Consider the following 57,671-nt stretch of genomic DNA (forward strand, 5'->3'; position numbering starts at 1 on the left):
CAATTATTATGCTCGGAGCCATATTTACGGTAGGATTGAAAAAGGGATTTATCGGGGGCTATGAATTGGACGCGGCTCTTCTTGCTATGGCGCCTAGTCTCGCCTTTACAGGAAGCGGGGCATACTCCGCTGAAGGACTGCAGAAAAAACACAGCCGCACCGCATCATGACAAGTACAAATAGGAAGTGAGCAAATGGAAAAGAAACAAGACAACAATACATTTTCACAAAAGCCTTTCGTATTCGGGCTTCTTTTCGCTATTCTTTTAGCCATACTTATCGGCGGACTGTTCGTCGGCTACAACAAGTCATCCATGAGCAATCCAGGCATCATTTCATACAAAAATGAGCCATACTTAGGTGATAAAGACGCTCCGGTTAAAATTATTGAATTCGGCGACTACAAGTGCCCGGCCTGCAAAGGATTCAATGATACTTTCTTCAAACAGATTGATAAGGAGCTGATTCAAACCGGGAAGGTGCAGTTTTTCTTCTTCCACCATCCTTTTATAAACGTAGACTCCTACCGCTCAGCTGAATTCTCGGAGAGCGTCTACAAAGTACTCGGAAACGATAAGTTCTGGGAATTCCATAAGAAGCTTTATGATGCCCAGCCAAGCGATCCTGAAGCCGAAAACAAAGATATTTACAAAAAGGATTACCTAATGAATCTTCTAAGCACGATGGCAACCAAGGCAGAAGTGGACAAGGTCGTACAATCCTATGATAAAAAAGAAGGCAAGCTCGCCTCAAACGAGGATGACGCCCTCGCTACGCAGCTTGGCGTTACCTCCACACCATCCCTTTTCGTGAACGGGAAAATGTTCTTGGGACGGGACATGGAGGATTTAAGGACAAGAGTGAATGCAGCAGCGAAAGAGGAAGGGAAGTAAAAGAGGACAGGCACCTAATGGGGCCTGTTCTTTTTAATGGGAAAATATACTAAATGCTGAACTTCAATGCTAAAATAAAAACATAGATAAAGAGCTTATATAAGGGCTCACTTGACAAAAAGGGGGAGTTATAAATGGTGCCTCAATCCGCTATACTTGGCCTAGTCTTTCAGCTGGCCGTGTCAATCATCCTGCCTGTGGCCGGGTACATATTTTTGAAAAGGAAATACAAGATTGCGTTCCGGCCTGTTTTAATAGGCATTCTTATTTTCTTCGTATTTGCTAATGTGCTGGGAGGCCTGTTTAACCACTTCATATTGGTCACGAACGAAACGACCGCTCAAATAGCTGAGCAGCCTGTTCTTTTCGCCATATACGGAGGAATTTCTGCAGGCTTCTTTGAAGAAATAGGAAGGTTTATTGCATTCACGTGGCTTCTGAAACTGTATCGGGAGCGAAAAGACGGACTGGCATACGGGCTCGGTCATGGAGGAATTGAAGCGCTTCTAATCGGAGCACTGGGAAGCATTCAGATGATTTCCCTGGCACTCCTGCAGAACTCGGGCAAACTCGAGGAAACAATTTCGGGTCAGAACCTTCCTCCTGAAGTGCTGAATCAGCTAACATCAGCGTTGACGGGACTGAGCCTTCCGCTTGCATTTATGGGCGGACTGGAGCGTGCGGCCGCGTTCTTCCTGCAAATCGCGCTATCGCTGATTGTTCTTTACGCCGTTAAAAACAAAAAATACATCTATGTTGCTGCAGCCATTCTTCTGCATGCACTTATTGATTTTTTCCCTGCTCTTTATCAGGCAGGAGCGATGAATTTGTATGCAGTGGAAATCATTATTTATGTGATTGGAATCGGTGCTTTTTTCTTCATTAAAAGCTCATTTTTAAAAGATTGATGATTGAAGATAAGTGTAAATCGCCCGCCCATTTTATTGGAGTAAAGGCTGCAAAACTGGAAGAATAAATAGAGGCTTTGCACATGTGCAAAGCTTTATTCGATTTCCAGCACATAACACAATCAAAATAATTAAATAATTTCCTACATAAGGATATGATAGAAGTAACAATCCATACATAGAGAAGGGATAATATGAACAGGGTGTTTTCATTTTTAAAACCGTACCGGCTGCCGGCGGGTCTTGCTTTAACGCTTATGCTGGTGGAGCTGGCCGTTGAATTGGCCCAGCCGCTCATTATTGCGCGAATGATTGATGATGGAATTCTGCAAAAAGATATGGGGGTCATCTGGCTGTGGGGAGGCGCCCTGCTTGCGATGTCCATTTTTGCCTTTGCAGCCGGCGTGACAAATTCTTTTTTGGCGAGCCGGGTGAGCCAGGGCTTTGCTTATGACCTCCGCAGCAGCTTATTCAAAAAGGTTCAGTCCTTTTCCTTTTCCAACTTGGATGAATTTCTTACCTCGTCTTTAATTACGAGGGTAACCAATGATGTGAATACGATACAGATGACCGTGTTCATGAGTCTCCGGATTATGCTGCGCGCCCCATTGCTTGTAATCGGCGGAACCGTTATGGCGCTGTTCGTGAATGCGAAGCTTGCTCTCATCCTTGTCATTGCGATCCCCGTCCTTATTTTTTTCCTGCTATGGGTGCTGAAGACGGGAGGCGCAATGTTCCGGGCTGTTCAGGAAAGGCTCGATAAAGTGAATGGCGTTATGAAAGAGAATCTTGCGGGCATGCGAATTATCAAGGCCTTTTTAAACTCTGGCTACGAAATACGGAGGTTTACAGGTGCAACAGAGGATTTAAGAAAAAGGACGACGACCGTTTTGCGGCTGATTGAAATGACTATGCCAATCCTGTATTTTGTCATGAATGCGGGAATTATCGCGATTCTCTGGTTTGGCGCAGGCGAGGTAAGCAGCGGCGGAGCAAAAGTCGGAGAAGTCGTGGCCATTGTAAACTATTCTTTAAGGATTACAGCCGCGATTTCGATGTTCTCGTTCATCATCATGGCATTCTCCAGAACAAGAGCATCGTCCCAGCGTGTCTCTGAGGTACTGGAAACAGAGCCGCATCTGCATGATCTTTCTTCCGCCAGCCGCTCTCCGGAAGTGACGGATGGAAGCGTGGAGTTTCAAAATGTGACGTTCTATTATCCGGGGAGTGAAACCCCCGTTTTGAAAGGAGTGAGCTTTACGGCTGATAAGGGGACGACAACCGCCATAATGGGAGCAACAGGCTCGGGGAAATCCACCCTTTTTCAGCTCATTCCAAGACTGTATGACGCGACGGAAGGCGAGGTTTTCCTTGATGGAGAAGAAGCGGGGCAATACCGGCTTCAAAATTTAAGGGAGCAAATCGGCTACGTCCCGCAGGAGTCGATCCTTTTCACCGGTACCGTTAAAGATAACATTGCATGGGGAAAGCCGGATGCCACAATGGAAGACATTATTCAGGCAGCGAAGGACGCCCAAATCCATGATACGATTGAGAACCTCCCAAAAGGCTATGATACGGTTGTCGGCCAAAAGGGAGTCAATCTGTCTGGCGGACAGAAACAGAGGCTGTCCATAGCAAGGGCTCTCATCCGCAAACCGGCGATCCTGCTTCTGGATGACAGCACGAGCGCCCTTGATTTGAAAACAGAAGGAAAGCTGATGAAAGCACTCGGCACCTATCCATGTACAACCTTTCTGATTACCCAAAAAATCAGCACGGCTTCAGCATCTGATCAAATCCTTATTTTAGATGATGGAGAGCTGATGGAGCATGGTCCCCATGAAGAGCTGCTCCGAACATCGGATATTTACCGCCGGATTTGGCAATCTCAAATGAAGGGGGAACGAGTTCATGAGGCCCTCTAATCATCAGGTGAAAGGAACGAAACCGCCACGGCCAAACAACTGGCCAGCGGTCGTCAGACGGATTTGGAATTACATGGACGGCAGCAAAGGCTTGCTTGTGATGGTGATTGTGATGATAATCGGAAGCTCCGCTCTTGGACTGTTAGGACCATATCTGATCGGCCAAACCATTGATAAGTATATCGTCCCTCTAAAAACAGACGGCCTTGCCGCGCAGCTGCTGCTTTTAATCATCGTATACGGAGGCTACTCCCTAGCCACTTGGCTGCAGAACTTCTGGATGGCAGGCATCGCCCAGCAGGCTGTTTACAGAATGAGAGTCCAGCTATTCGAGCATTTTCAAAAGCTTCCGATCGCATTCTTCGATAAGCGGCAGCATGGGGAGCTGATGAGCAGGGTCACAAACGATATGGATAATGTCAGCCAAACGCTGAACAGCTCTGTTATTCAAATCCTCTCAAGTTTGCTTACTTTGGCCGGAACCGTCATACTCATGCTGATTTTAAGTCCGGTTCTGACCGCGCTATCCATGGTCATCATTCCCCTCATGGTTTTCGGAATGAAATGGATTACAAGCAGGACAGGGAAAAAATTCAAAGAGCAGCAAAAGCACCTCGGTTCATTGAACGGATACATCGAAGAAACGTTCTCAGGCCAAAAAATCGTCAAAGCCTTTTCCCAGGAAGGGCGGGTAACAGAGGAATTCCTGGAACGCAGCGCAAAGCTTCGGGAAGCCGGCTTTTGGGCGCAGACGTATTCAGGCTTTATTCCGAAATTGATGAACGTACTGAATAACCTCAGCTTCGCCATTATCGCAGCAGCCGGCGGCTATATGGCGATTAAAGGCTTCATTACCATCGGCACAATTGTTATATTCATAGAATATTCAAGGCAGTTTACCCGTCCGCTGAATGATCTGGCCAATCAATTTAATACAATCCTCTCAGCCGTTGCAGGGGCAGAGCGGGTATTTGAAATATTGGATGAAAAAGAAGAAGAGCAAAAGGAACCGAAACCTCTATCCTCAGGGATCACCGAAGGGGACGTTGCATTCAGGAATGTTTCATTCAGCTATGATGAAGACCATCCAATTTTGAAGGATATAAGCTTTCATGCATCAAAAGGGGACATGGTAGCATTCGTCGGTGCCACCGGAGCAGGGAAAACGACCATCATCAACCTGCTTTCGCGCTTTTACGATCCAAGTGCAGGAACGATTCTGATTGATGGAATGGATATCACCCAAATCAGCCGACCTGACTTAAGAAAGAACATGGGCTTCGTTCTGCAGGATCCTTTTCTTTTCGAAGGAACCATCAGAGAAAACATCCGCTATGGCCGCCTTCACGCCTCAGATCACGAAGTAGAAGAAGCAGCCAAACAAGCCAATGCCCACTCCTTCATTATGAAGCTGCCGAAAAAATATGAGACGGTTCTGAAACAGGACGGAAGCGGCATCAGCCAGGGGCAAAAACAGCTCCTATCCATTGCAAGAGCAATTCTTGCAGATCCCGTTATGCTCGTCCTTGACGAAGCAACAAGCAGCATCGATACAATCACCGAGCTGAAAATTCAGGACGCCCTTGGGCACTTAATGAAGGGAAGAACAAGCTTTGTCATCGCCCACCGCCTGAATACCATTCAGCAGGCTGACCAGATCATCGTCCTTGACCATGGGAGAATTGTTGAAAAAGGGTCTCATGAACAGCTTCTTTCCAATGAAGGAGCGTATTACAGTCTGTATCAATCGCTTGAGGATATTAGTTAATTTTCCATCATATGCTTAGAAAGTAAGGAATGAGGGAATAACGTAACAATTATCCACTAGCGGAGGCGGAAAAATGAGAAAAATGACAGAATGGCTTGAGCTTACAGCAAACTGGTTCGGCCGCAAAACCATACCAGGCATTTTTCATACGAGTCTTTTAGAATCAAACCTAAGAGAACAGGAAACCGTACGCAAGTGATAAATTTGCCGCGTACAATCCTGTTCTTTTTTCTTTTTGGCTATGTTAAAGCATGGTGTTGATTTTTGACACCTGTTTGTTGATTGGAGCGAACGCCTGCTAGCTGCAATCAACAGCTAAGTTTAACAGCGCTTTCTTTTTGAATGAAGGAAGACACTGCCCCTCATAAGCAGCGCGCAGAAGAAGTGAGAAGAGGTTTTCCTTGAAAAAAAGGTATCCTCGTCAATATCCTATTTGAAATATTGGTTTGTGCCACCAAAACTAAAAAAAAATTTTTCTATAATACCCAAATAAACATTGCAATATTCACTATAACTTGATTAATGATTTACAATAGGATTTGAAGTGAGGTCATGCCCGCCATGGAAAACCGAATTAAAGAAGTAAGAAAATGCAATGGTGATACTCTTCAAAGCCTTGCAAAGAAAATAAACTATGATTATAGTAATCTTTCTAAAATTGAACGCGGTCTTTATGTGCCAACTATTTCGCTTTTGAAAAAAATAGCAGAGGTATACGAGGTCGATATAAGTGATTTGCTTGTGACGGAGAAGCGCAGCAAAGAGGTCATAGATCTTCAATCCAAAAACCTGCTGGTCAAGTATGAACTTGAGCTTGATGGCCGGAAGGTATCTGCAGATGAGATCAGCGTCATGACTTCCATCATCCGAAAACTAAGAAACGCTGCCAGTCAAAACAGCTAAGAGGGTTGGGGAAGCGATCTTGGTGACGAACCCCAATAGTTTTAGCCTATGCCACCCCCGTGATATACTGAATCCGGAGGTGTTTTGCATGCGTTTAAAAAATAAAAAAATCATTCAGCTGGTCAGCAGTGAATTTGAGGATCTTGAGCTATGGTATCCGGTACTCCGATTACAAGAAGAGGGTGCCACTGTTCACATTGCTGGAGAGAAAGCCAATGAAACCTATATAGGGAAATACGGTGTTCCTGTCACATCGGACCTTTCCTTCACCGACGTAAAACCCGAAGAATACGATGCAATCCTGGTACCTGGCGGCTGGTCACCGGACAAGCTTCGCCGCTATCCGGAAGTACTCGAAATGGTCCGCTTCATGGATCAGCACGAAAAACCAATCGGCCAAATCTGCCACGCCGGCTGGGTCCTGATATCCGCCGGAATCCTGAAAGGCCGAAACGTCACAAGCACACCCGGCATCAAAGACGACATGACGAACGCCGGCGCCATCTGGCACGACGTCGCCGTCATCACAGACGGCCATATCGTCTCCAGCCGCAGACCCCCAGATCTCCCGCAATACGCCAAAGAATTTGCAGATTTGCTGGCAGGGGAATAGATGTGGGAAGCTCCCTTTGATTAGGGGGCTTTTTTGTTTGTGGGGCTGGTTTGTGGATGCGGCGGCAATTTGCCTGCACTGACCCCCGGTTCGCTAAAGGGTTAAACCTCCGTCCCCGTATGGAGGAAGGTTGTTTGGCTTAAGGGCGGAGGGGACATGTGCTCTGTCCCCTGGTGCGGTGATGGATTGGGGGTCAGTGCAAACCCGATGATACGATGCACACTGGGGAGACGAAGCGCCTGACCCGCACTCTGCTAAAGGACGAAAGCTTCGGCACCGTTTCTCCAAACCGTTGGGGTGCAACGGTTCATCTGCTGTCGTCTCTGTCCCCGTTTGCGGTGAAGCAATAGGGGACTGGCACGGTGCCAGTCCCGCTGTTCTCTATCAAGCTAAAGCTCAGGCACCTGCTCCCCAATCCCTTGCGCATCAAGAGGCCATAAGCGGCTTCCTTTGTCCCCACATGCTTTAAAGCAGCGCGGGTCAGGCGCCGCCGTTCAAATCCCATCCGGTCCTTCAGTCAGGCGCCGCCACCCTCCATTTTCCATCGGCACAGCCGCCCACCGTTCATCTTCCAGCAGCGCGGGTCAGGCGCCGCCGTTCAAATCCCATCCGGTCCTTCAGTCAGGCGCCGCCACCCTCCATTTTCCATCGGCACAGCCGCCCACCGTTCATCTTCCAACAACCATCAACCATCAACCACCTTCCCCGCCATCCCAACAAAAAAGAACCGCCAACTAAGCGGTTCCAAACATTCAGCTTTCATTCAGCAGCAGCGGGAGACCTTCCCGCCTTTCGCATTGTAACGTTCCTCCTGGGCTTCGCAGAAAAATTCCTTTCGGGTTTTTACGGGTTCACCCGGATGCTCGGAGGTCATGTGCGCAACGTAAGTTTCATAGCAGGGAACGCCAACGAGCAGGTTTAGAAATTGCTTGCGGTGGCTGAATATGCCGGCTATTTTTTTAAGCATAGTGTTTGAATTCTCCTTCCTCGCGCGGAATGTACGGCGCTTCGTGAAGGGTGACGTCCTGTTTTTTAAATACGCGGATCCACATTCTCACTGCAGAGATCAGGACGGCGATGACGACGAGCATGAAGAAGGCGCATAGGGCGGCGTCCACGTAGTCGTTTACGATGATTTGGTTCATTTGGGCCTGGTTGGCAGCTGGTGCCAGAACTTCTCCTTTGCTTCTTGCTTCACTGAATACGTTAGCGTGCGACAGGAAGCCGATTTTAGGATTTTCGTGGAAAAGCTTTTGCCAGCCAGCCGTCATGGTGACGATTAGGATCCAGGTGGTCGGAAGGAGCGTTACCCATACGTAAGCTTTTTTCCCCATTTTAAAGAGCATGGTGGTACCGAGGAGCAGGGCGATTCCGGCAAGCATCTGGTTTGCGATTCCGAATAGCGGCCATAAGGTGTTGATTCCTCCGAGCGGATCGATAACGCCCTGATAAAGGAAATAGCCCCAGCCTAGGACGCAGATTGCAGTGGCGAGGATGTTGGCTGGCAGATAGTCGGTTCTTGCGAGCGGCTTGTACACCTGGCCTAAAAGATCCTGAATCATAAAGCGGCCGACGCGGGTACCTGCATCAATTGTCGTTAAGATGAACAGCGCTTCAAAGAGTATTGCGAAATGATACCAGAAGGCCATCATGGCCTTTCCGCCAAGGAAGCTCGAGAAGATAACGGACATTCCAATGGCCAGAGTCGGTGCACCGCCTGTTCTGGATTGAATCGTCTCTTCCCCTACGTCCTTTGCAAGATTAGTTAAATCATCCGGTGTAATGGTAAAGCCCCAGCTGGATACAGTCGCAGCTGCTGAAACGGCGTCCGTTCCGATCACGGCCGGCGGACTATTGATAGCAAAATAGATTCCGGGAGTCAGCACGCACGCAGCAATGAGTGCCATTACGGCAACAAAGGATTCCGTAAGCATAGCCCCGTATCCGATTGGTCTTGCATGGCTTTCTCTTTCAATCATTTTAGGAGTCGTACCGGATGAAACGAGAGCATGGAAACCGGAAACGGCTCCGCAGGCGATGGTAATGAATAAAAACGGGAAGAGATTTCCGGCGAAAACCGGGCCTGTCCCATCGATGAATTGAGTAGTAGACGGCATTTGAAGATCAGGTGCCACGACCAGAATTCCAATCGCCAAACCGGCAATGGTACCAATTTTTAAGAAGGTACTTAAATAATCCCTTGGAGCAAGAAGCAGCCAAACGGGAATAACGGAAGCGATAAAGCCGTATGCAATCATCATGATCGCGATTGTTTCTCCGTTAAAGGTAAACATTTTGGCAAGAGCAGGATTAAGAGATACATATTGTCCAAGCATAATGGAACCGATTAGAAGAACGGCGCCGATCATGGAGCCTTCCCCAACCCGGCCCGGGCGGATGTACCGCATGTAAATTCCCATGAAAATAGCGATAGGAATCGTTGCGGCAATAGTAAACATTCCCCACGGACTTCCGATAAGCGCTTTTACAACGACAAGAGCAAGAACAGCCAAAAGAATAACCATGATTCCGAGGATCCCTACCATAGCGATAACCCCTGTAACAGGACCAATCTCTTCCTTGATCATTTCTCCAAGAGACTTTCCTTTGCGTCTCACGGATCCAAATAAAATGACAAAATCCTGTACTGCTCCGGCAAGGACGACGCCAGCTATAATCCAAATGGTCCCGGGAAGGTATCCCATTTGAGCGGCAAGGATTGGCCCAACAAGCGGCCCAGCTCCGGCAATCGCAGCGAAGTGATGGCCGAACAGCACCCACTTATTTGTGGGAACGTAGTCCTTGCCGTCATTTTGTGTTTCCGCAGGTGTTTTGCGGTTGTCATCAAGCTCGAAAACCTTTCTTGCTATAAAACGGCTATAAAAGCGGTATGCAATGGCGTATACACTGAGCGCAGCAACAAGAAGCCAGATGGCATTAATGGATTCTCCGCGGTTAAGAGCCAAAACGCCAAAGCCTGCCGCTCCCGCTGCTGAAATGATGCCCCAAATCAGAATGGACTTAATTGCTTTCATATGTACATTCCCCCCTTTGTCATCTCTACAGGGTAATTGTATTATACTATTCTGAAAATTTAAATAAATATTTAGCTTTTGAGGGATAAAATCTTCCAGACTGCTTTACAATAAAAACAGTCTGGATATCCCTTCGATTCCTGCGAAATAGGTGTCCGGCATATGATTGCCAGCAATGGACCCTGTTTCAATAGTAAAGGTGGATGGCGTTTGCACATGCTGATAAAAGTATTTCAATTTAGTAATAGGGTTGTATACAAAAATGGGAGGGAGCTTCGGCACGAGATCGGCTGTGTTGACAAAGCGGATGCTGTTTGGAACAAGCTGGTCATATAAAGAGGCAAACTGCCCGTCCCCGACTCTTGGCGCACCGTAGTTATACATCACAATCGACCTGAAGCCTGAATTCGCTGCAACGTCAGCTGCGTGAAGCACAGCGAGTGCACCGCCAAGGCTATGCCCTGTGATAAAAAGATTTTTTTCCTTTGAAAGATTATGGTAAGCCTGAAAAATTTCCTCGCGGCAAGTGGAATAAATAGACTGAAAACCCTGATGAACGAGACCTGTGTTCTGGCCGTATAAATAAGGAGTCTGCCGTATTGTAGCGTCCGCAATCCAATCTGCATCGGACTGTGTACCCCTGAAGGCAATTACCACCGCATCCTCTGACTCCAGAATAAATCCGAACCATTCCGGAATACTGTTTGCACTGGCTTTAAAGGCTTTAACGAGCGTAAAACCCGGTACCACTTCCACAGGCCCGTTATTTAAAAATTGACGGTATGAATAAACGCACATATGAAGCAAAAATTCAGCGAGATCCTTATTATAAAAAGGTTTCCTTCTCCACATATTCATGTTTTTATAACCCCGCTTCAATAGGCTTATGCATTACCATACGCCGCTGAATGAAAGAAGTGCCTGTATGAAGCTATCCATAAAAATGCCTATTAAAAAAAGGGAAAATGGTATTAGCTGTCGTATTTAATCGGTTAAGTGAGAACTTCCACTTATTCCTTCTTTACAATTCAGAAAGTGTTACTGCCCGTTAACAGGGGAAAATATAGCTGCGGGGTAGAAATGATGATTATAGAAAAATTACTGCTGCATGTTCTGATTGTGCTGGCTCCTATTCTTATTCACAGTTTGTTTTTCTCTGACCGTCAAATCGGCCGGCCGTCTTATTTTATTGGGATGCTGCATGGTCTTACCGGGTCATTATGCATGTTGTTTGCTTACGAAAGCTTCGGTCTTTTTTGGGATCTTCGGTATGTGCCGCTTGTCCTTGCCACTCTTTACGGGGGAATGCGCGGCGGCCTGGTCGTCTTGGCTGCCCTTCTTCTCACAAGAACGTATCTTGGCGGAGATGCCCTGCTTTTTGGCTATCTGTCCGCACTTTTGGCAGCTGCAGGTCCCATGCTGATCGTGTACAGATTTAATAAAGCAGAGACAAAATGGAAAAGGGTCAGATGGGCGATACTGGCGGGGCTCTGGCCTGCATTAGTTCAGCTTAGTATTCTTTTCAGCTATATTGGTGTTTCTGACAAATACGAAATTCTTCCATCAAAACTTATCTACTTTATCGTCATTTTTGGCATTATTCAAGTAATCGCTTCAGGATTTGCCGCCCTTCTCCATGAAGCGAGTATTGAGAAATACCGCCTTCACGAAGAAATTTTCAGATCGGAAAAACTGAATACACTTGGTGAGATGGCTGCTTCCATTGCTCATGAGGTCAGAAACCCTCTTACAGTAGTTAAAGGGTTTTTGCAGCTTATGCAGGCTGATGATAAGAAAGGGCAGCATACGTATCTGCCTCTCGTTCTGAGCGAATTGGACAGGGCCGAGTCCATCATCAGCGACTATCTGAACTTTGCCAAGCCTCAGCTGGAGAAGCTGGAAACGTTTGAATTGGGCGGCTTTTTAAGAGATGTTGTTCAGCTTTTAAATCCCCTGGCTTTGAAAAAAGGGATTGTATTAAGCTGTCAGACCGATGCTGCCATCACTCTTGAAACAGATCGGAATCAGCTTCGCCAGGCCATAGTAAACCTCATCAAAAATGCGATTGAAGCAACACCGGAGGAAGGCAGTGTCATCGTTTCCATGAAATCCTTTGGACCGGAGGCAGAGATAAAGATTGCTGATACAGGGACAGGCATGACAAAGGAGCAGCTAGCCAAGCTCGGAAGCCTCTACTATACAACGAAGGAAACAGGAACAGGACTCGGAACGATGGTTTCCCTAGGCATCATCGATGCAATGGGCGGAAAAACGGTTTACTCGAGCCAGCCTGGCAAGGGAACGGTCGTAAAAATCTGTTTGCAGGCAAAAGCATACAGTTAGTAACGCGTTTTTTTGTTTGCAGGAGAAATGATGGAGGAAAACTAAAAATGGAATTAGCATTTAAGATTGCTTCTGAAAAAGAACGGTCGGAAATATATGAACTGGCAGGCGAAAACCGGAGAGAAGCAACGAACTGCGTTTCAGATGATAACCAGAAAAAAATGATTGAAGCATACGAGCATTCAGCGGGATATGATGCTTATTTTGTTTGCTTAATGAATGAGGAGACACTGCTCGGGTGGATTATGATTGATCGGGCATATGATTTTCTGACGGGGGACGAAGTTGGCTGGATTAATGATTTGTATGTAAAAGCACCTTACAGAAACAGGGGCTATTCTAAATTATTAATGGAAGAGGCATTTGAGGAATTTAGAAAAAATGGATACCGTGACGTAAGACTGAACGTATACGCCCATAATACAAAAGCGATGAATTTATATGAACAGATGGGTTTCAAAGACATTAACAAGTTTATGAAAATATCACTATAAAAAACAGAAAGACCATAATCTGAATTATGGTCTTTCTGTTTGGCTGGAATCTACTTTTTATAAACTTTGATGGTTATCTTTTTTACTCCCCATTTAAGAGCTGTGCTCTTGGATGAGAAGAAAACATCTATTTTACCCCTTTTAATGGCGCTCCCTTTATCGGCTGCAATTGCCGTACCGTAGCCTGGTACGTATACTTTTGAACCTAGCGGTATCACTCTTGGATCAACTGAGATCACTTTTGCCCCAGGATTCTTTTTTAAATTGATGCCGGTAGCAGTGATGCCGCTGCATCCTTTGCAGCTTGCTGTATAGGCTGTTGCTGTAACGGTATATGTTTTATAGGCCCCTTGTGGAGCAGCGGATTTCGCAGGTGCTGATTTCTTGGAGGTAGACGGTGAAATGGTCAACTTTTGATTTGCTTTAATAACGTCTGTTTTCAATTTGTTCCAGGATTTAATTTGATTCACAGTAACTTTATGCTTCTGAGCAATCTTCCAAAGAGTATCCCCGGATTTAACTGTGTAGGTGGCTGCGAAGGCATTGGCTGAGAATCCAAACGACAAGAACAAAACTGCACTGACTGTCAAAATAAACTTCTTCAAAAGTCCTAGTCCCCTTTATGTATATGATGGCTAATATTACTAGATTTATATGACAGGCTTGTTTCAAACAGTTTCTATTTATGTTACAAAAATATTTCATTTAGTAATATTAGGTTTGAAATTCATAAAAAAGAATCCGTTTTGAGGTCTGACATGAAGGAGTTGTAAGAGGATTCAGATTAAAGACTATATTGTAAAAGGAAAAAGCTAACATAGAATAATAATCATAAAATATGACTTTAGTAGGGGTTTAACGTACTGGAATTATTCGGGTGATAATAAGACTAGGAAACAGAGAAACAATAAATTGAGTAATAGTAGGATTTTGTTTGAATATAGAGGTTTCCGAAGAAGTTTGTCAAAACACTCTAAATAACCTGCCGGAAAAAGTAAACTTTAAAAACGAATGGCGGACTCACAACAGGAAGCTATCAGGCATTCAAACTTTGATATAGATAAGCAGTGCCTCGAGATATCAAAAGAAATGAGAAGGCGCAACTAAAAAAGCAGCTCCCATACCAAGGGAACTGCTGTCATAACATTTAAGGATTCGTCGACCAAAGTCCAGCCGATTTTATAAACGTTCGTTTGTTTAATTTCAGCTGGGCTACCATGAATTCAGCGATGTCTTCCGCCTGCATGACAGAATCGGGGTTTCCGTCCGTGAGCTTGTTTTCAATGGCTAAATCGGTTGCCACTGTGCTTGGGGTAAGGGCTGAAACACGAATGTTATGCTTGCGCACTTCCATGGCCAGTGATTCGGTCAGACCGAGCAGTCCGAATTTTGAAGCGCTGTAGGCACTGGTGACAGGAGCCCCTTTTTGGCCCGCTGTGGAAGAGACATTGATGATATCTCCTGTTTTTCTTTCGACCATGCCGGGAAGGACAGCATGTGTTACATAATAAGCGCCCATCAGGTTCACTTGAATAATTTTTTCCCAATCTTTTGGATCGAGCTCCAGGAAGCCCCCGAATTTAGCGATTCCTGCATTGTTGATCAGAATATCGATGTGGCCGAGACTTGTTTCGAGTTCCGCTGCAGCCTTCTTCACTTCTTCATGGGATGCTACATCCGCTGTGGCGTAATAAGCTTTTACACCTAATGCTTCTGCTTCTTCTGCTACGCTTTTTACGTGCTCCTCAGTGCGGGCGAGCAGTCCCACATGTACGCCTTCTCTTGCAAGATGAAGGGCAACGGCGCGTCCGATTCCTCGTCCGGCGCCGGTAATGAGTGCAGTTTTGCCTTTTAATGATTCGCTCATGATTGGACCTCCTTAAGTTTTCAATGTGTTCATCATAGTTTTTCACTTCATTTTTTTCAAAAAATCTGCTTTAACGTGCTGAATTATAGCCATGCTTTCTGCGGTATCTTATTCTCATATCCTCATATGCTCCCGAACCTAGAATAACCCCTGAGACAATGAGGACCAGGCCAATCAGATGGGAGGCATGTACGGTTTCGTTTAAAATGAGAACGGATCCTGCAAGGGCAAACAGCGTATTCAGGTTCATAAAAATGGCCGATTCAGCCGCACCAACCTGGCTGATCGCAAAGTTATACGTCATATGGCCAACCGCTGTCGCGAAAACCGCCGATAGAACAAACGCTGTCCATACTTCCGGGCTTCCGTTCGTAAGCGTTGAAAGGCCATTCTTTTCAGTGAGTAAGCCGATTCCAAATAGCACAAGCGACCCGAAAAGGAGCATATATCCTGTAAGGAGCCGCGGATCAATCGTCTTGCACATTTTGTTAATGATCACAAAGCTGAATGCCTGTGTGAGGATGGAAAAGAAAATGGATACATCCCCTGCATTAACGGCACTCAGACCGCCGCCGCCGGCAACCACCGTAAATGAAACACCGGCAAGTCCCAATATAAACCCGCTCAGCCGGATAACGGTCAGTCTTTTATTAAGAAAAATGATCGATAAAACGGCAACCAATATAGGTCCCAGGCCTAAAATGAGTCCTCCATTCGTCGAACTGGTAAGGGAAAGACCGACCGATAAAAAATAATGATGGGCGACCACATTCAGTAATCCGCAGCCTATAATCAAGGCTGTTTCCCTTAGTGTCGGCAGGCGGAGCAATTTTAAATAGGCTAGAATAATGAAAACGCAAATACTGGCTGTAAAAATTCTAAGTGCTGTAATGGTTACAGGGGAAAAGGTGCCGACAATGATTTTCAGCAGCGGGACGTTAAAGCCCCAAAGCATCATAATGCCGACAAGGATAAAATAAATGCGTGTGTGTTTCACCGGGTTCCCTTCTTTCAGAAGACTTCAATTATCAGGTTATCACACTGGTTTTTCCATCACAAAGAAGATGTTTTGATATAATCCAAAAAGGAGGGGATCATTTTGAGACTGAATCATCAACTAGCCCTTGTAACAGGGGGATCAAGAGGATTGGGTGCTGCCATCAGCAAAAAGCTTGGCAGGGAAGGCGCTTTTGCAGCCGTCAATTATTTGAACAGTGCAGTTGAAGCAGAAGAGGTCGTTCGTGAAATTAAGGCAAATGGCGGCAATGCTGCTGCCATTCAGGCGAATGTCACAAATGAAGAAGAAGTTTTCCGTTTTGTAAAGGAAGCGGAGAGAGTTTCCGGACTAAGAGTAAGCATTCTCGTCAATAATGCAACGGGTCCGCAGCCGGAGCTTTCGATGGAAAATCTGAATTGGGGGGATTATGAAGATCAGCTGAACTTCTTCGTAAAGGCCCCGTTTTTCCTGATGAAAGCATGTCTTTCTTCTATGAAAGAACAAAAGAAAGGCTCCGTTATTAACATTGGGAGCGAGGTCGTACAGCTTGGAAACGGACATTTCTCGAGCTATGTAACGGCAAAATCAGCTATGCTCGGAATGACGCGTTCATGGGCAAGCGAATTTGGAGAGTATGGAATACGTGTAAATCTCCTGAATCCAGGATTTATCCCGGTTGAACGCCATGCAGGAGTTTCAGATGAGGCAATCGATCAATACCGATTGAGCATTCCGCTGAAAAGAATGGGCGTGCCTGATGATGCAGCCAATACGGTGGCCTATCTTGCATCAGAGGAGTCTTCTTTTATCACGGGCCAGAGCATATCGGTGAACGGCGGGCATACATTCGGGATTTGAATTAAGGAGATGCTTCGTGCGGTTTGAAAATAGCTGAAGGGCAAACACAGAACCTCCTTTTCTCACTTCCTGGTCTTCTGATTTGCTTAGTTCAATATCTTCAAGCATGTTTAGGAAAACATTCACGTCATTCGGATCCTTAAGAATGATTTTTTCGCCGTTTCGCAGGTCGGTGATTTCCACTTCTTTGTAAAGGTGCGTTTTTACATAGGACAACAGCATTATTTTTCCAGGAATCTTACTTTCATCTGGATTTGGCGAACAGGATACGAGCAGCAGAATGACTGTCAAGCCCAGGAGAAGTTTTTCCACATACCTCACCTCGTTTTGTTTCCATCATACATTATTTGGTAAAAAATAAAAAGGCGGCCGGAAAGGCTGCCTTTCGCTTATTTATGAAATTTCACACGTTCTTCAACCGGTTTGAATTCCTTCGGTGCCGGAGCAGATACTGGCTTTCCAAAAGGCATTTGCGCAATAAGCTTCCAGCCGGCAGGAATATGCCATTCCCTTTTCACATCATCATCAATCAGCGGATTGTAATGCTGAAGGGAAGCTCCGAAGCCTTCCAGTTCAAGTGCTGTCCATACCACAAACTGAAGCATGCCGGATGAATGGTGAGACCAGATTGGGAAATTTTCGCGGTAAAGAGTAAATTGCTGCTGCAGGGATTCAATCACCGCTTCATCTTCAAAGAACAAAACCGTTCCATATCCGCTGCTGAAGGCGCCCATTTTTTCTTCAGTCGGTCCGAATGAATCTGAAGGTACAATTTTTCGAAGGGATTCGGACGTAATATTCCACAATTTATCATGCTGTTCCCCAAGCAGGACAACCACTCTCGCGCTTTGAGAGTTGAAAGCGGAAGGAGTGTGCTTAACGGCATGCTCGATTACCTCTCTGATGCGTTCGTCCGGTACAACCTCATCCTTGCTGATCGAGTAAAATGAACGTCTTTCTTCAATAGCAGTTGGAAAGTCCTTTTTTACCGTACTGCCCGCATTTTCTTTGCTTCCAAATACACTATCAAAAAATCCCATTGTCGTTACCTCTTCTCTCAGTAGATTTTATATAAATAGCCTGCCCTGTTTATACAGCCAGATGAATCCAATTTCCGGAAGGGTCAGCTGCGAGGATCATATCTTCCTTAGTGATGGTTTCTGCCCCAAGCTTTTCAAGACGGCTGACTGCGTTTTGTCTTTCCTCTGCATTTGGATAGATGATGGTGAAAGAGACCATTCTCACGCTGTTTTCAGAAGGCTTGGTGGCTCCTTCTCCGTTCCATGTATTCAGACCAAGATGGTGATGGTAGCCGCCAGTTGAGATAAAGAGGGCCTGATTTCCGTATCTCGTCACCACTTCAAACCCAAGGCCTTCCGTGTAAAAGCGTTCTGCATCGACAAGATTTGAAACATGCAGATGAATGTGGCCCATGACGGTGTCAGCAGGCATGCCGCGCCAATCAGCTAGAGTACTCTCTGATAGGAGATCTTCCGCTTGGAGCGTATTGGTGGCCATTTCAACCTGCCCATCGGTCCATTGCCAATTTTCAGAAGGCCGGTCCGCGTAGATTTCAATTCCATTGCCATCCGGATCTGCGAAATAGATGGCTTCACTCACAAGATGATCCGAGGCACCTTGAACCGGATATTGGGTATGAAGCAAATGGTGAAGAAACGATGATAAGTCCTTTCTTGAAGGAAGCAAAATAGCAAAGTGATACAGTCCGGTCCGGCGCGGCTCCCTTGGCAGCAAGCCATTCTGTTGTTCAAGAGTGAGTATCGGATGGGCACCATCTGCCGTCAAAGACACCTTTTCCGGTGACTTGTTTAAAACGCTGAGACCTATGATGGATGTATAAAATTCCTCTGCCCGCTTCAAATCGCCTGTCAAAAGAGTTACTTTGCTTACGAAAGTGTTTGGATGCTGCTGAAATTTCATCATGAAACCCTCCATTTAATTACTTAGAGTAAACAAGTTACTTTATGTAAGTAATATATGACGACTGTGAATATCTGTCAAGTAACTCGGTTGTAAATTGTAACTTTTTTATTTTTTGTAATCATGATATATAATAAAAAAACAGGAGTGAGGAAAATGGAACCACTAAACATATGCCCAAGGTTCGAGCAAGCCATTAACATGCTAGGCAAACGGTGGACAGGCTTAATTATCCATCAGCTTCTCGATGGACCAAAACGATTCAGTGTACTTGAAGCATCAACATCCATCAGCGGAAGAGTCCTATCAGACAGGCTGAAGGATCTTGAACAGAACGGCGTCGTAAAACGCAACATCATCCCTGAATCTCCCGTCCGCATCGAATATTCGCTTACAGACAAAGGCTTAGCACTTGAACCTATATTGAGAGAAATTGAAAACTGGTCGCAAAACTGGATTGAACAGGATCAGGAAGAACAGATTGGCCAATGACCCGATGGGGTGGTTGGCTTTTTTTATGGGACTGTTTAAACGGGCAAAGCTGGTAATAGGGGCAACGGGGTTAACTGGAGGCGGATGTGGACTAGCTGGAAACGAATGCGGGCCAACTTGAGACGAATGCGGGCCAACTCTAGGCAAATACGGGCCAACTCGAGACGGATGCGGGCCAACTCCACCCAAATACGGGCCGAACGACAAAAATCAGCAAAATTTGCACACTCCCCCAAACAAAAAAGCGATTCCTTCATCACCGTTACCGGGAAGGGATCGCTTTTTGTGCTTGGATAGTTGTTTTTTCCATTTTTCCTGTTTTGTCATCGTTTTGCGTTCGTGCATGCTGTAGTCGGGTGCAGATCCTCTCAATGCACTTGGGTCGAACCCGCCGCTGCGTATTTTATGCTCTCTTAGTTTTCTGGCTTTACTCTTCGCCATGTTTAATCACCTCATAAATAGTATACCATTTTTATCCTGATTCGGCTTGATTCTGACGTAACGTCAGATTGTATAATGAAGGCATGGGAGGTCTTTCCAATGAATGAAACTTTATATACAATCGGAAAATTCGCAAAAAAGACAGGTGTTACAGTCCGGACACTCCGCTATTATGATCAGCAGGAAATGATTAAACCAAGTTTCGTCAGCGAGTCTGGGCGGAGGTATTACAAAGATGAAGATTTAGTCGTTCTTCAGCAAATTCTTTCGCTTAAGTTCCTGGATTTCAGTCTCCAGCAGATTCGCGAATTGCTTGCTGCGGCTGACGGAGATTTAACATCATCGCTTAAAATGCAAAAGGAGCTTATGATACAGAAACAGAATCATTTAAACCGGGTTATTCTCTCCTTGGATCATGCAATTGGAATTTTTGAGACAGAGAAGCGTCCGAACCTGCAGATTCTCTCGTTTGTGATCGACAGTATCCAAAATGAAGAGGGGCATATGGATTGGGTAAAGCAGAATTTCCCTGAAAGGTATGCGAAGCGGGTCGAGAGCATTACCGGGGATGAATGGATGGAACTGCATAAAAAGACGGCACTGCTTTTCCAGGAGATGAAGGAAGCGCTGAAGACCTGGAAACCTGAATCTCCGCAGGTACAGCGTCTTGTCGGTGAATGCCTGGACATGCTTGCCGGAATACTTGGTGAACAGGACATATTGACGGACATGATTTCTTTGGACCTTGATTGGGAGGGGATAGGGGAGAAAGCAGAACAAGACCTTTTCTCAGTTTCTCCGTTTACAAGGCAGGAGGAAAAGTTAATAGAAAAAGCTTTTGAACATTATTACATTGGGAGGGGAATTCAAAGTCATGACTGACCAGGCAAAAAATGCAGATAAAAAGCAGCTGGATGCCTTTATAAACCTGCTGAAAAAACATAAACCCGCCACTTGGATGATTGTTTTCGTTCTGTTTTTAAGCCTGCTTGAAACAGGAGCCAGTTTAATTGTTCCAATCTTTACAAAACAGCTGGTCGATCAGGCAGGAGCTGCAGCTTTAAGCACGGGGATGATTTTCCTTCTGATTGGTGCATTCGTGCTGCAATCCATTGGAGCAGGGTTTTCCTATTATATGCTGATGTATATTGGAGAAGTTATCGTAAAGGGAATCCGCGAACAGCTGTGGGGGCACATTTTAAAGCTGCCTGTCCCTTATTTCGACCAGCATCAGTCCGGGGAAACGATGAGCCGGATTACCCAGGATACGAATACGATCAAAACATTGATTACCAATCATCTTGTTACATTCATATCCGGAATCATTGCCATTGCGGGTTCTGTCGTTATCCTCTTCATGCTGGACTGGAAAATGACAGCGATCATGCTTGCCGTCATCCCTTTATCAATGCTTTTGCTGTGGCCGATGGGAAGGAAAATGTATAAAATCTCGAAGGCGACTCAGGATGGAATGGCTTCCTTCAGCGGTGATCTTGGACGGGTCCTTGGTGAAGTCAGACTCGTTAAGGCCTACAGCGGCGAAGAGATTGAAGAAGAAAAGGGCAGAAGCGGTATTGGCAATTTGTTCAGACTGGGTCTTCGTGAGGCGAAAATCCAGGCGGTGGTTAGTCCGTTTATGACAACGATTATGATGGTCGTTCTTGTCATCCTGATTGGCTATGGAGGGGTGAGGGTAGCGACCGGAAGCTTAACCGCAGGCACGTTGGTCGCCATTATCATCTACGTCTTTCAAATCATCGTTCCATTCACCCAGCTTGCTTCGTTTTTTACTGCCTTTCAAAAAGCGATGGGAGCGACAGACCGGATTCATGAATTGCTTAGTCTGAAAACAGAGGAGAATGGACATTCAGAAGTGGAGGTGCTGAATAAAGAGGTGCGCTTTGAGAACATTCATTTCAGCTATTCAGAGGATAAACCGATATTAACTGATCTTTCGTTTACCATTGCCCCCAGCAAAACCGTGGCCCTCGTCGGACCGAGCGGCGGCGGGAAGACGACTATTTTTTCTCTAATCGAACGTTTTTACAAACCTGTGTCAGGTGAAGTGAAAATCGGCGGGCAGGATATCAGCACCCTTGACCTGCGCAGCTGGAGGAAGCAAATTGGCTACGTGTCTCAGGACAGTCCCATTATGTCAGGATCGATCCGGGATAATATTTGCTATGGCCTTGAGCGGGAAATCGGGGACTCAGAAGTGGAGAACGCGGCCCGGCTTGCAAATGCCGCAGAGTTTATTGAAAAAATGCCGGACCGCTATGAAACGGAGGTTGGGGAGCGGGGAGTCAAGCTTTCGGGAGGGCAAAGGCAGCGTATTGCCATCGCAAGAGCCATTTTAAAAAATCCGTCCCTGCTGCTGCTTGATGAAGCGACCTCTAATCTGGACAGCGAATCAGAGGTTCTCGTTCAGCATGCACTGAAAAACCTGATGAAGGGCCGGACGACTTTTGTCATTGCCCACAGATTATCCACAGTTGTTGATGCAGACCAGATTCTTGTATTGGAAAACGGAAGACTGACCGGGCAGGGAACTCACGAAGAATTACTGGACGGTCACACACTATACAGGAAACTTGCTGAAAAGCAGCTTCAGCTGGAACCGGCGAATTGATTGAACCAAAAAAGCCCAAGAGAATATTCTTGGGCTTTCCCATATCTTATGGAAGGACGTTTTCTTTCACTTTCACTTTTTCTTTCGGCTGCTTCCATTTGAAAATCTTGTTCAAACCATTATATATATGCTTGGATTCTTTCGTAAGCAAAGGTCCAAGGATGGCGAGAATGAGCACATAGAGTGCCGAAAATGGCTGCAGTACGGCCATCAGACCGCCTGATAACCCCAAATTGGCCATGATGATGGAAAATTCCCCCCGAGATACGATGGTCAGTCCGATATTGGCTGAGGCTTTATGGGACAAGCCTGCTCTTCTTCCAGCAATCATACCGGCAACGAAGTTTCCGATGATTGTAATAGCTACCGCTCCGAGTGCAAGCCAAATCGCTCCTCCGAGTGTGAATGGATCAATGCTTAATCCAAAGCTGAAAAAGAAGATAGCGCCGAAAAAGTCGCGGAATGGAACAACGAGATGTTCGATCCGTTCACCCTGATCGGTTTCAGAAAAGACCAGACCAAGCAGCAATGCACCGATTGCTTCAGCAACATGGATCGTTTCTGAAAATCCGGCAATGAAGAATAAAGCCGCAAACACGACGATGATGAAAATTTCATCAGACGAGATGTTGAGTAATTTGTTTAAAAGAGGTGTGGCTTTTCTAGCAATAATGAAGAAAGCCAGCATATAGCCTAGGGCAATCAGAACGGACACGATGGTTCCGCCAATTGACGTGGAGTCTCCCAAAATCAAACCGGAGACAACGGAGAGGTATACCGCTAAAAAAATGTCCTCGAACATGATGATGCCAAGAATTAATTCCGTTTCTTTATTACCGGTACGGCGCAGATCCACAAGCACCTTTGCAACGATTGCACTTGATGATATGGTAATAATTCCTGCGATGATCAGAATTTCTAAAATCGGAAAGCCCATAATCAAAGCGTAGAGAAAACCAAGAGCGAAGTTGATGGAAATATAGATGCTTCCGCCAATTACAATAGATTTTCCTGATTTTATGAGTTTTCCGACAGAGAATTCCAGACCGAGGTAGAAGAGAAGGAAGAGAATCCCGATGCGCCCCAGAAAATCAATGAATTCTGCGCTTTCAATGAACCTGAGGTTAATAATGCCGATAACAGGGGCATGAGGGCCGACGAGCATACCAATCACAATCAAAAACGGTATGATGGAGAAATGAAGTTTTCCTGCCAGTATCGCGGCAAATGCTACTAATAACAGTGCTGTTCCTACTTCAAAAATCAAATGATCCATCTATACTTATCCCCCCTTATTGGATAGCAAATCCTTAATAATATTACGCAAGTCTTTTCTTTCACCGGAAATCACCAATGTATCTCCAGCTTCAATGATGGCCTCCGGTCCCGGAGTGAGCTGCTTGGATTGGTTTTTTTTGATAATGGCAATTATGGTGATGCCGTAATTGCTGCGGACATCGATATCCCCGATGGACTGGTTGACAGCGGGTGCGCCCGGTTCTACTTTAAACCACTCGATAATGAGATCATCGAACGCGAGCTCAATGTTTTCCATAGCTTTTGGCTTGTATGTCATGCCGCCGAGAATAGCGGCAAGCTGCCTTGCTTCTGCATCATTCATGGTAATGTTGGAGATGCTCTCTTCATGATCATCATCATCGTAATGGTACATTTCTCTTCTGCCATCGTCGTGGATAATGACCGTGATTTTGTCATTGTTGCGGGTCACCGCCTCGAATTTTCTTCCGATTCCGGGTAAATCGCATTCTCGAATGTTCATAATATGAACCCCTTCCTTATTCCTCATTTAAATGGTTTTTGGCCTTGCGCATCAGCTGCTTGAATTTCTCATCACTTACAATGTCCTGAATATTATGAAGAGATTCCAAATCAGCCTTCGTCATGATGACGAGCCCGTCCTCTTCAATAAATGCAATCCGTTCCCCCTCATGAAGATTCAGCGTTTCACGGATGTGTTTAGGGATGGTGATTTGTCCCTTCGAGCTCAGTTTGGAAAATTCCATGTTCATTCTCCTTGATTTCTTTGTTTTCTAGGAATTCCTTACTTTCCTTACTTTTATTTTAACAGAAATTTGGAAAAGCATCTAATGATAAGAATAAAAAGACCAAATCACTGGGATTTGGTCTGAATCAATTTTATGATACGTGTTGTTTCGGTACATAATTCGATTGTTTTTTCCGGGTAACGGCAGTGAAAATCAAAAGCGTGACGATAATAAGTCCGGACGCATACAAGTATAGGCTTGAAAGCCCAAGATCCGCTGCAAACATGCCAAGAATGTAAGAGCCAAATGCGATGCCAATATCAAAAAACGTAAAGAATGTAGATGTCGCATGTCCGCTTCTTGCAGGATGCGCTTTTTGAATGGCTAGCGTCTGGAAGCACGGAACGAGTGAACCGTAGCCGAGTCCGATCAGGGCTCCTGACACAAGCAGCATCCATGATGTGTCCGTAAAGCTAAGCATCAGCATACCCGCGGCAAAGATGATGAAGGACGGGATCATAACAATGGCAGCGCCTCTCCGGTCAAAAAGCCGGCCTACAAACGGTCTTGATAAAAGCATGACAACAGCGAATACGACGAAAAAGTAGCTTGCAGTGCCGGCAAGTCCAATGCTCTTCGCATAAATCGAAATAAATGAAATGATACCGGAGTAGGAGAACGCAACCAGTCCGCCGATCAATGCAATTGGTATGACGGTTTTTTCAAATAAATCAGAAGCTGTGAATTTTCTTGCCGGAACTTCAATGTGCTCAATTTTAATAAGTAAACTAAAAATCACACCTGCAACGGCAATAACGGAAAATATCATGAACAGCATAGTGAATGTGGTGAACTGAAGCAGTGTCAGAGCAAGGAACGGGCCGAAAACGACAGCGAGATTCATGGACATCGCATGGTAGCCGAGTCCTTCCCCGCGGCGCACTTTCGGAATGATATCGGCCGCAATTGCGCCTGTTGCGGTTGTAATCAAGCTGAATGAAATCCCGTGAATAAACCTTAGAATAAGCAGTCCTGTGAACTGATCTACCCAGATATATACGATTGTCGTGAGCATAAATAAAATCATGCCAATGACGAGACACAGTTTTTTTCCAAACCTTTCAAGCACCCGTCCCCATATCGGCCGGACAAGAATAGCGGAGAGCATGAAAACTGTAATGACCAGTCCTGCTTCCGCATTTGTTTTATTTAAATCTTCAATGACATAGATAGGAAGGGCGGTAAGCAGAGCATAGAAAGTTAAGAAGATGAAGAAGTTGATCAGAAAGTTACTGATAAAGCTCTTCGTCCAGATCGGAGCCTTTGGGGCAGATGATGACATGTTGAACCTCCTTTGATGATTCTATTCTATAGAAGAGACTGGCGTTTTCCTATTAGAAAGACTTGCAGACTTTAGTTCCAGCTGCCGATTTTTTGAAGCAGGACTGTAAGGGTGCGCCGCTCATTCTCATTTAAACTCATGAGCATCTCCTCTTCAAAGGCAGCAATTGATTGTTTGATGTCTTCAAGCTTTTCATTAGCGAAAGGAGTAAGACTGACGATTTTCTCCCGTTTGTCTGAACCGGGATCCCGCTTAATCCAGCCGCTTTCTTCCAATCTCGCAATCGTCCTTGTAACAGTAGGGGCTTCGACATTCAAGTAACGCCAGATTTCGGTTTGCGACATCGGACCAAATCGGACGAGACAATATAAAATGGACCATTGGGAACTGTAAATTCCATGGTCCTGAAGCCGGGCATTCGATTCCTTCGTTAAGTAACGGACGATTTGATGAAGATTATGGATAATGTTACTAGTATTCTCCATTTTTTCACCTCATTTATTTACCTAAGTAAGTATTTTACAGGCTTTTTAGACGAAAATCAACAGAAATAGGCGAATAAGTGTGAAATAGTAAAGAATCTTATGGACAAATTGGCGAGAAGTGGATAGATTGCCTATGAAACTCTTTACAGGGAAGTCCTATCCTTTGAAACCATATTTTTTTTCTGGTAGGGTTGTTTAGGAGCAAACATAAAGGGAGGAAACATATATGAAAGCCAAAGGTCTAGTATTATCCTCAAGCATTGCAATTGGAGCTCTAACTTTTGCTGGGCAAGCAAGCGCTGCGAGTGCTGAAAGCTATAAGGTCCAACAAGGTGATTCTTTCTATAAAATTGGACAGGATTACGGCGTTTCCATCGATGCTTTGAAGGAAGCAAACAGCCGTACCGATAATATGATTTTCACAGGTGAAACTCTTCAAGTACCTGTAGCCGGCGCAGAAGATGTTAAAGGCGCTGAGCAAGCAGTTTCTGATGAAGATAAAGATTTGCTGGCCCGCCTAGTTGAAGCAGAGGCTAAGGGTGAGTCCTATGACGGGAAAGTTGCGGTTGCAACGGTCATCATGAACCGTGTTGCAAGCGATGAGTTCCCTGATACAGTTAAAGATGTCATTTATGAAGAAGGCCAATTCTCACCAGTCGATAACGGAACCATCAATAATCCTGCAAGCCAGGAATCAAAAGATGCAGTAAACGAAGCAATCTCTTATTCAAGCATCAGCAAAGGTGCGCTGTATTTCTACAATCCGGACAAGGCAGGCTCAAGCTTCCTTGACGGAAAAGAAGTAACAACTGAAATCGGCAACCATGTATTTGCTAAATAATCGATTCTTAAAAAAAGGAGCGGATCTCAACTGAGATCCGCTCCTTTTTCGTCTGGAAATGATAATATGAATATCTTTTTCCGGGTGTACCTCAGGCTATGGGCTATCCACTTGAGCTCATAAGTCCTCATCCTGCGGAGGCCCGCAGAACGTCGTGCACTTAGCAGAACTTCCTTTACTTAATGCGCTTTCGCTTTTGTTCGAGTTTAGGAAGTTTTAAAATAACTCAATATGGATACGATTACTGGGTGTATCTTCGTCCAGCTCCAGCGCCTAGCCCCTCGAGGTCTATAAGTCCCTCATCCTTCGGAAGGAATACCGCCTTCCTTCGGCTGATTGCCTTATGCTTGTCGGGGCTGTTCAAGGCGCTTTCGCTTTTGTTCGAGTTTAGGAAGTTTTAAAATATCTCAATATTGGATACGATTACTGGGTGTATCTTCGTCCAGCTCCAGCGCCTAGCCCCTCGAGGTCATAAGTCCCTCATCCTGCGGAAGGAATACCGCCTTCCTTCGGCTGATTGCCTTATGCTTGTCGGGGCTGTTCAAGGCGCTTCCGCTTTTGTTATTAAGCCGGAACTGAATTGATCAGAACAAGCACTGCACCGGCTAAAGCCCCAATTCCAATGCCGTAAAGCAGCCAGGCCATTCGCTTATTCCCTCTTGGTGCATTCTTCATCCGGACAACGGTTACGAGCCGAAAGGTCATTAATAGAAATGCTGCAACAGCAAATAAAATAATTCCGTTCACCTTCTATGTCCTCCCCGCTGACATTCTGCATGTGAACTATGTACCCGTATTATAAGCTTTTCAAATACGGTTTTAATGAGAAAATTTTTCCAAGATCTGCAGAATCTGAATCCGGGTAATATATGAAACCGGAAAACTATGATTTACCAGAAGATTTTTCACATAAGCGGTTTTCTTTTCGTTACAATGATAGAAGAATAAAGATTGTTAGGTGGACGACTATGGAATCATCCAGAAAAATTGCAATCAGAATCGCCCTCATCTATTTAATTATAGGCGTATTTTGGATCTTTGCAACGGACTATGCATCACTGCTGCTCGCAAAACAGGATTTGAACGTATACAATTTTTTCCAACACTATAAAGGCTGGGTTTATATGCTGGCGACAAGTGTGGGCTTGTATCTTCTTGTTTACAGCAGGACGAAGCGCATCCTGCATTCGAAGGAAAAACTTGAGCAAAAAGAAAAAGAGCTTGAAAGAAGCAATGAGCACTATCGATCGCTTTTTCATCATAATCCGGACGGAGTAATTGAGGTTGACAATCAGGGGAGACTCATGGCCCTCAATCCGGAAGGGGAACTGATTATCGGATATAAAGAATCCTATATAAAGGGCAGAGACGCACTTGAATATGTCATTCCTTCAGAATGGGAGATGGCAAGCACCCTGTTTAAAAAAGTGATTGCCGGACATCCTCAGAAATTTGAGCTCACTGTACGCAACCGTCTGAAGCAGAAAAGGATTCTGCGCTGCTCGCTTCTCCCAATCGTTGTAAACGGGGAAATCCAGGGAGTATTCGGAATCGGGCGGGATATTACAGAATTCAAGGCGAATGAAGAGCTGATGATCACATCGGAAAAAATGTCCATCATCGGCGAGCTTGCTGCTTCCGTCGCCCATGAAATCCGCAACCCGCTTACTTCATTAAAAGGATTTGTTCAGCTTATGTCGTCTTCAAGAACATTAGACGATCAGCATCTGGACATCATGATGTCGGAAATCGACCGGATCAACCTTATTTCCGGTGAAATGCTTGCTCTTGGGAAAAAGCAGGATGTGGTTTTTCGAAAAGAAGATGTCCTTTCCATCATGAGCCACGTCATGGTTCTTATTGAAGGTGAGGCGAATATGAAGAATGTGCTGATCCAGCTTGTGGATGAGAGCAAGTATCCGATGCATATCTATTGTGATCAAAACCAGCTCAAGCAGGTTTTCTTAAATTTGCTTAAAAATGCAATTGAAGCGATTGATGATAGCGGTTTGATTATAATAAAGCTGTCTTCAAACGGTGAAACCGCAATGGTCCGTATTGAAGATGATGGAGCAGGGATGGAGAAAGAACGTTTGGACAAACTCGGAGAACCCTTTTATTCCACAAAAGAAAAAGGAACCGGTCTTGGCCTTGCTGTCTGCTTCAGCATCGTTAAACGCCATAAGGGCTCCATCCGGTTTGCAAGTAAGATAGGCAAGGGGACAACCGTTGAGGTGGAAGTGCCTCTTGCAAAATAAAAATGGCTGTCTCCATAGGGAGCAGCCATTTTAAGTTCAGGCAATCACCTTTAACCCAACGGTGGAGCCTAATATTAAAGCAATAAAAAAGATCCTTCTCCATTCCTTCGATTCACCATAAAGAATCATGCCCAGCATCGCACCCCCTGCTGCGCCAATTCCTGTCCAGATGGCATAAGCCGTCCCCATCGGCAGGGATTGCATGGCGATGGAAAGCAGGCTGAAGCTTGCTGTGAAGGAGGCAGCAAGCAGGAGTATATTTAGAATACTCCGGTTCCTTGCGACCCTGTTCAGCAGGACAACGCCGAGCATTTCAAATAAGCCGGCAGCAACAATTACAATCCATGCCATTATCCTGTCTCTCCTTCCGGATCTTTCGTAACCATTTTAAGGCCGATCACTCCTGCAAGCAGTATACCGATCAGCAGAAGCTTTACCGGTTCAACCGGCTGTGCGAAGAGGAACATATCCGCCAAAATCGTCCCGGCCGATCCGAGACCGACGAACACCGCATACACCGTTCCGACGGGCAGCTTCGAGCTGGCAACGATCATAACAGTAAAACTGACTGTAATCGCAATGATGGTTGCAATCCACGTAAGCAAATCGTATGCATGCTTTAATCCACTAACCCAGCCTACTTCAAAAACAGAGGCGAGTATCACATAAATCCAATACCGGTTCATCTAGATCCCTCCATTGCAATTCCATTCCAGAAGATGTTCCAGGAGGCGTCCAGCCTTTTAACTTGCCTTTCTTTTCCTCCATATAGCATTTCAACAAACATGCTGTCTAGTACGCCTAAAAAGGCAATAGCAGCCTGCTCTGGGTTTGCACGGATTTCAGCCTGTGCAAAGAGGCCGGTCAGCGCTTCCTCCAATGTATCAAGATGCCGGTATACCTGAACCATCACAGAATCATATAAATGGCCCGGTGGGAAAAAGGAGATCCGGAGCCAAAAACGGGTTTCTGGATTCTGCTCGTATTTTTCCACATAATCAGCCAGAAACTGATAAAGCGTTTCTTTCAAATTGGATTCGCTGCCATGATTTATATTAGACAGTGCCCGATCCAGCTCATTTTGAAAAACATCTTCAGCAGCTTTGAGAAAAAGCTCATCCTTGCTTTTAAAATGTGAATAAATGGATTGCTTTTTAATGCCGGCTTCATCTGCTATAAGTGAAAGGGAAGCCCCTTCGTATCCATGCTGAGAAAAAACCATCAGTGCTTTTTGCTTTAATTCTTCCGCTGTCATCTAATCACTCCCTTACGACCGTTCGTAAGTGATGATAGCACAGTCGATTTTTCCAGTCAAATCTTGAGGGGAGACATGGCTTTTCCACCTGAATAATGCTATTATTTACACTGTTCATTCACGAAAAAATAATTAGCAGAAAAGGTATTGAAGGAATGTCACAGGAAACCTCGTTTATACAAACATTCCAGCCATTTATCCAGGAGGCATGGAAGCAGTCCGCATTTCCAACTCCCACATCCGTACAAGCCCAATCGGTCCAGCCGATTATGGAAAATAAAGATGTTTTAGCAAAATCACCGACAGGAAGCGGAAAAACGCTCGCTTACCTGCTTCCGGTACTCGAAAAATTGAATGCAGAAGGCAAGCAGCCTCAAGCGGTCATTCTTGCATCATCACATGAGCTTGTTATGCAAATTCATTCCGTCATTCAGGAATGGATCAAAGGAAGCGAGCTAAGAACCGCATCGTTCATCGGAGGAGCCAATCCGAAACGCCAGCTTGAGAAGCTAAAAAAGAACCCTCACATCATCAGCGGAACGCCAGGAAAGGTTCTCGAGCTGATTAAAATGAAGAAGCTTAAGATGCATGAAGTCAAAACGATCGTCCTTGATGAAGGGGATCAGCTTCTTGTACCTGAGCACATGAAAACGATCGGCGAAGTCATTAAAAGCACCCAGCGCGATCGACAGCTGCTTCTATACTCTGCGACCCTGTCTCCAAAAACGGAAGAAATGGCAGCCGAGATGATGAATGAACCGGTCAAAATCAGTGTAGACCGAGAGCAGGCAATCAAATCCGAAGTACGCCATCTCTACATTGTCAGCGAACAGCGCGACAAGCTGAAGGCATTGGAAAAAATCATGAGAGCCGCGCCTGTCAAAACGCTCGCATTCATGAAAGACATCGGAAGCGTCAACGTGGCTGCGGAAAAGCTCGCATATGACCGGATGCCCGTCAGCATCCTCCACAGTGAAAGCGGCAAAACCGACCGCGAAGCAGCACTGAGAAAATTCCGCAAAGGCGACACGCCTTTGCTTATCGCAACAGATGTGGCCGCAAGAGGCCTGGACATCCAGGACCTTGAGCAGGTTGTCCACCTTGACTTCCCAGAAGATATCGACCAATTCATTCACCGCTCCGGCCGAACGGGCAGACTCGGTTCCAAGACAAACGGAAACGTAATCTCACTCGTAACCGAACGCGAAGAACGAGAATTGAAGCAATATGCTAAAAAGCTCGGCATCGAGCTCGAACGCAACGTATTGTTTGGCGGGAATATCTTGAGTGAAGAAGAACGGCTGCGGAATGGAAGAAAGAGATAATAATGGAGGACCCTTGCTTTGGCGGGGGTTCTTTTTGTTTTGTGTGGGGGTGACTGATCGGAACTTTGATAATGGCGGGTGCGGTAGGGGTGTCTGACCCGCACTCTGATAAAGGATTAAAGCTCTGGCACCTGCTCCGCCGAACGGCTGGGGCACAAGGGATAGAGGAGAGCTGCCTCTGTCCCCCGGTGCGGTGAAGAATGCGGGGACTGGCACGGTGCCAGTCCCGCTGTTCTGCATCAGACGAAAGCTCCGGCACCGCCTCTGCAAACGGTTGAGGCACAAGAGATTGAGATCCTCTGCCTGTGTCCCGCTCTGCTTTAAAGCAGAGCGGGTCAGGCGTAGTTTGCTATCTATTAATGCTTGCTATATTTGCCTTGCACTGACCCCCGCTCTGCTAAAGCACTAAACCTCCGTCCCCGTTGCTTTTCAAGTCAACTGGGATAAGTGGTGGCGTGCTCTTTGCTTGTTCCCCCATCGCGGTGCAGTACTGGGGGTCAGTGCAAAGACATATCATCCCCCGATTCCTTGCACCCTCCCCAATTTCTGATAAACTGTAAGAAGGCTAATTTCGCACGGATTTCTGCGATTTATATAAAGCAGGCAGGTCCTTCCTGCCTTGAAAGGATGTTGACATGAGTAAGACAGTTGTTTTAGCTGAGAAGCCATCAGTGGCAAGGGATATTGCCCGCGTTCTGAAGGCGGACCGGAAGGGAAATGGATTTTTGGAGGGCGGCCAGTATCTTGTGACGTGGGCGCTCGGACATTTAGTGACGCTTGCCGATCCGGAGGCGTATGACCAGAAGTATAAGTCCTGGGATTTGAATGAGCTTCCGATTATGCCGGATCATTTGAAGCTTACGGTCATTAAACAGAGCAGCAAGCAATTTCACGCGGTGAAGGCACTTTTGACTCGCGGAGATGTGAAAGAGATTGTGATTGCGACCGATGCCGGGCGTGAAGGAGAGCTTGTTGCGCGCTGGATACTTGAGAAGGCGAAGGTGAACAAGCCTCTGAAGCGTTTATGGATTTCGTCTGTAACCGATCAGGCGATTCGTCAGGGCTTTAAGAATCTGAAGGATGGCAAGGAGTATGAGTTCCTGTACCATTCAGCGGTTGCCCGTTCGGAGGCGGATTGGTATGTCGGTATTAACGCCACACGTGCGCTGACGACGAAATTCAATGCGCAGCTTTCCTGCGGCCGGGTTCAAACGCCGACACTTGCGATGATTGCAAAGCGGGAAGAGGAAATCAGCCAGTTTAAGCCGAAACCTTTTTACGGCCTTTCCGCTTCAACAAAGGACGGTCTCAAACTGACGTGGCGAAACGGAAAAACAAATGAAACGAGAATATTCGATTCCTTACAGGCCGGCAATCTTCTGAAAAAGCTTCAAAATGAAGACGGAGTAATTAAGGAAGTAAAAAGGACGAAAAAGAAGAGTTTTGCACCGGCATTGTATGATCTAACCGAACTGCAGCGGGAGGCTTATAAACGTTTCGAGTACTCCGCAAAACAGACGCTATCGATCATGCAAAAGCTTTACGAACAGCATAAAGCGGTCACATACCCTCGTACTGATTCCAGGTATTTGACCTCAGATATGGCAAGCACGCTGAAGGAACGGGTTAAGGCTGTCGAGGTCAAACCTTATGCTCCTTATGCGGCGGCTATTTTGAGAAAAGGGATTAAGGTCAGTAAAGCATTTGTCGATGATACGAAGGTCTCCGATCACCATGCGATTATCCCAACGGAGGAAACACCGCTTCAATCCTCGCTGACAAGCCAGGAACGAAACATCTATGATTTGATTGTCAGAAGATTTTTAGCGGTTTTGTCAGATCCTTATGAATACGAGCAAACGTCCATTACCGCTGTTATTGGCGGAGAGGAATTTACGGCGAAGGGCAACCGGGTTCTTTCCTTAGGATGGAAGGAAGCAGCCGGAAAAGATTCGGACGAAGAGTCTGCTTCCGATGTGCCGCTTGTTAAAGAGGGAGACCGGATTGATCCGAAAATTTCTCAAACTTCGGGAGAAACGAAGCCTCCAGAACGGTTTAATGAAGGCACGCTTCTAACCGCCATGGAAAATCCGGCGAAATTTATGGCTGGTGAAAACAAAGAACTGATTAAAACAATCGGGGAAACCGGCGGGCTCGGAACTGTAGCGACCCGTGCCGATATTATCGAAAAGCTGTTCAGTTCTTTTGTCATTGAAAAGCGCGGCAAGGATTTGGCGGTTACATCGAAGGGCAAGCAGCTTCTCGGACTCGTCCCGGAAGAATTGAAGTCTCCGGTTCTAACAGCTGAGTGGGAACAGAAGCTCGCAGCCATCGCCAAGGGCAAGCTTCCTAAAGACCGGTTCATTTTAGAAATGAAAACCTATGCTGGCCAAGTTGTTTCTGATATTAAAAACAGTGAGCAAAAGTTTAAGCATGATAACGTAACTGGAACAAAATGTCCGGATTGCGGCAAGCTGATGCTTGAAGTGAAGGGCAAAAAAGGCAAGATGCTCGTCTGCCAGGACCGTGAATGCGGCAATAGGAAAAACATTTCCAAGACGACCAATGCCCGCTGTCCGAAATGCCACAAACGCCTTGAATTGCGGGGTGAAGGGGAAGGCCAGATGTTTACGTGTTCATGCGGACACCGTGAAAAACTCTCTTCCTTCAATCAGCGCAAAAGCAATGAGAAAAATCAAAAGGTATCCAAAAAAGAAGTGGCGAATTATATGAAGAAGCAGGATGATGATTTTTCCAACAATGCTTTAGCGGATGCACTGGCTAAGCTGAAGCTCAAATAAAAACCAAAGGTTGATCGTGAATGAGTATGTTATCGGTTGAAAATTTATATAAAACTTATGGGGAAAAGGTGCTCTTTGATCATCTTTCTTTCTCTATATCTGAGAAACACCGCATCGGTCTGATTGGTGTAAATGGAACAGGTAAATCAACGCTGCTAAAATTTTTGGCAGGACAGGAAACTGCTGAGTCCGGTACCATGACGCATGCGAATCAATTTCATATTGAATATTTGCCGCAGCAATCTGATTTGAACGAGGAATTGACTGTTCTCGACCAGATTTATTACGGAGAGGCAGCAAACATGAAGGGAATGAGGGACTATGAAAAAGCCCTCGCATCCCTTGAAGAGAATCCGGCAGATGAAAAGAAACAGGCTGCTCTCATGGCTATGCAGCAAAAGGTTGATGAACTGAATGCATGGGATGCGATTACAACGGCTAAAACGGTTCTGACCCGTCTTGGGGTGACAAGCTTCACGAAAAAAATCAGCGAGCTTTCCGGCGGCCAGAAAAAGCGGGTAGCCATTGCAAAGGCGCTCATTCAGCCTGCGAACCTTCTTATTCTGGATGAACCGACTAACCATCTTGATCAGGATACGATTGAATGGCTGGAGGCGTTTCTTGCGCAGTATAAAGGAGCGTTTATTGTCGTAACCCATGACCGTTACTTCCTCAACCGGGTCACAAATCAAATTTTTGAGCTCGATAAGGGTCAGCTTTATACGTATGAAGGGAACTATGAAATGTTTCTGGAGAAAAAGGCGGAGCGTGAAGAACTAGCCGTCCAGAGTGAAGCAAAGCACCACAATACATTAAGACGCGAGCTTGCCTGGCTCCGCCGCGGGGCAAAAGCGAGAACGACGAAGCAAAAAGCGCGTATTCAGCGTGTCGAGGATATGAAAGAGCAGAAGTTCGACAACACTAAGCATGATCTTCAATTTGCTCTAGGCAGCGTCAGGCTCGGCAAAAAAGTGATGGAACTGACCGATGTCAGCAAGCGATTCGCCGATCTGCAGCTAATCAAGGATTTCAGCTATCTTGTTGTACCGGGAGACCGGCTTGGCCTTATTGGACCGAATGGAAGCGGAAAAACAACCCTGCTGAATATGCTTGCAGGCAAAACCCAGCCCGACAGCGGAACGATAGCAGTTGGGGAAACCGTCAAAATTGGGTATTACACACAGGATCATTCAGATATGGATGAAAATTTGAGGATGATTGATTACATTAAAGGAACAGCTGAAATTGTTCATACGATAGACGGGACATCCATTACAGCGGAACAGATGCTCGAACGTTTTTTATTTCCGAGATCGATGCAGTTTACTTACATCCGCAAGCTATCAGGAGGAGAGCGCCGGCGCCTTTACCTCCTGAATGTACTGATGCAGGAACCGAATGTTTTGTTCCTGGATGAGCCGACGAATGATCTCGATACACAGACCCTCAGTGTCCTGGAGGAGTATCTTGATCATTTCCCTGGAGTTGTCATCACTGTATCCCATGACAGGTACTTCCTGGACCGGGTCATCGATCAGCTGTTCATTTTCAAAGGGCAGGGCCATATTGAACGTTTCTATGGGAATTACTCTGAATATATGGAGGAGCGCAAAAAACAGACGGCTGCCAAAAAAGAATTAAAAACCGCTGAAGCTCCTCAGCCTGTAAAAGAGACAAGAAAAAAACTTTCCTATAAAGAGCAGCAGGAATGGAATGGTCTTGAGGATCAAATTGCTGCTCTTGAAGAAAAGCTTTCCGAACTTCAGGCAGGCATAGATGGGGCAGGCAGTGATTTCGGCAAGATTCAAAAGCTTATGGAGGAGCAGAAGGCGGCGGAAGAGAAGCTCGAATATTCGATGCAGCGCTGGGAAGAGCTCTCCCTCCTTCTTGAAGAAATAGAGCAAGCTAAATCATAAGAAATGATAGGCCGCCGTTCCCGTAACGGCGGTTTTTTCATCGTATTAATTCAATTTCTCGCTCAAAAATGTTATCATTTGAAAACACCAATGATAAATTTACCAGCCTCTTTCGGTCGTCATTTCTTGGGAAAGATGGTAGGGTAATACTCAGAGAATCTGCCAGTAAGGGGTGAAACAATGAATCCTCCTGAACAATTAGCGAAGTGTCTTCTTGAAGGTGACCATGAAGCCTCATGGGAAATAATTAAGATTCACATTAGTGAAGGAGCATCTGCTCTGGATCTGTTTGAAGGTTTAATCACTAGAGCAATGCAGCATGTAGGAGTACTTTGGGAAAATAACGAGATTACGGTAGCAGATGAGCATTTGGCTACTTCAACATGTGATTATATCCTTTCAAAATATCAGTATTATATGAGAGAAAATAAGCCAGAACCTGAAGCCCATAAAAAGGCGATGTTTTTGTGCGTACAGGATGAAGATCATTATATCGGCTTGAAAATGGTTCACATCCTTTTTGAGGAAAATGGGTGGCAGACGAAATTTATGGGACCGAATCTTCCCCTTGAATTTGCGTTATCTGCTGCGGAAAAATGGAAGCCGGAAGTCATTGGGCTATCCTTCAGCTTAAATTACCGCGCCGGTCAGCTGAAGGAATATATCAGCAGGCTGGAGTCAATTCAAACCAATCCGACTGTCCTTCTTGGGGGAAGGCTTCTTCTTACACATGACTTTACCCAATTCGGCTCTGAGAAAACAAGATTTATTCCTACACTGACCCAGCTTGCTGAATGGTTCGATTTAGAGCGCTCCGGAGGAACCCGATTTGTCAAATAGCCGACACATGCCCATGCCATATTTTAAAATAACTCGGCAGTTCGAGATCCTTGAATTTTCTGATGAAGCTGAGGCTCTATTTTCATTCCGCGAAGGCTCATCGTTTCTAGAGCTTACTGACAGCGGGAGCCGGACAAAAGCCGAAAAATTCCTGTCGGGGGAAGGGAAGAAGGAGACAGAGCTTGCTTTAAGGACAAGGCGGGAGCCTGCAGCAACGTTTAAGCTATCCGTAAAATGGGCTGACGGGACAGGGCATCTCGTCTGTATAGGCCAGGACCGTCATATGGAAGAGCTTCTTTCGAAAATCAGCCTTCAGCAAAGGCGCTTGGCGGAAACCGATTTAGAACTGCTTTTTTCAAAAAGAAGCACTCGAACACTCATTGGATAAAATTACTGAACTATCAGGCCCGGCTATCACTCTTACGGTTAAGCTTGTGCTCATCCCGCTCTTTGGTAACCTTGACGAGAACCTGATCAGCAGGAATCGGACAAGACTATTGAACAGCATGCATGAACAAGACTATGAGCACGCGATTCTGGATTTCCACGGAATTGGCGCATTAACGGGAGAGGGTTTGACAGAGCTTGGAAAACTCATAGCCGAATTCAGACTTATGGGCGTCGAGGCTGTCTTTACAGGACTCACCCCTGCCCATGTAAAGGCAATGAATCAGTCAGGAGCAGTTCTGGATGTTCAATCCATCAATACTTTGCCTAAAGCTATTCAGTCTTACTTTTCTTCAAAATAGAAACCCCATGGGCTTCATGCCAATGGGGTTTACTTGTATAGTGCAGGTAAGGTTGTGATATTTAACCAGCAGCGGAGTGTTTTTTTAGGAACAGCTCGCAGCCGCTTGATCAATATCATTCTTTTTGATTAATACATTTTTTTCATCGTCGACCTTATAGTCTATCTTTTCACTTTGTAAACATTTCAGAAGCGATCCTCTCAATTCATCGTTCATGTTTTGCAAATACAGAAAAACTCTTGGTTAGCTGGATTGCAGCCAGTCATTAAAGTTAATAAAATAATGGTCCCGATAGTTCTTCTGTTTCCTCCTTCAGTAAGAATTATTAAGCGAAAAAACCGGGAAGCATTTTGCTTCCCGGTTCTTTTTGCAATTAAAATACCTTCGTTGTCCAGCTCTCGCAATTCCACACTTCGGTAGCAAGGCCCTGATAGAATTCAGGTTCATGGGAAATCATGAGGATGCTGCCTTTGTAAGCATTCAATGCACGTTTCAATTCTTCTTTTGCGTCGACGTCCAGGTGGTTGGTTGGCTCATCAAGAACGAGAAGATTGCTTTCATTGTTCATTAATTTGCAGAAGCGCACCTTTGCCTTCTCGCCCCCGCTAAGCACTTCAATTTTGCTTTCGATGTGCTTTGTGGTCAGGCCGCATTTTGCGAGTGCCGCGCGCACCTCAGCTTGAGTAAGGGAAGGGAATTCGTTCCAAACTTCCTCGATACAAGTGTTGTAATTGCTGGTTTTTACCTCTTGCTCGAAGTAGCCTATGTTCAGGTAATCGCCGCGCTCCACTTCTCCTGAAATTGGCTTGATTTCTCCGAGGATGCTGCGCAGAAGCGTCGTTTTCCCGATACCATTTGCTCCGACAAGAGCAATTTTCTGACCGCGTTCCATACGGAGGTCAAGCGGTCTTGACAGCGGTTCATTATAGCCGATTACAAGATTTTTTGTTTCAAAAATTACTCTGCCTGCTGCACGCGATTCTTTAAAGTTAAACTGCGGCTTAGGCTTTTCTGCTGCAAGCTCGATGACGTCCATCTTATCCAGCTTTTTCTGGCGGGACATCGCCATGTTGCGGGTTGATACGCGTGCTTTATTACGGGCAACAAAGTCTTTCAAATCCGCAATCTCAGCCTGCTGCTTTTTGAAAGCAGATTCCAGCTGCTGTTTTTTCACTTCATGAATCTTCAGGAAGTTATCATAATCGCCAACATAGCGGTTCAATTGCTGATTTTCCATATGATAGATCAGGTTGATAACACTATTTAAAAATGGGATATCATGCGAAATTAAAATAAACGCATTTTCATATTCCTGCAAATATCGTTTCAGCCACTCAATGTGCTGCTCATCCAAATAGTTCGTAGGCTCGTCCAGTAAGAGGATATCAGGCTTTTCTAATAAAAGCTTGGCCAAAAGGACCTTTGTCCGCTGTCCGCCGCTCAAATCCTGAACCTCGCGCTCAAGACCGATATCTGTCAGTCCGAGTCCGCGGGCGACTTCTTCTACTTTTGAATCAATGACATAAAAGTCGTTGTTTGTCAGGGTATCCTGCAGAACGCCGACTTCCTCAAGAAGCTTTTCCAGTTCCTCCGGGGATGCGCTCCCCATTTTGTCATAGATGCCGTTCATTTCCGCTTCAACATCAAATAAATATTGAAATGCCCCTTGAAGTACCTGGCGCATCGTCTGACCCTGTTCCAAATTTGTGTGCTGGTCCAGATAGCCGACACGGACTTTTTTAGACCATTCCACTTTCCCTTCATCCGGCTCAAGTTTGCCTGTGATGATGTTCATGAAGGTTGATTTTCCTTCACCGTTCGCACCAATCAGACCAATATGCTCGCCTTTCAGAAGACGGAATGATACGTCGTTGAATATGGCCCGGTCACCGAAACCGTGGCTGAGATCTTTTACTGATAATACGCTCATCGTATACACCTTTTCCTTATATATAAATGGTATTTAATTTATGCTCACTCCCCGATTATATCGAACAAGCCCGGTTAGGGAAAGGGAGAGGATGAAGAAAAAAGAAGAGAATTTCCGGAAAGAATATAGGGGAATGCTGAGTTATTTTGATTATTTCCCGGGAAAAACTTTGTCAAAAACCCAGACCTAAAAGCATAATTAGGGGATTTTAGCAGATTTGGAGCCGGTAATAGTACCCCCATATTCTATTTCCTGATAAATTTAGATTAAAAGTGTGAAAGGGGACAAATCATGTCAGACAAGAATGAAATCCGCCTAAAAGTATGGCAGAGACTTGAGGAAGAGAAGCTTGGCAGATTTCCCTTTCCTTTAAAGGGCAGGATTCCAAATTTCAAAGGAGCGGAAAAAGCAGCGGCCTTTGTTTTTGAAATGCCCGAATATAAGCATGCGGATGTCATTAAAGTAAACCCGGATGCGCCGCAGCTTCCGCTTAGGGCCCAGGTACTGAAGGACGGGAAAACACTATTAGTTCCAACTCCCAGGTTAAAAGCCGGTTTCATGCAAGTGAAGCCTGAATGGGTTCCGGCGGGTGAAGAGAGGAGGGCAGCCAGTTTGAGTCATATAAAGGAGTACGGACAACTTCTGCCGCTATCTGAGCTTCCAAGGATTGATCTCATCGTCATTGGATCTGTGGCGATGACAAAGGACGGGAGGCGTCTCGGAAAAGGCGAAGGCTATGCAGACCGGGAATACGCAATCATCAGAGAGCTTGGCAATCCTGAGGTTCCCGTAATCACGACCGTTAACAGCCGGCAGCTTGTAGAGGATGATATTCCGGTGGAGGAATTCGATTTAACGGCTGATTGGATTGCGACGGAAAAAGGGCTAACGAGGACGGAATCCCGCGTTCCGAAACCGAAGGGGATTGTCTGGAGCAGGGTAACGGATGAAGATATGGCTTCGATGCCGGTACTTCAGGAAATAAAAGATTTGAACAGCAAAAAAAATCCCCTTTAAGTTCTGCTTAAAGGGGATTTTCTTTGTAATTAGATTTTTGCATAAAGCGGATCTGTTACTTTAACGAGCTGCTTCCCAAGATTTGAACCACTGAACAGTCCAAGGAATGCATCTGGGATGTTCTCAAAGCCTTCTACAATTGTTTCTTCATATTTCAGGCTTCCGTTTTTTACCCATGCACCAAGCTGGCGGGATCCTTCTTCAAAGCGGTCAGCATAATCTCCTACGACAAAGCCTTTCATCAAAGCACTGGACTTGATGAGTTTCATTTGGACACGGGGTCCTAAATCTTCTCCAGCTTTATTGTAAGAGGAGATGGCTCCACAAATCGGTACGCGTGCAAATTTGTTCAACAGGCTGTAGACAGCATCGGAAATTTCTCCGCCTACATTATCAAAATAGACGTCTACACCGTTTGGACAGGCTTTTTCAAGTGCCTTCTGAACGTCTTCCGTTTTATAGTTGATCGTTTCATCAAAACCAAGCTCTTTTAAGTATTGGATTTTATCTTCTGTTCCGGCGATTCCGACTACACGTGCGCCTTTAATTTTTGCTATCTGTCCCACAAGTGAGCCTACAGCACCTGCAGCACCCGATACAACGACCGTTTCGCCTTCCTGAGGCTGACCGATGTGAAGAAGTCCGAAGTACGCTGTAAGGCCAGGCATTCCGAGAACGCCAAGAGCTGTTGTGATCGGCGCGACATCCGGATCAATTTTCCGTACAGCTTTTGCCGGTACAGCAGAATACTCCTGCCAGCCGAGCATTCCTACAATGGTGTCTCCGCGTTTAAAGTCAGGAGAGTTCGATTGAACGATTTCGCCGACCACACCTCCGTGGATAACTTCATCAAGAGGGAACGGTTCAACATATGATTTCGTATCCTGCATACGGCCTCTCATGTACGGATCTACAGATAAGTATAATGTGCGTACAAGTACTTCTCCCTCTTTCGGTTCCGGGACGCTTGTGTTAGTGAAGCGGAATGTTTCCGCAGTCGGCATCCCGTTCGGGCGCTGTGCAAGCTGGATTTGTTTTTGAGTCGTGCTTTCCATAATCAATTCCTCCTTAAGTTCTTATATGACTACATTCACCCTATCATCATGCGCAAGCTTGTTCAAAGAATACACCTTGAAAACGGCATATTCATTTTAGCCTGGATGATCCATTAAAGGTAAAGTAAAGATAGGAGGGATTACTGTGAAAATAGCGATTATCGGAGCCGGGCTTACCGGTTTAACGGCGGCTGCAGTGCTGAAAGAGAAAGGTGTATCGGGTGTCACGCTTTTTGACAAAGGAAAGAGTCCCGGAGGCCGGCTTGCAACCAGAAGGATAGGGGAAGGGAGAGCGGATCATGGTGCTCAGTTTTTTACGGTACGTACAGAAGAGTTAAAAAAAGAAGCGGATCAATGGCTTGAAAAAGGCTGGATACAAAAATGGTTCGGCGATCCGTATCCGCGTTTTGCAGGAGCGGAAGGAATGAACAGGCTGGCTAAACGCCTCGCTGAAGAACTGGATGTGAGGACAAATACCAGAATCGTTCGTATCCAGGAATATGACCAAGGATTTGAACTTTTTGCTGAAACGGGAGAAAGCTTTCAAGCTGAGGCTCTTCTTTTAACCATTCCTGCACCTCAAGCGATTGATCTGCTGAACGAAAGCCGGATCCCAGCCGGACATGAGCTTGCCGGAATCCGGTTCAATCCATGCTTTGTGGCCATGGCTTCGCTGAAAAAGGAACTAAGTCTTGGCAATCAAGGGCATCTTGACTCCAGTCTTCCGCAAGGTCTGGAAAGGATTGCTGACCAATCTGAAAAAGGGATATCGATTGAGCCGATCGCAAGCATCTACATGACAGGAGAATGGTCAGCGGAGCATTTTGAAAAACAGGATGATGAGGTTGTGTCCCTGATCCTGGACAAAGTGAAGGATTACGTTAGTTTTGAGAATGTAAAATCGGTACAGCTTAAGCGCTGGCGCTATGCAGAAGCGGTACAGCCTTACCATCGCCCATTTATGGACTTAGGAACAAATCACCCGTTTTTGGCTGCAGGCGATGCCTTCTTAAGGGAAGACGATCCTGCTGGCAGGACAAGATTTGAAAGTGCCTTTCTGTCCGGTATCGATGCAGGGGAGGAGCTGTACCGAAGAGGAAAGATGACCTAAACAAACGTTTGTTTTGAGATAAAAAAAGAAACGCCGGCTGCTAACCCGGCGTTTCTTCTATATTAGAATGGATATTTCCTCGGTTCTTCCATAACCCCAATCCATTTGACTGTTGTAAATTTTTCGATGGCCCACTCTCCGCCAAATCGGCCGATGCCGGAATGTTTTTCTCCACCAAAGGCGACATGTGCTTCGTCGTTGACAGACTGATCATTGATATGAATCATGCCTGTTTCAATTTCTTTAGCTGCACGGACACCGCGTTGTACATCGCCGCTGAAGACTGAACCGCTCAACCCATATTCCGAATCATTGGCAATGGCAATCGCATCGGCCTCATCCTTCGCTCGGATCAGCGGTGCAACAGGGCCGAAAATTTCTTTTTGTGCAATCGGCATGTCATTCGTTACTTCACCAAGAACGATTGGATGAAGGACGTTGCCGCTGGCTTTGCCCGATACGAGGAGCTTGGCGCCCATTTCAAGGCTGTCTTCAACATCCTTCTGAATTCTTTCCAGTGCCTTCTCATTTATTAGAGGACCGACGGCTGTTTCCGCCTCGCCAGGATCTCCTGCAATGATTTTTTTGGCCTTTTCGACAAACTTTTCAGCGAATGCATCATAAATTTCATCGACCACTATAATCCGGTTTAATGCCATACAGATTTGTCCCTGATGAAGGAACTTCCCGAAAATCGCGGCATTAGCTGCCTGTTCTAAGTCGGCATCCTCTAGAACCACCATCACATTGTTTCCGCCAAGTTCAAGTGCGGTCTCCTTCAACCCTTTAGCTGCAAGCCCGGCAATATGCTTTCCAACATCCGTAGAGCCGGTGAAGGAAATGACCTTAGGTACGGAATGAAGGACAAATTCATCTCCAATTTCTGAGCCTCTGCCGGCTACAACGTTCAATACTCCTTTTGGCAGCTCCGCTTTTTCAAACAAATCGGCAATCAGGAATCCGGACGTCACCATTGCGTCGGAGGAAGGCTTCAGTACAACTGTATTCCCGGTTGCAATGGCAGGTGCGACAGATCTCATCGCCAAGTGGAGCGGGAAATTCCATGGACCGATTACTCCGACTACCCCTTTTGGAGTCCGGTAGACGCGATTCTCCTTGCCGGGGATAGCAGAAGGAAGGATTTTGCCCTCCATCCTGAATGGGAAGCTGGCCGCTTCTTTAACGATGTTCAGTGCAGCCGCCCATTCAGCCTCAGCTTTAATCGCGGTGCTTCCGGCTTCTTTAATGAGCCAGCTGATAATCTCTTCTTTACGATCGCTTAAGCCCTGAGCCACCTTTTCTAAGACAGCTCTCCGTTCACCAGGAAGTGTTTGCTCCCATTTTTTCTGTGTGTTTTTTGCAGCGGAGTAGGCTTCATCCAAATCGTGCGGATCTGCAGAGCGGATTTTGAAAAGCAGTTCACCGGAAAAAGGATTCACATTCTCAATCGTTTTATCACTTGACCCGTCTTTCCATTCTCCATTTATAAAGTGTTTTGCATATGTCATTTGACCAGTCATGGTTCGAGTTGCCTCCTTTTATTTTACATTACGGGAAATACCCGTTCAGTAAGCGGCCAAAACAGAAGAACTCTCCGCCAAAACGGCAGATTGGATGATATTACCTCAATTGTAAGGTTGGACATTGTGAACCATTTCTACTATTGTTAAGATGGTTAAAAGTCTAGTACGACATATAGGAGGACAGTAGTGACAGATACATATGACCTGTTCCTGAAGGCAAAAGAATTCATTCAAATCAGTTATCGTGAGCTAGGAAAAGAAGAGGAAATAGAAGAGCGTCTGCTCAGCATTAAGCAGGAGATTGAAGCAACCGGACAGTATGTGCATACGGGAATCGAACTTGAATACGGTGCAAAACTTGCGTGGCGCAACAGTAATCGCTGTATTGGAAGGCTGTTCTGGCAGTCTCTTCATGTCATGGATGAACGCGGGGCAGAGACGGAAGAGGAAGTGGCGGAAGCGCTGATCCGCCATATTGAGTATGCGTCGAACGGCGGTAAAATAAGGCCTTCCATCACCATATTTAAGCCGAAGGACAAGGAGAAGCACAGAATTCGGATATGGAACCATCAGCTGATCCGCTATGCAGGATATGAATTTGATGAAGGGTACAAAGGAGATCCTGCTTCTATCGAATTTACCAGGGTATGCCGGGAGCTCGGATGGGAAGGGAAGTACACGGATTATGATCTGCTCCCGATCGTTGTTTCGACTGAAGGGAATCTGCCTAAGTGGTTTCCAATTCCAGAGGACAGCATCATCGAAGTCCCGATTACTCATCCGGAGATCCCTGCATTTCAAGATCTTTTCTTAAAATGGTATGGAGTCCCGATCATTTCAGACATGAGTCTCGAAATCGGAGGAATTGTTTATGGCGCTGCACCATTTAACGGATGGTACATGGGGACAGAGATCGGGGCCAGAAACCTGGCGGATGAAGATCGGTATAATATGCTTCCTAAGGTCGCTTCCATTATGGGACTGAAAACGGATTTGAACTCTTCATTATGGAAAGACCGGGCATTGATTGAGCTCAACGCGGCTGTTCTATACTCCTTTAAGGAGGCTGGCGTAAGCATCGTTGACCATCATACCGCTGCCGCTCAGTTTAAAAGATTCGAGGAAAGAGAAGAAAGCAGCGGAAGAGATGTTACCGGGGACTGGACATGGCTGATTCCGCCCATCTCGCCAGCGGCAACGCATATCTTCCATAAAAATTATAACAATGAGATTAAAACGCCGAACTACTTCTATCAGGAAAAACCCTTTTAAGTTTCAAATCAAAAAACTCGCCCTGCTGCCGGTCGAGTTTTTTAGTGTTCAGTTGTTTTTAGGATACAGCCTCTCAAAAAACGAAAATGACGTGTGAACATACACACGTCATATCCTATATTAGAGATTTCCTTAGTATTTTCCTTTATTCTTCTGAGACTTCGAAACGTGCTGCGCCTTCTCTGTTTGAAGACTAATCCGAAGATAAGCTCTTTTTATATAAGCAGCGGATTTTTGTACAACGTGAACCGGCTCTGTATAGCGGTCCCAGCTCGCAAGCAGGATGACAGTGATTAAAGCTGTTTGCGGTGACACAAGCGGGTGATCAAGAATTCCGGTAAGGAAAATAATTGGAATGGAAATCATGAACAGGTTCAGAAGCTGTTTCCGCTTGGATTCCATAAAGTACAAGCAGCAAAATTTAAAGGCAATTCCGCCGGCAAGAAGCAGGAAGGCAAGTCCGCCGATTGTGCCGTATTCAGCGAAGAAGGCGAGGAACATGTTATGAGCATGCGGAACTGCTTTTCCGGTCAGTTGCAGGTAAGACTCCGAAAATCCGAGAGGGGTCGTACCAAAATAAGTGTTATCCTTCCAGATGCTCAAACTGTTCAGCCAGATTTCCTTCCGTGCAAGGGCAGAATGGTCAATGACCTCGGTTCTTGGAATCAATTCAATCAGCTGATCCCTTATGGCGTACAGCATTCCAAGACAGGTAATTCCAAGCTTCGGATTTAATTTTATTAATAGGAACAAGGACATGATAAACATCGTTGCCACTCCCGAACGTGAACCGGTCTGGAAAATGGCTGCGGCAATAACAAGAATCAGCGGAATCTGATAAAGCAGGAGCTGATTCTCCTTGTTTTTCAAATGGCCGATCATGCTCGTTAGCACAAAGGCAAAGGTCAGCAGCAAAAGAAAGGCTGTAAAGTTAGGATTATATGCGCTTCCGAACAGTCTGGCTTCACTGTCGCCAGAGCCCCCGATAAATTGAGTGCCTGTCACGAATGCCATCCATCCGTCCATGGGATGATCCTTTAGCATGAGGCCTGATAAAAATAAATAAAAACCTCCGGCAATTACGATGCGCTTATAGCGCTGAAACGATCCTAAGGTTAAGGTGTCCTTAATGTATAGATACAGTCCAAGATATCCAGCTATCAGTGCAACGATCAAAAGGTATGATCCATTTTGCTGAACGATGCTCGCCCCCGCGGATGATACGAGAAGGCAGAGGAAGAAGAACGTAGTTAAATTGAGCGTAAATGGTGCTCTGCGGTACACAGCCTTATTTAAATGATTCCAGCCAATCACCACGAGCCATAAAATGCCTGCGGGCGGGAGGATAAAGCAAAGACCTACACCAATCTCTAAATGATATGCTTTAATCCATGCTAATAGTTTTTCAAAGTTTAATTTTATCATGAGTCTCCTCTTTCTTACCTTACCTTAGATCGTTTACCGGTAATGGTTAAGAATTTGCATTCACATGAACATAGACTAAAATTTCCCAAACGATAGGAAATTTAAATCTTAATTCTTAATATATATCTAAATTTCTTATGAATGTAACCCTTTCAGCCAATTCTTAACCAAAAATACACAAAAAATACATGAAACCCTTACACTTTGTTTACACAAAATATGCATTTGCACACATCGGCAACCAACTTTAACACTTTACTGCTTTTCTTTTTGCTAGTCAATAAGGAAAGGGAACGGTAAATTTTGCTTCCCCCGCCCGAGATTGTTTACCCTTTGCTGCAGAGGATTAAACTAAGAAGATAATTCCAAATCCCGAAGATCAATGAAAAAAGCTGCCCCATTGCTGGGAGCAGCTCGTTTTAATAACGGATATCGAAAGCGCTGAAGGCTTCTTCCTCATTGCATTCGGTCTGTTCAATGTTTTCCACTTTTGCAAGCGGGCTTCCTTTTTTCATGTCGTCAATGAAGGCCTCGAGCTGCCTGGTTTCACCCTCCGCCACAATTTCAACAGAGCCATTGTCCATGTTTTTTGCAAAGCCTTTAATATTCCGATGGATCGCTTTCGTTTGTGCATAATACCGGAAACCTACTCCCTGGACATGTCCATGTACAAAAAGTTTTGTTTTCACAAATATCGCCCTCCTTACTGAATGCGATTTTTGACCGTTTCTATTAAGTCGTCTTTAATGTCATTCCAGAAGTCCGTGTCTGCCGTGAACCGTTTTGACACGTTTTTCGCAAAAACACCAAATGCATCGTTGAATTCAGGTGATTCTTTATCTGGAAGTGATTGCTTTTGTTCATCTACCCATGCTTGAACGGATTCTGTTCTCGGTCCCCATTTCGCTGTTTCCTCCCCATTTTCATTTATGAAAATGATAATAGGAATTGAGCGGGCCGTTCCATTCGTTAAATACTGGTCCATTAATTCGAGATTTTCGTCGCGGATCAGATAGCGTGTTTCAATGAGGGCTTCTTCTGAAAGCCTCATGAGAATCGGCAGGTTGACCATAGCATCGCCGCACCAGTCAGCTGTTAGCACAATCGCACGAAGGTTTTCCTTTTGAAGAGTCTGCAGAAAAACACGGTCTTCCTCTTTTAATTGAAAACTGTTGTAGATGTGAAGCAGATTCTCCTGGTGAACATTCATTTTTCTGATATACGTTTCTTTTGTCCAGCCTTTTTCAAACCATTCGTTTAGCATAATGAACAGCCTCCTGTATATTCTTCTCACGTACTACTATATAAAAGAATAGATGAGAATGCGAATGTTCGGTCTGAAGCCGCTATACGCGGACCTTTACTCCGTTAACAGACGGATCATCGTAGCGCTGAAACATGATGTAATAGAGAACGGCGCTCAAGCATGCAAGCAAGCTGAGAATGATAAAGGTACTTGCAAATCCGAACCAAACAGTCATAGGGATTGATAGCGGAGCAATCGTTCTCCCAATAGTAAACCGAAGACTTGCTGCAGCGAAATATTGGCCCCGCATCGTCTCAGGAGCAATTTTTGAAATGAAGCTTTGCTGAAGGCCGGCCGTCATAAGCTCGGCAAAGGTAAACAGCGCCATCGCACCGAGGAATCCAGCAGTACTGGACATTTGACCGAACCATAGGATGGAGAAGGCATAGAACACAGATGACCAGATAAACACATTGCGTTCCCTGTACTTGGTCATCCACCGTGTCACCGAAATCGTAAAAATGGCGACAAGAAGTCCATTTTCCGAAAGCACCATTCCGAAGGACTGTTCCCCATTAACAGTCATATTCCAATTAAAAAGGCTGAAAAGAGTCTCCTCTTTAATGACTTCTTTAATGTATACCGGCATCAGCAAGTCAAGCTGCATAAACGTCTGAGCTCCAAGGACACCGGCCAAAATATACAGCATAAACGTTTTGTCGCGGAAAATGATTCCATAATCCTTCATTTGTGCCCCGACAGCGCGGTACCATTTCAAATTTTCCGTTTTCGTGCTATTAGAAAGGACGAGAGGTGCGGTTTCCCTTGTCCATTTAAGTAGTATAAATGCGAGAAGCATACAGACAAGTCCGGATACGACGAGCAGCTCCACCTTATAGTGGACGTAAAAGATGCTGCCGAGTATCGGCCCGAGAACGACCGCAATGTTCAGAGATGTATAGAAAACAGCAAAAACATCGCTCCGGTCTTTTTCCGGAACAACATCCGCGATCATCGCCTGGCTTGCGGGCCAGTACAATGCGCCGAACACACCGGCAAGCGCGAAGCAAACAAATGCTATAGAAGGCATATCAACAGCTGGAGAAACGGCTATCCCGAAAACGATAAACGAAAGCCCCTGTCCAATCGATGAAAGAACCATCATTTTTTTCCGCCCGAAGCGATCCGCACTATATCCTCCAAGCAAATTGGCAAACACAGAAAACACCTGAGCTGCAATCAAGAAAAGTCCGGCCGCTTCCTTGCCGAATTCATCCGAAAAATAAATAGCGAGGAACGGAAAGAACATCCAGAACGTAACGTTCATCATCGCTTCCCCGAAAAGGCGCACCTTTAAATTAGAATCCCAATCTTTAATTCTCATGGCTGTATCCCCAATTCCTGTAAAGTCACTTCTTCATCATAACTCGAAAAAGAAGGAACGGAAACCGTTTCATCGAATTATCTTAGGAACCTTAATTTGTGAGTGAAAGGGGTTATAACAGATGAAGATCAAGGGTCTTAATCACATGCTTTTTTCAGTCTCCTGCTTAACCCGATCGATCTCTTTTTACGAGGAGGCTCTTGGGGCGGAACTTCTAATAAAAGGAAAAACAACCGCTTATTTTGACCTCAGCGGAATCTGGGTGGCGTTAAATGAAGAAGCACATATACCAAGAAATGAAATTGCCTGCTCTTATACACATATTGCTTTTTCAATAGAAGAAAAAGATCTCGGGACCTGGCTCGAGAAACTGAAAAAATTGAACGTCCATATCCTCCCTGGACGGGAACGGAACGAAAAAGACAAGAAGTCAATCTACTTTACGGACCCTGACGGCCATAAATTTGAACTTCACACCGGTACCCTTCAGGACCGGCTGGATTATTATAGGGCGGAAAAGAGGCATATGGAGTTTTTTAGTGAGGGACCGGAGGGTGGATTGGCGGGGAAATAGGGTTTGGCTGGAAAAAGGCCTGGTTCGGCTGGAAAATAGAGATTGGCCGGAAAAGCCGGCTAACTGGCTGGGAAAAGACTCAGTTCGGCGGGAAAACAAAGTATACCTTGAAAGCGGCGGTCATCGCCTGAAAAAGCCCGGTCCGGCCCCAAATTTAATGTCTGGCCTAAACAGTTTTCTTTTCTAAATGAAAACATGAAACTGACATACACTGCCCAACCAAAAAACCTCCTGCATGAAGCAGGAGGGTGATCAGCATTAAACTTGCTTGCTGCTGTATTTTACAAATTTCGGTTTTATACCAGTCGGTACAAGCTTGCCTCGTCTCCTTGATTCTTTTAAATTCAATTGCTGCTTTGAGACGTAATCAGCGTAGCGCTTGTTCCAGAACTTCACGGACCAGACCATAAAGAATGCGGCAAGGGCTGCCACTCCAAATATTGCGGGCCAGAAGTAAGGGGACACAGCTGCTTGCTCATAGGCAAGGCCGATTGGTGAAAAGACTATATAGGTCATGACTACAAGAGCCAATAATAGAATGGAAGTAGAAAGGGCATATTTCCATGGCACCATGTCTACAACCGCTCTGGATTTGAATTCAAAAGGAGTAGATCTTGGTTTAATCCATCCAAAAGTGAGCATGATGGCAATTTCAACTGCGAATAGAATCGCGTAGATGTAGATGAAATTGATTTCCCACTTAAATCCGAAGAGCTGTTCTGTTCCCCAGATAAGCATATAGTAAGTGATGACGTGGAAAATAACGATTACTTTGCATGCAATGGCTGGAACATATTTTGTTAGCACTCCAATTAAAACAATGGCGATGATCGGTACATTAAAGAATCCGGTAAACTTTCGGATTAAATCCCAAAGTCCATTTGGTGCGTACATGAGAAGCGGTGCGATAAATAATGTAACGAGAGCCAGGAATGTTCCGAACCACTGGCTGACCATGATTAGTTTTTTATCACTGACCTTTGGATTAAAGCGTGCTTTGTATACATCTAGTGCAAACATGGTGGCTGCACTGTTTAGCAGAGCATTGAAGGAACTGAACACGGCTCCAAGCAAGACGGCAAGGAAAATTCCGGAAAGCCATGTCGGCAGCACCTGTGCGATAAGCGTGGGATAGGCCAGATCCACAGATTTAAGGGAATCTCCGTACTGATGGAACACAATAACACCGGGGATCATCATGAAAAGAGGGATTAACAGCTTGTAGAACCCTGAGATGATGACTCCTTTTTGGCCTTCCGCAAGGTTTTGGGCACCAAGTGTACGCTGGATGACGTATTGATTAGAGGCCCAATAAAAGAGGTTCGCGATAATCATGCCGGTGAAAATCGTACCGAATGGAACGGAATCTTGCGGTCCGCCGATTGCATTTAATTTTTCAGAGTGGCTGGTGGTTAGTTCTTTTACTCCGTCTAAGAAATTTCCGCCGCCCAGTGCGACAAAGCCGAGAATCGGAACGAGCGCACCAATTATGAGCAGTCCTACTCCGTTGAGTGTATCTGATACGGCAACGGCTTTTGCTCCTCCGAAAATGGCATACACGGCACCAATGATTCCGATGCCCCATACCACAACCCAAATCGATTGCTCATAACTGATGCCGAAAATTCCCGGAACATCAAACAGCTTTAAAACAGCGATGGCACCGGAATAGAGCATCGAAGGACTTGTAACAAAAACATACCCAAGCATAAACAGGATGACCGTATATATTCGAACACCTTCATCAAAGCGTTTACTCAAAAATTCAGGAAGTGTGGTGAAATTACCGCCGAGATATTTCGGCAGGAGGTAAAGAGCCATAATAATGATGGGAATAGCAGCAGTAACCTCCCAAGCCATGTTGGTGAGGTTTGTACGGTAGGCTTGTCCGTTTAGCCCGACAAGCTGTTCGGCTGACAAATTGGTAAGCAATAGGGACCCGGCAATAAATGTTCCATTTAGCCCTCTGCCTGCGAGGAAATATCCATCTGTACTTCCTACGTCGTCCTTTGATTTCTTATATGAAACCCAGGCAACAATCCCCATAAATAATGCACAAGATAATAGCGTAAACCATAAATTTCCCGCACTCATGTTGTTCTCTCCTTCTGTATCAAAATTCTAGCTGCAAGTGTACTGGTTACATAACCAATTCAGAAGAAGTTCAAACTATGAAAATATATACTAGAATTATTTTTGAGTTGAAAGACTCACTTTTTTTAACTAGTAATGTCATCTATTTAGTTCAAAAAAAATTATTCGAATAAAAAAGCCGAACCCTTAAAGATTCGGAGTAAATGCTATTTTTCTTTAACGACAAGTGCTTTAGAAAGTTTATGAAGAATACAGTCCTTAAGCTGATCACCTGAGAGAATCCCAAGCGTCAGTGCAGCATCAATTTTTTCTTTATTGGGCTTTTTCACGGTCATGATGCAATCCTCTAATTGAAGCTCCTCAAGCCGGGCAATCAGGTTTTCTTCGGCATAGGAATCCATTGAACGGATTTGCCGCTGCACTACGTAATCTCCAATTTCCGCCTTACCCTTTTGATTCTCACCAAACCGGCCGTCGAAATAAGCGTGCAGCTCTTCTTTTAGCTGGCTCAGTTCTGATTCCAGCTCCTTGATATGCAAAGAAACTGCGCGGTACCTTGCCACTTTTTCTTCCACGCTCATTAACTTGTCCCCCTTTATTGCTGATTAATAGATTCATATGGCGGCAGGAAGCGAAATATTCTGGTAAGAGGGAATGGTTATTGCTTGAATTTTCGCTTTGGGACCTTTATCACCGCCTCTATTGTAAATTTCCTGGTTCAGAGCTCCTTTTTTTCTTCACACAAAAATTGAAAAATCCACACAGTCCCTTTATGATGGGTTAAAACGAAAGAGTTACGCTGAAGGAAAATGGTTAGGAGAGATCATGTTGAAGAATTCCTTCCTCATCCTTTGCAGCGTTTTACTCACAGGGCTCCTCATGTCTCACGCCGTTCAGGCATATGGAGAGCCGGTTACGGGAGGAGCAGAAACGAATATGCTGACGATTGCTCATCGCGGGGCATCCGGGTATGCGCCTGAAAATACAAAGGCTTCCTTTGACAAAGCACTTGAAATCGGAACTGATTGGATTGAATTTGATGTACAGCGTTCAAGGGACGGCGAATTGGTCATTATCCACGATACGAGTGTAGACCGGACAACGAATGGAAGCGGCGAGGTTAGAGATTTAAATGCAGCCGACCTGAAAAAGCTTGATGCAGGCAGCTGGTTTTCTCCCGAGTTTAAAGGGGAGGGGATTATGACCTTTTCTGAGGTGCTTGAGCGCTACAACGGAAAAGCTGGCATGCTGATCGAGCTGAAAAGCCCGTCCCTTTATCCGGGCATTGAACAGCAGGTTGCGGATGAGTTAGCGAAATACCCGCTTGCTGATAAAGTGGTCCAGTCTTTTGAACAAGATTCAATGAAAAAAATGCATAGGATTCTGCCATTTATTAAAATTGGCGTTCTTATGAAATACCGTCCTCTTGGCATTTCAGGCAGGCAGCTTGAGGAGATTTCGAATTATGCTTCATTTGTTAATCCGAATAAAAAGCTCGTTAATCGAGGTCTTGTCCAAAGAATTCATGCTCTCGGAATGAAAATTACTCCTTATACAGTGAGGGACAGAGCCTCTGCCGCTTTTCTGAAAAGCATGGAAGTAGATGGTATGGTTACGGATTTTCCGGATTACGTGAATGAAATCAAGTAGGGAGGAAGCAGCCAATGGATTTTTTCACTATTGCCGCTGAGGATAAGATAAAAAAGGCGATCAAGGATGGCGAGTTTGAAAATCTGCAAGGAATGGGAAAACCGCTGAAGCTTGAAGATTTATCAGGAATTCCGGAAAATCTCCGCATGGCCTACAAGGTAATGAAAAATGCGGGAATGCTCACAGAAAGCGATATAAAAAAAGAATTAATGACGATTGATCATTTAATCAGCCGTGCATCCAGTGAGGAAGAACATTGTGATCTGAGAGCAAAGCGTTTGAAAAAAGAATATGAGCTCGATAAGATTCTGAAAAAACGAAGTGCTTTTTCCTCCCCTGCCTCAGCATTTTACAAAGAGAAAGTAGATCGCACCCTGTTAGATAAATAAGCATGGCAGGATGCGTTATGCGCACCTGCTTTTTATTTTGAAAATCCTATCTTCATTTTCGCTTTGCAAAAATAAGAGACTGCTATCCCTGATAGAAATAAGAGTGTAAGGATGTGCTCGTTATCTTAAAAGTACGGACGGATGATCTCTTTACAGGAGTAAACAGTCCGTTTTTTTTCCTTCCTAAAAGAAAGGCCAGGAAATTCTCTGGTCTTTTAGTTTTGTCTGTTTGTGGTACATATAAAGACAGGGAAAAAATCTGTCGATGTTTCACGGGAAACATGTCGGAAATTGGAGTTGTTGGGAATGTTTGTAATAGGAATTGATTTGTCAGGGCCTTCTAATCATAAAGACACCGCAGCGGCCTTTTTCGAATTGGCCGGGGAGGAGCTGAAGCTTTTGTCATTGGAATCAGGCTTAAGTGATGCAGGGATTTTGAAGCTTGTTCAAAAAACGAATGGATTTCCCCTTGCGATTGGGATCGATTCTCCGCTTTCCTATAATGATGGGGGAGGAGACAGGCCATCTGACCGGTGGTTCCGGAAGGAAATGGTCAAGCATGGACTTAGATCGAGCTCGATTATGCCCCCTACCTTGACGAAAATGGTGTACCTGACAATGAGGGGGATATCTCTAGCCGCGCTTTTTGAAAGAGTCAGAAGCGATATCAGAATTGCTGAGGTCCATCCGGGAGCAGCGATGATGACGAGGCTTTCGGATATGGAGAAAGAGCATGGACTGCTGTATAAAAAGTCGTCAGAATCAAGAACCTATCTACTGCAATGGTTCGAGAGCCAAAACATAAGCGGGATTTCACTAGAACACGGCCTTACCCCTCATGAAATCGACGCGGTCGCTGCGGCGATGGCTGTAAGGGACTGGATTTTCTCGGCCCCTCAGGCCATATTCCCGAAACAGCCGCCGCATCATCCGTATGACTTTTTGTGCTGAGAGATGACTTATTTGGGAGCATTCATGAAATTTTACCTTAGAAAACTTTTTTACACACCTCCCATATTCGTGTAAACCTCAAAAAAGGTTGCTATAGACCCACACGAATTCGGTCTGGTAGGATAAATCAGAATTAAAAACGGAGGTCACACTATGAATGCACCAAAAATTGCTTTTTTATCCGTCCTAAGCAATTCATTTATTGTTATTTTAAAAATTGTTGTCGGAATCGTTACGGGGTCTGTAGCGGTTTTATCTGAAGCGATTCACTCATCCTTGGATCTGCTGGCATCGCTTATTGCCTTTTTTTCTGTCCGGCTGTCAAACAGGCCAGCCGATGAGGAACATCCATATGGACACGGGAAGGTTGAAAATATTTCAGGAACAATTGAAACACTGCTGATTTTTGTCGCGGGAATCTGGATTATCTATGAATGTGTGCATAAGCTTTTGAATCCTGAACCCGTTCACCTTCCAATCCTTGGCATTGGGGTCATGGTGCTTGGAGCTCTTATCAATTTCGCCGTTTCAAGAGTGGTTGGAAATGTGGCGAAAAAAACAAATTCCGTTGCGATGAAATCAAATGCGCTTCACCTATTAACAGATGTCTACACTTCACTTGGGGTCGCGGTCAGTTTGCTGCTCGTCAGCTTAACAGATTGGTATTTCCTTGATCCAATCATTGGAATTGTCTTAGCCGTTTACATCATGACAGAAGCTTATAAGCTGATGAAGGAATCCTTTCCCCCGCTGCTGGATGCAAGACTTTCCCCGGCCGATGAACAGCAAATCGTTGAAATCGTTGAAGCTTACAGCGACAGTTATATTGAATTCCATAATTTTCGCACGCGGCAGGCAGGACCGGAGAACTATGTTGATTTTCATCTGGTTGTTCCTTCTGAGATGGATATTGCAACCGCGCATCAGCTTTGTGATCAAATCGAAGCGGACATCAATGAAAAGTTTGACAAAATGGAGGTTCTGATTCACTTGGAACCTGAGCACGAACAGCTGAATAGGGAAGAGGAGATAAGCAGGAGCTAACCCTGCTTATTTTTTTTTGAATGTTATACTTGAAAACGTGTACATACATGTTTATAATGAAACCGTAACTTGTATATACAGGTAAATGTAAGCGTTCAGCTTTCACTCAATAATACTTCCTCAAGAATGGCCACCCAGAATGGTTCACTCGGTAAAGGACAGCCGCACAAACTTTTGAAAACGATTACGGGAGGGAACGAAATGAGCAATCATAAACAATCTGCACAAGAGATTGTCGAGGCAATCGGCGGAAAAGAAAACATTTCAGCTGCAACTCACTGCGTCACACGGCTCCGCTTCGCTTTGAAAGATGAAAGCAAAGTGGATAAAGAAAAATTAGAAGGCATTGACGTTGTAAAAGGCTCTTTTTCAACCAATGGACAGTTCCAGGTCGTAATTGGCCAGGGAACCGTTAATAAGGTTTATAACGAAATGGCCGAGCAGACCGGAATCGGCGAAGCGTCTAAAGACGATGTGAAATCTGCATCAGAGAAAAATTTGAATCCGCTCCAGCGTGCCGTCAAAATGCTGGCGGATATCTTTATTCCGATTCTTCCGGCCATCATTACAGCTGGTTTATTACTCGGAATTAACAACCTGCTAACTGGAAAAGGAATCTTTTTCAAAGATTCTCTTATTACTGTTTACCCTCAATGGGCTGATCTTGCGGGGATTATCAACCTCATCGCAAGTACCGCCTTCACCTTCCTGCCGGTACTGATTGGCTGGTCGGCAGTGAAGAGGTTTGGGGGAAACCCTCTGCTCGGTATTGTGCTTGGATTGATCCTTGTTAACCCTGATCTTCTAAGCGCCTATGAATACGGTACTGCGAAGGATATTCCAGTCTGGAACCTATTCGGCCTTGAAATTGAAAAGATCGGGTATCAGGGTCAGGTTCTTCCTATTCTTGTCGCGTCTTATTTGCTTGCCGTTATTGAGAAATTTCTTACCAAGCGGGTACCTGATGCCATTCAAATGCTGGTTGTTCCGCCTGTTACCCTATTAGTCACAGGATTTGCATCCTTCATTGCCATTGGGCCTTTGACATTTGCTTTAGGAAACCTGTTAACAGACGGAG

59 protein-coding genes (2 of these 59 running past the window's edge) are annotated in these 57,671 nt (G+C 45.3%); 31 read left to right on the plus strand and 28 right to left on the minus strand.

The features are described from left to right. The 8 genes from J9317_RS02730 to J9317_RS02760 form a co-directional block, all read left to right on the plus strand. Positions 1–170, plus strand: partial view of a DoxX family protein gene (locus tag J9317_RS02730; RefSeq protein WP_249291966.1) — the 3' portion only. It extends 229 nt beyond the left edge of the window; 170 of the gene's 399 nt are visible here — the last part of the coding sequence; the start codon falls outside the window, past its left edge; the stop codon is at positions 168–170. A gap of 24 nt (positions 171–194) precedes the next feature. Continuing rightward, positions 195–893: a DsbA family protein gene (locus tag J9317_RS02735; protein ID WP_211556330.1), complete on the plus strand. Its 699-nt coding sequence runs from the start codon at positions 195–197 to the stop codon at positions 891–893. Between the two features lie 134 nt (positions 894–1,027). Then, positions 1,028–1,801: a YhfC family intramembrane metalloprotease gene (locus J9317_RS02740; protein WP_211556331.1), complete on the plus strand. Its 774-nt coding sequence runs from the start codon at positions 1,028–1,030 to the stop codon at positions 1,799–1,801. Positions 1,802–1,995: 194 nt separating this feature from the next. Next, a complete protein-coding gene (locus J9317_RS02745; RefSeq protein WP_211556332.1) occupies positions 1,996–3,729 on the plus strand; it encodes an ABC transporter ATP-binding protein in 1,734 nt (577 codons plus the stop codon). Continuing rightward, positions 3,716–5,497 carry an ABC transporter ATP-binding protein gene (locus J9317_RS02750; RefSeq protein ID WP_211556333.1) on the plus strand — a complete coding sequence of 594 codons (1,782 nt, stop codon included), beginning with the start codon at positions 3,716–3,718 and terminating at the stop codon, positions 5,495–5,497. The genes J9317_RS02745 and J9317_RS02750 overlap by 14 nt, the downstream gene beginning before the upstream one ends. A gap of 73 nt (positions 5,498–5,570) precedes the next feature. Beyond that, on the plus strand, positions 5,571–5,696 hold the full coding sequence (locus J9317_RS20740) for a hypothetical protein (protein WP_284143250.1): 126 nt from the start codon (positions 5,571–5,573) through the stop codon (positions 5,694–5,696). Between the two features lie 362 nt (positions 5,697–6,058). After that, positions 6,059–6,400: a helix-turn-helix transcriptional regulator gene (locus J9317_RS02755; protein ID WP_211556335.1), complete on the plus strand. Its 342-nt coding sequence runs from the start codon at positions 6,059–6,061 to the stop codon at positions 6,398–6,400. Positions 6,401–6,488: 88 nt separating this feature from the next. Beyond that, on the plus strand, positions 6,489–7,013 hold the full coding sequence (locus J9317_RS02760) for a type 1 glutamine amidotransferase domain-containing protein (RefSeq protein ID WP_211556337.1): 525 nt from the start codon (positions 6,489–6,491) through the stop codon (positions 7,011–7,013). A 763-nt stretch (positions 7,014–7,776) separates the two neighbouring features. On the opposite strand, the gene J9317_RS02765 is transcribed toward J9317_RS02760, so the two are convergent. The 3 genes from J9317_RS02765 to J9317_RS02775 all read right to left on the minus strand — a co-directional run bounded on the left by J9317_RS02765 (position 7,777) and on the right by J9317_RS02775 (position 10,906). Then, a complete protein-coding gene (locus J9317_RS02765; RefSeq protein WP_211556339.1) occupies positions 7,777–7,980 on the minus strand; it encodes a YbdD/YjiX family protein in 204 nt (67 codons plus the stop codon). Next, positions 7,973–10,048, minus strand: a complete 2,076-nt coding sequence (locus J9317_RS02770; protein WP_211556341.1) for a carbon starvation CstA family protein — start codon at positions 10,046–10,048, stop codon at positions 7,973–7,975. The genes J9317_RS02765 and J9317_RS02770 overlap by 8 nt, the downstream gene beginning before the upstream one ends. A 105-nt stretch (positions 10,049–10,153) precedes the next feature. Continuing rightward, on the minus strand, positions 10,154–10,906 hold the full coding sequence (locus J9317_RS02775) for a lipase family protein (RefSeq protein ID WP_249291968.1): 753 nt from the start codon (positions 10,904–10,906) through the stop codon (positions 10,154–10,156). Positions 10,907–11,128: 222 nt separating this feature from the next. On the opposite strand from J9317_RS02775, the gene J9317_RS02780 reads away from it, so the two are divergent. Both J9317_RS02780 and J9317_RS02785 read left to right on the plus strand, forming a co-directional pair. Further along, entirely contained in the window at positions 11,129–12,391 is a 1,263-nt protein-coding gene (locus J9317_RS02780; protein ID WP_249291969.1) for an ATP-binding protein, read from the plus strand. Positions 12,392–12,438: 47 nt separating this feature from the next. Continuing rightward, positions 12,439–12,885 (plus strand): GNAT family N-acetyltransferase, encoded by a 447-nt coding sequence (locus J9317_RS02785; RefSeq protein ID WP_211556343.1) that lies wholly within the window; start codon positions 12,439–12,441, stop codon positions 12,883–12,885. 50 nt (positions 12,886–12,935) lie between these two features. Here the strand turns inward: J9317_RS02785 and J9317_RS02790 are convergent, their stop codons facing one another. From J9317_RS02790 to J9317_RS02800, 3 genes are all read right to left on the minus strand, one after another. Next, positions 12,936–13,490 carry a LysM peptidoglycan-binding domain-containing protein gene (locus J9317_RS02790; protein WP_211556345.1) on the minus strand — a complete coding sequence of 185 codons (555 nt, stop codon included), beginning with the start codon at positions 13,488–13,490 and terminating at the stop codon, positions 12,936–12,938. 542 nt (positions 13,491–14,032) lie between these two features. After that, positions 14,033–14,752, minus strand: a complete 720-nt coding sequence (locus J9317_RS02795) for a 3-ketoacyl-ACP reductase (protein ID WP_211556347.1) — start codon at positions 14,750–14,752, stop codon at positions 14,033–14,035. A gap of 70 nt (positions 14,753–14,822) precedes the next feature. Beyond that, positions 14,823–15,749 (minus strand): DMT family transporter, encoded by a 927-nt coding sequence (locus tag J9317_RS02800; RefSeq protein ID WP_211556349.1) that lies wholly within the window; start codon positions 15,747–15,749, stop codon positions 14,823–14,825. Positions 15,750–15,851: 102 nt separating this feature from the next. Between J9317_RS02800 and J9317_RS02805 the strand changes: the two genes are divergently transcribed. Beyond that, positions 15,852–16,607, plus strand: coding sequence for an SDR family oxidoreductase (locus J9317_RS02805; RefSeq protein ID WP_249291971.1), 756 nt, complete (start codon positions 15,852–15,854; stop codon positions 16,605–16,607). Here J9317_RS02805 and J9317_RS02810 read toward each other — a convergent pair. From J9317_RS02810 to J9317_RS02820, 3 genes are all read right to left on the minus strand, one after another. Then, a complete protein-coding gene (locus tag J9317_RS02810; protein ID WP_211556352.1) occupies positions 16,539–16,919 on the minus strand; it encodes a hypothetical protein in 381 nt (126 codons plus the stop codon). The two genes, J9317_RS02805 and J9317_RS02810, sit on opposite strands and share 69 nt — an antisense overlap. A gap of 77 nt (positions 16,920–16,996) precedes the next feature. Further along, on the minus strand, positions 16,997–17,647 hold the full coding sequence (locus J9317_RS02815) for a nitroreductase family protein (protein WP_211556354.1): 651 nt from the start codon (positions 17,645–17,647) through the stop codon (positions 16,997–16,999). 49 nt (positions 17,648–17,696) lie between these two features. Then, positions 17,697–18,548 (minus strand): VOC family protein, encoded by an 852-nt coding sequence (locus J9317_RS02820; protein ID WP_211562063.1) that lies wholly within the window; start codon positions 18,546–18,548, stop codon positions 17,697–17,699. A gap of 156 nt (positions 18,549–18,704) precedes the next feature. Between J9317_RS02820 and J9317_RS02825 the strand changes: the two genes are divergently transcribed. Continuing rightward, on the plus strand, positions 18,705–19,040 hold the full coding sequence (locus tag J9317_RS02825; protein ID WP_211556355.1) for a winged helix-turn-helix transcriptional regulator: 336 nt from the start codon (positions 18,705–18,707) through the stop codon (positions 19,038–19,040). Between the two features lie 210 nt (positions 19,041–19,250). Here J9317_RS02825 and J9317_RS02830 read toward each other — a convergent pair whose 3' ends face one another. Further along, the gene (locus J9317_RS02830) at positions 19,251–19,481 is read right to left on the minus strand and encodes a hypothetical protein (RefSeq protein WP_211562528.1); all 231 of its coding nucleotides are present in this window, start codon (positions 19,479–19,481) and stop codon (positions 19,251–19,253) included. 99 nt (positions 19,482–19,580) lie between these two features. On the opposite strand from J9317_RS02830, the gene J9317_RS02835 reads away from it, so the two are divergent. Then, entirely contained in the window at positions 19,581–20,363 is a 783-nt protein-coding gene (locus tag J9317_RS02835) for a MerR family transcriptional regulator (protein ID WP_211556357.1), read from the plus strand. Then, complete coding sequence (locus tag J9317_RS02840) at positions 20,356–22,110, plus strand: ABC transporter ATP-binding protein (protein WP_211556359.1); 1,755 nt, start codon at positions 20,356–20,358, stop codon at positions 22,108–22,110. The genes J9317_RS02835 and J9317_RS02840 overlap by 8 nt, the downstream gene beginning before the upstream one ends. 46 nt (positions 22,111–22,156) lie before the next feature. Here J9317_RS02840 and J9317_RS02845 read toward each other — a convergent pair whose 3' ends face one another. The 5 genes from J9317_RS02845 to J9317_RS02865 form a co-directional block, all read right to left on the minus strand. After that, on the minus strand, positions 22,157–23,386 hold the full coding sequence (locus tag J9317_RS02845) for a cation:proton antiporter (RefSeq protein WP_211556361.1): 1,230 nt from the start codon (positions 23,384–23,386) through the stop codon (positions 22,157–22,159). A 6-nt stretch (positions 23,387–23,392) separates the two neighbouring features. Then, positions 23,393–23,890, minus strand: a complete 498-nt coding sequence (locus J9317_RS02850) for a cation:proton antiporter regulatory subunit (RefSeq protein ID WP_211556363.1) — start codon at positions 23,888–23,890, stop codon at positions 23,393–23,395. 16 nt (positions 23,891–23,906) lie between these two features. After that, the gene (locus J9317_RS02855; RefSeq protein ID WP_211556365.1) at positions 23,907–24,134 is read right to left on the minus strand and encodes an AbrB/MazE/SpoVT family DNA-binding domain-containing protein; all 228 of its coding nucleotides are present in this window, start codon (positions 24,132–24,134) and stop codon (positions 23,907–23,909) included. Between the two features lie 133 nt (positions 24,135–24,267). Continuing rightward, positions 24,268–25,458 carry an MFS transporter gene (locus tag J9317_RS02860; protein WP_211556367.1) on the minus strand — a complete coding sequence of 397 codons (1,191 nt, stop codon included), beginning with the start codon at positions 25,456–25,458 and terminating at the stop codon, positions 24,268–24,270. A 71-nt stretch (positions 25,459–25,529) separates the two neighbouring features. After that, positions 25,530–25,943 (minus strand): MarR family winged helix-turn-helix transcriptional regulator, encoded by a 414-nt coding sequence (locus J9317_RS02865; RefSeq protein WP_211556369.1) that lies wholly within the window; start codon positions 25,941–25,943, stop codon positions 25,530–25,532. Positions 25,944–26,169: 226 nt separating this feature from the next. On the opposite strand from J9317_RS02865, the gene J9317_RS02870 reads away from it, so the two are divergent. Further along, positions 26,170–26,784: a cell wall hydrolase gene (locus tag J9317_RS02870; RefSeq protein WP_211556371.1), complete on the plus strand. Its 615-nt coding sequence runs from the start codon at positions 26,170–26,172 to the stop codon at positions 26,782–26,784. Between the two features lie 564 nt (positions 26,785–27,348). Here the strand turns inward: J9317_RS02870 and J9317_RS02875 are convergent. Then, on the minus strand, positions 27,349–27,531 hold the full coding sequence (locus tag J9317_RS02875; protein WP_211556373.1) for a hypothetical protein: 183 nt from the start codon (positions 27,529–27,531) through the stop codon (positions 27,349–27,351). A 221-nt stretch (positions 27,532–27,752) separates the two neighbouring features. Between J9317_RS02875 and J9317_RS02880 the strand changes: the two genes are divergently transcribed. Continuing rightward, positions 27,753–29,042 (plus strand): ATP-binding protein, encoded by a 1,290-nt coding sequence (locus tag J9317_RS02880; protein ID WP_211556375.1) that lies wholly within the window; start codon positions 27,753–27,755, stop codon positions 29,040–29,042. A gap of 36 nt (positions 29,043–29,078) precedes the next feature. On the opposite strand, the gene J9317_RS02885 is transcribed toward J9317_RS02880, so the two are convergent. Genes J9317_RS02885 through J9317_RS02895 form a run of 3 tightly spaced genes read right to left on the minus strand, consistent with a single transcriptional unit; the run spans position 29,079 to position 30,297 of the window. Next, a complete protein-coding gene (locus tag J9317_RS02885; protein WP_249291973.1) occupies positions 29,079–29,393 on the minus strand; it encodes a DMT family transporter in 315 nt (104 codons plus the stop codon). After that, positions 29,393–29,728: a DMT family transporter gene (locus tag J9317_RS02890; RefSeq protein ID WP_211556377.1), complete on the minus strand. Its 336-nt coding sequence runs from the start codon at positions 29,726–29,728 to the stop codon at positions 29,393–29,395. The genes J9317_RS02885 and J9317_RS02890 overlap by 1 nt, the downstream gene beginning before the upstream one ends. After that, positions 29,725–30,297: a TetR/AcrR family transcriptional regulator gene (locus J9317_RS02895; RefSeq protein WP_211556379.1), complete on the minus strand. Its 573-nt coding sequence runs from the start codon at positions 30,295–30,297 to the stop codon at positions 29,725–29,727. Before J9317_RS02895 ends, J9317_RS02890 begins: the two co-directional genes overlap by 4 nt. A gap of 155 nt (positions 30,298–30,452) precedes the next feature. Here J9317_RS02895 and J9317_RS02900 point away from each other — a divergent pair, with 155 nt between their 5' ends. The 6 genes from J9317_RS02900 to J9317_RS02925 all read left to right on the plus strand — a co-directional run bounded on the left by J9317_RS02900 (position 30,453) and on the right by J9317_RS02925 (position 37,928). Continuing rightward, positions 30,453–31,622 (plus strand): DEAD/DEAH box helicase, encoded by a 1,170-nt coding sequence (locus J9317_RS02900; RefSeq protein ID WP_211556381.1) that lies wholly within the window; start codon positions 30,453–30,455, stop codon positions 31,620–31,622. Positions 31,623–32,257: 635 nt separating this feature from the next. Continuing rightward, on the plus strand, positions 32,258–34,423 hold the full coding sequence (locus tag J9317_RS02905) for a DNA topoisomerase III (RefSeq protein ID WP_211556383.1): 2,166 nt from the start codon (positions 32,258–32,260) through the stop codon (positions 34,421–34,423). Positions 34,424–34,443: 20 nt separating this feature from the next. Continuing rightward, the gene (locus J9317_RS02910) at positions 34,444–36,339 is read left to right on the plus strand and encodes an ABC-F family ATP-binding cassette domain-containing protein (RefSeq protein ID WP_211556385.1); all 1,896 of its coding nucleotides are present in this window, start codon (positions 34,444–34,446) and stop codon (positions 36,337–36,339) included. Positions 36,340–36,519: 180 nt separating this feature from the next. Next, positions 36,520–37,179, plus strand: coding sequence for a cobalamin B12-binding domain-containing protein (locus J9317_RS02915; protein WP_211556387.1), 660 nt, complete (start codon positions 36,520–36,522; stop codon positions 37,177–37,179). Beyond that, positions 37,169–37,567: a hypothetical protein gene (locus J9317_RS02920; RefSeq protein WP_211556389.1), complete on the plus strand. Its 399-nt coding sequence runs from the start codon at positions 37,169–37,171 to the stop codon at positions 37,565–37,567. Before J9317_RS02915 ends, J9317_RS02920 begins: the two co-directional genes overlap by 11 nt. Continuing rightward, complete coding sequence (locus tag J9317_RS02925; RefSeq protein ID WP_211556391.1) at positions 37,560–37,928, plus strand: STAS domain-containing protein; 369 nt, start codon at positions 37,560–37,562, stop codon at positions 37,926–37,928. The genes J9317_RS02920 and J9317_RS02925 overlap by 8 nt, the downstream gene beginning before the upstream one ends. A gap of 373 nt (positions 37,929–38,301) precedes the next feature. Here J9317_RS02925 and J9317_RS02930 read toward each other — a convergent pair whose 3' ends face one another. Then, positions 38,302–39,858: an ABC-F family ATP-binding cassette domain-containing protein gene (locus tag J9317_RS02930; protein ID WP_211556393.1), complete on the minus strand. Its 1,557-nt coding sequence runs from the start codon at positions 39,856–39,858 to the stop codon at positions 38,302–38,304. A 291-nt stretch (positions 39,859–40,149) separates the two neighbouring features. On the opposite strand from J9317_RS02930, the gene J9317_RS02935 reads away from it, so the two are divergent. Next, positions 40,150–40,875, plus strand: a complete 726-nt coding sequence (locus tag J9317_RS02935) for a 5-formyltetrahydrofolate cyclo-ligase (protein WP_211556395.1) — start codon at positions 40,150–40,152, stop codon at positions 40,873–40,875. Positions 40,876–40,904: 29 nt separating this feature from the next. On the opposite strand, the gene J9317_RS02940 is transcribed toward J9317_RS02935, so the two are convergent. Then, positions 40,905–41,930, minus strand: a complete 1,026-nt coding sequence (locus tag J9317_RS02940; RefSeq protein ID WP_211556397.1) for an NADP-dependent oxidoreductase — start codon at positions 41,928–41,930, stop codon at positions 40,905–40,907. 145 nt (positions 41,931–42,075) lie between these two features. Between J9317_RS02940 and J9317_RS02945 the strand changes: the two genes are divergently transcribed. After that, positions 42,076–43,041, plus strand: coding sequence for an NAD(P)/FAD-dependent oxidoreductase (locus J9317_RS02945; RefSeq protein WP_211556399.1), 966 nt, complete (start codon positions 42,076–42,078; stop codon positions 43,039–43,041). A 62-nt stretch (positions 43,042–43,103) separates the two neighbouring features. Here J9317_RS02945 and J9317_RS02950 read toward each other — a convergent pair whose 3' ends face one another. After that, entirely contained in the window at positions 43,104–44,561 is a 1,458-nt protein-coding gene (locus tag J9317_RS02950; RefSeq protein WP_249291974.1) for an aldehyde dehydrogenase family protein, read from the minus strand. Between the two features lie 189 nt (positions 44,562–44,750). On the opposite strand from J9317_RS02950, the gene J9317_RS02955 reads away from it, so the two are divergent. Continuing rightward, on the plus strand, positions 44,751–45,836 hold the full coding sequence (locus J9317_RS02955) for a nitric oxide synthase oxygenase (protein WP_211556401.1): 1,086 nt from the start codon (positions 44,751–44,753) through the stop codon (positions 45,834–45,836). 132 nt (positions 45,837–45,968) lie between these two features. On the opposite strand, the gene J9317_RS02960 is transcribed toward J9317_RS02955, so the two are convergent. The 4 genes from J9317_RS02960 to J9317_RS02975 all read right to left on the minus strand — a co-directional run bounded on the left by J9317_RS02960 (position 45,969) and on the right by J9317_RS02975 (position 49,891). Next, on the minus strand, positions 45,969–47,261 hold the full coding sequence (locus tag J9317_RS02960; protein ID WP_211556403.1) for an O-antigen ligase family protein: 1,293 nt from the start codon (positions 47,259–47,261) through the stop codon (positions 45,969–45,971). Positions 47,262–47,680: 419 nt separating this feature from the next. Continuing rightward, a complete protein-coding gene (locus J9317_RS02965; protein ID WP_347880494.1) occupies positions 47,681–47,950 on the minus strand; it encodes an acylphosphatase in 270 nt (89 codons plus the stop codon). Positions 47,951–47,964: 14 nt separating this feature from the next. Next, the gene (locus tag J9317_RS02970; RefSeq protein WP_211562072.1) at positions 47,965–48,528 is read right to left on the minus strand and encodes a thioredoxin family protein; all 564 of its coding nucleotides are present in this window, start codon (positions 48,526–48,528) and stop codon (positions 47,965–47,967) included. A gap of 79 nt (positions 48,529–48,607) precedes the next feature. Beyond that, a complete protein-coding gene (locus J9317_RS02975; protein ID WP_211556405.1) occupies positions 48,608–49,891 on the minus strand; it encodes an MDR family MFS transporter in 1,284 nt (427 codons plus the stop codon). Positions 49,892–50,012: 121 nt separating this feature from the next. Here J9317_RS02975 and fosB point away from each other — a divergent pair, with 121 nt between their 5' ends. Next, positions 50,013–50,465 carry a metallothiol transferase FosB gene (gene fosB, locus J9317_RS02980; RefSeq protein WP_211556407.1) on the plus strand — a complete coding sequence of 151 codons (453 nt, stop codon included), beginning with the start codon at positions 50,013–50,015 and terminating at the stop codon, positions 50,463–50,465. Positions 50,466–50,723: 258 nt separating this feature from the next. Here the strand turns inward: fosB and J9317_RS02985 are convergent, their stop codons facing one another. Next, positions 50,724–52,559 (minus strand): solute:sodium symporter family transporter, encoded by a 1,836-nt coding sequence (locus J9317_RS02985; RefSeq protein ID WP_211556409.1) that lies wholly within the window; start codon positions 52,557–52,559, stop codon positions 50,724–50,726. Between the two features lie 206 nt (positions 52,560–52,765). After that, complete coding sequence (locus J9317_RS02990) at positions 52,766–53,140, minus strand: hypothetical protein (protein ID WP_211556410.1); 375 nt, start codon at positions 53,138–53,140, stop codon at positions 52,766–52,768. A 244-nt stretch (positions 53,141–53,384) separates the two neighbouring features. On the opposite strand from J9317_RS02990, the gene J9317_RS02995 reads away from it, so the two are divergent. The 5 genes from J9317_RS02995 to treP all read left to right on the plus strand — a co-directional run. Beyond that, on the plus strand, positions 53,385–54,209 hold the full coding sequence (locus J9317_RS02995; RefSeq protein ID WP_211556411.1) for a glycerophosphodiester phosphodiesterase: 825 nt from the start codon (positions 53,385–53,387) through the stop codon (positions 54,207–54,209). A 14-nt stretch (positions 54,210–54,223) separates the two neighbouring features. After that, positions 54,224–54,598, plus strand: coding sequence for a DnaJ family domain-containing protein (locus tag J9317_RS03000; protein ID WP_211556412.1), 375 nt, complete (start codon positions 54,224–54,226; stop codon positions 54,596–54,598). A gap of 306 nt (positions 54,599–54,904) precedes the next feature. Beyond that, the gene (locus J9317_RS03005; protein WP_211556413.1) at positions 54,905–55,549 is read left to right on the plus strand and encodes a DUF429 domain-containing protein; all 645 of its coding nucleotides are present in this window, start codon (positions 54,905–54,907) and stop codon (positions 55,547–55,549) included. A 153-nt stretch (positions 55,550–55,702) separates the two neighbouring features. After that, entirely contained in the window at positions 55,703–56,593 is an 891-nt protein-coding gene (locus tag J9317_RS03010; RefSeq protein ID WP_211556414.1) for a cation diffusion facilitator family transporter, read from the plus strand. Positions 56,594–56,794: 201 nt separating this feature from the next. After that, positions 56,795–57,671: the 5' portion of a PTS system trehalose-specific EIIBC component gene (treP, locus tag J9317_RS03015; RefSeq protein ID WP_211556415.1), read on the plus strand. 521 nt of this gene lie beyond the right edge of the window; only the first 877 of its 1,398 coding nucleotides appear in the window; the start codon lies at positions 56,795–56,797; its stop codon lies beyond the right edge, outside the window.

Origin of the sequence: Metabacillus flavus, from assembly GCF_018283675.1 — a bacterium.
Lineage (GTDB): Bacteria > Bacillota > Bacilli > Bacillales > Bacillaceae > Metabacillus_B > Metabacillus_B flavus.

Coding starts and splice junctions, on each gene's coding strand:
- J9317_RS02735 (WP_211556330.1), top strand. CDS start 195: ATGGAAAAGAAACAAGACAACAATACATTTTCACAAAAGCCTTTCGTA.
- J9317_RS02740 (WP_211556331.1), top strand. CDS start 1,028: ATGGTGCCTCAATCCGCTATACTTGGCCTAGTCTTTCAGCTGGCCGTG.
- J9317_RS02745 (WP_211556332.1), top strand. CDS start 1,996: ATGAACAGGGTGTTTTCATTTTTAAAACCGTACCGGCTGCCGGCGGGT.
- J9317_RS02750 (WP_211556333.1), top strand. CDS start 3,716: ATGAGGCCCTCTAATCATCAGGTGAAAGGAACGAAACCGCCACGGCCA.
- J9317_RS20740 (WP_284143250.1), top strand. CDS start 5,571: ATGAGAAAAATGACAGAATGGCTTGAGCTTACAGCAAACTGGTTCGGC.
- J9317_RS02755 (WP_211556335.1), top strand. CDS start 6,059: ATGGAAAACCGAATTAAAGAAGTAAGAAAATGCAATGGTGATACTCTT.
- J9317_RS02760 (WP_211556337.1), top strand. CDS start 6,489: ATGCGTTTAAAAAATAAAAAAATCATTCAGCTGGTCAGCAGTGAATTT.
- J9317_RS02765 (WP_211556339.1), bottom strand. CDS start 7,980: ATGCTTAAAAAAATAGCCGGCATATTCAGCCACCGCAAGCAATTTCTA.
- J9317_RS02770 (WP_211556341.1), bottom strand. CDS start 10,048: ATGAAAGCAATTAAGTCCATTCTGATTTGGGGCATCATTTCAGCAGCG.
- J9317_RS02775 (WP_249291968.1), bottom strand. CDS start 10,906: ATGAATATGTGGAGAAGGAAACCTTTTTATAATAAGGATCTCGCTGAA.
- J9317_RS02780 (WP_249291969.1), top strand. CDS start 11,129: ATGATGATTATAGAAAAATTACTGCTGCATGTTCTGATTGTGCTGGCT.
- J9317_RS02785 (WP_211556343.1), top strand. CDS start 12,439: ATGGAATTAGCATTTAAGATTGCTTCTGAAAAAGAACGGTCGGAAATA.
- J9317_RS02795 (WP_211556347.1), bottom strand. CDS start 14,752: ATGAGCGAATCATTAAAAGGCAAAACTGCACTCATTACCGGCGCCGGA.
- J9317_RS02815 (WP_211556354.1), bottom strand. CDS start 17,647: ATGGGATTTTTTGATAGTGTATTTGGAAGCAAAGAAAATGCGGGCAGT.
- J9317_RS02820 (WP_211562063.1), bottom strand. CDS start 18,548: ATGAAATTTCAGCAGCATCCAAACACTTTCGTAAGCAAAGTAACTCTT.
- J9317_RS02825 (WP_211556355.1), top strand. CDS start 18,705: ATGGAACCACTAAACATATGCCCAAGGTTCGAGCAAGCCATTAACATG.
- J9317_RS02830 (WP_211562528.1), bottom strand. CDS start 19,481: ATGGCGAAGAGTAAAGCCAGAAAACTAAGAGAGCATAAAATACGCAGC.
- J9317_RS02835 (WP_211556357.1), top strand. CDS start 19,581: ATGAATGAAACTTTATATACAATCGGAAAATTCGCAAAAAAGACAGGT.
- J9317_RS02840 (WP_211556359.1), top strand. CDS start 20,356: ATGACTGACCAGGCAAAAAATGCAGATAAAAAGCAGCTGGATGCCTTT.
- J9317_RS02845 (WP_211556361.1), bottom strand. CDS start 23,386: ATGGATCATTTGATTTTTGAAGTAGGAACAGCACTGTTATTAGTAGCA.
- J9317_RS02850 (WP_211556363.1), bottom strand. CDS start 23,890: ATGAACATTCGAGAATGCGATTTACCCGGAATCGGAAGAAAATTCGAG.
- J9317_RS02855 (WP_211556365.1), bottom strand. CDS start 24,134: ATGGAATTTTCCAAACTGAGCTCGAAGGGACAAATCACCATCCCTAAA.
- J9317_RS02860 (WP_211556367.1), bottom strand. CDS start 25,458: ATGTCATCATCTGCCCCAAAGGCTCCGATCTGGACGAAGAGCTTTATC.
- J9317_RS02865 (WP_211556369.1), bottom strand. CDS start 25,943: ATGGAGAATACTAGTAACATTATCCATAATCTTCATCAAATCGTCCGT.
- J9317_RS02870 (WP_211556371.1), top strand. CDS start 26,170: ATGAAAGCCAAAGGTCTAGTATTATCCTCAAGCATTGCAATTGGAGCT.
- J9317_RS02880 (WP_211556375.1), top strand. CDS start 27,753: ATGGAATCATCCAGAAAAATTGCAATCAGAATCGCCCTCATCTATTTA.
- J9317_RS02885 (WP_249291973.1), bottom strand. CDS start 29,393: ATGGCATGGATTGTAATTGTTGCTGCCGGCTTATTTGAAATGCTCGGC.
- J9317_RS02890 (WP_211556377.1), bottom strand. CDS start 29,728: ATGAACCGGTATTGGATTTATGTGATACTCGCCTCTGTTTTTGAAGTA.
- J9317_RS02895 (WP_211556379.1), bottom strand. CDS start 30,297: ATGACAGCGGAAGAATTAAAGCAAAAAGCACTGATGGTTTTTTCTCAG.
- J9317_RS02900 (WP_211556381.1), top strand. CDS start 30,453: ATGTCACAGGAAACCTCGTTTATACAAACATTCCAGCCATTTATCCAG.
- J9317_RS02905 (WP_211556383.1), top strand. CDS start 32,258: ATGAGTAAGACAGTTGTTTTAGCTGAGAAGCCATCAGTGGCAAGGGAT.
- J9317_RS02910 (WP_211556385.1), top strand. CDS start 34,444: ATGAGTATGTTATCGGTTGAAAATTTATATAAAACTTATGGGGAAAAG.
- J9317_RS02915 (WP_211556387.1), top strand. CDS start 36,520: ATGAATCCTCCTGAACAATTAGCGAAGTGTCTTCTTGAAGGTGACCAT.
- J9317_RS02930 (WP_211556393.1), bottom strand. CDS start 39,858: ATGAGCGTATTATCAGTAAAAGATCTCAGCCACGGTTTCGGTGACCGG.
- J9317_RS02935 (WP_211556395.1), top strand. CDS start 40,150: ATGTCAGACAAGAATGAAATCCGCCTAAAAGTATGGCAGAGACTTGAG.
- J9317_RS02940 (WP_211556397.1), bottom strand. CDS start 41,930: ATGGAAAGCACGACTCAAAAACAAATCCAGCTTGCACAGCGCCCGAAC.
- J9317_RS02950 (WP_249291974.1), bottom strand. CDS start 44,561: ATGACTGGTCAAATGACATATGCAAAACACTTTATAAATGGAGAATGG.
- J9317_RS02960 (WP_211556403.1), bottom strand. CDS start 47,261: ATGATAAAATTAAACTTTGAAAAACTATTAGCATGGATTAAAGCATAT.
- J9317_RS02975 (WP_211556405.1), bottom strand. CDS start 49,891: ATGAGAATTAAAGATTGGGATTCTAATTTAAAGGTGCGCCTTTTCGGG.
- fosB (WP_211556407.1), top strand. CDS start 50,013: ATGAAGATCAAGGGTCTTAATCACATGCTTTTTTCAGTCTCCTGCTTA.
- J9317_RS02985 (WP_211556409.1), bottom strand. CDS start 52,559: ATGAGTGCGGGAAATTTATGGTTTACGCTATTATCTTGTGCATTATTT.
- J9317_RS02990 (WP_211556410.1), bottom strand. CDS start 53,140: ATGAGCGTGGAAGAAAAAGTGGCAAGGTACCGCGCAGTTTCTTTGCAT.
- J9317_RS02995 (WP_211556411.1), top strand. CDS start 53,385: ATGTTGAAGAATTCCTTCCTCATCCTTTGCAGCGTTTTACTCACAGGG.
- J9317_RS03000 (WP_211556412.1), top strand. CDS start 54,224: ATGGATTTTTTCACTATTGCCGCTGAGGATAAGATAAAAAAGGCGATC.
- J9317_RS03005 (WP_211556413.1), top strand. CDS start 54,905: ATGTTTGTAATAGGAATTGATTTGTCAGGGCCTTCTAATCATAAAGAC.
- J9317_RS03010 (WP_211556414.1), top strand. CDS start 55,703: ATGAATGCACCAAAAATTGCTTTTTTATCCGTCCTAAGCAATTCATTT.